At 59.4% G+C, this 56,839-nt stretch carries 54 protein-coding genes (1 of these 54 running past the window's edge); 31 read left to right on the top strand and 23 right to left on the bottom strand.

The window, feature by feature from the left end:
• Positions 1-913 carry the 3' portion of an alpha-amylase family glycosyl hydrolase gene (locus tag MON38_RS21485; protein WP_241938215.1) on the top strand. It extends 500 nt beyond the left edge of the window, so only the last 913 of its 1,413 coding nucleotides appear in the window; the start codon falls outside the window, past its left edge; it ends in the stop codon at positions 911-913.
• A gap of 74 nt (positions 914-987) precedes the next feature.
• Positions 988-3,102, top strand: coding sequence for a glycoside hydrolase family 97 protein (locus MON38_RS21490; RefSeq protein ID WP_241938216.1), 2,115 nt, complete (start codon positions 988-990; stop codon positions 3,100-3,102).
• Between the two features lie 76 nt (positions 3,103-3,178).
• On the opposite strand, the gene MON38_RS21495 is transcribed toward MON38_RS21490, so the two are convergent.
• The 4 genes from MON38_RS21495 to MON38_RS21510 all read right to left on the bottom strand — a co-directional run bounded on the left by MON38_RS21495 (position 3,179) and on the right by MON38_RS21510 (position 4,861).
• Entirely contained in the window at positions 3,179-3,370 is a 192-nt protein-coding gene (locus MON38_RS21495; RefSeq protein WP_241938217.1) for a hypothetical protein, read from the bottom strand.
• An 83-nt stretch (positions 3,371-3,453) separates the two neighbouring features.
• Complete coding sequence (locus tag MON38_RS21500; RefSeq protein ID WP_241938218.1) at positions 3,454-3,978, bottom strand: XrtX-associated membrane protein; 525 nt, start codon at positions 3,976-3,978, stop codon at positions 3,454-3,456.
• A gap of 24 nt (positions 3,979-4,002) precedes the next feature.
• The gene (xrtX, locus tag MON38_RS21505) at positions 4,003-4,554 is read right to left on the bottom strand and encodes an exosortase X (protein WP_241938219.1); all 552 of its coding nucleotides are present in this window, start codon (positions 4,552-4,554) and stop codon (positions 4,003-4,005) included.
• A 97-nt stretch (positions 4,555-4,651) separates the two neighbouring features.
• Positions 4,652-4,861, bottom strand: a complete 210-nt coding sequence (locus MON38_RS21510; RefSeq protein ID WP_241938220.1) for a PID-CTERM protein-sorting domain-containing protein — start codon at positions 4,859-4,861, stop codon at positions 4,652-4,654.
• A gap of 359 nt (positions 4,862-5,220) precedes the next feature.
• On the opposite strand from MON38_RS21510, the gene MON38_RS21515 reads away from it, so the two are divergent.
• Positions 5,221-6,219, top strand: a complete 999-nt coding sequence (locus MON38_RS21515) for an AAA family ATPase (RefSeq protein ID WP_241938221.1) — start codon at positions 5,221-5,223, stop codon at positions 6,217-6,219.
• Positions 6,220-6,299: 80 nt separating this feature from the next.
• Here the strand turns inward: MON38_RS21515 and MON38_RS21520 are convergent, their stop codons facing one another.
• The 3 genes from MON38_RS21520 to MON38_RS21530 all read right to left on the bottom strand — a co-directional run bounded on the left by MON38_RS21520 (position 6,300) and on the right by MON38_RS21530 (position 10,403).
• Positions 6,300-8,396, bottom strand: a complete 2,097-nt coding sequence (locus MON38_RS21520; RefSeq protein WP_241938222.1) for a T9SS type A sorting domain-containing protein — start codon at positions 8,394-8,396, stop codon at positions 6,300-6,302.
• Between the two features lie 178 nt (positions 8,397-8,574).
• The gene (mnmH, locus tag MON38_RS21525; RefSeq protein WP_241938223.1) at positions 8,575-9,597 is read right to left on the bottom strand and encodes a tRNA 2-selenouridine(34) synthase MnmH; all 1,023 of its coding nucleotides are present in this window, start codon (positions 9,595-9,597) and stop codon (positions 8,575-8,577) included.
• Positions 9,598-9,686: 89 nt separating this feature from the next.
• On the bottom strand, positions 9,687-10,403 hold the full coding sequence (locus MON38_RS21530) for a pyridoxine 5'-phosphate synthase (protein ID WP_241938224.1): 717 nt from the start codon (positions 10,401-10,403) through the stop codon (positions 9,687-9,689).
• A 161-nt stretch (positions 10,404-10,564) separates the two neighbouring features.
• Here MON38_RS21530 and MON38_RS21535 point away from each other — a divergent pair, with 161 nt between their 5' ends.
• From MON38_RS21535 to MON38_RS21600, 14 genes are all read left to right on the top strand, one after another.
• Positions 10,565-11,026 (top strand): GatB/YqeY domain-containing protein, encoded by a 462-nt coding sequence (locus MON38_RS21535; protein WP_241938225.1) that lies wholly within the window; start codon positions 10,565-10,567, stop codon positions 11,024-11,026.
• Positions 11,027-11,146: 120 nt separating this feature from the next.
• A complete protein-coding gene (locus tag MON38_RS21540; RefSeq protein WP_241938226.1) occupies positions 11,147-11,677 on the top strand; it encodes a CvpA family protein in 531 nt (176 codons plus the stop codon).
• 86 nt (positions 11,678-11,763) lie between these two features.
• Positions 11,764-12,345 (top strand): anthranilate synthase component II, encoded by a 582-nt coding sequence (locus tag MON38_RS21545; protein ID WP_241938227.1) that lies wholly within the window; start codon positions 11,764-11,766, stop codon positions 12,343-12,345.
• Between the two features lie 84 nt (positions 12,346-12,429).
• On the top strand, positions 12,430-13,212 hold the full coding sequence (locus MON38_RS21550; protein ID WP_241938342.1) for an alpha/beta fold hydrolase: 783 nt from the start codon (positions 12,430-12,432) through the stop codon (positions 13,210-13,212).
• A gap of 166 nt (positions 13,213-13,378) precedes the next feature.
• On the top strand, positions 13,379-14,062 hold the full coding sequence (locus MON38_RS21555; RefSeq protein ID WP_241938228.1) for a CBS domain-containing protein: 684 nt from the start codon (positions 13,379-13,381) through the stop codon (positions 14,060-14,062).
• 30 nt (positions 14,063-14,092) lie between these two features.
• A complete protein-coding gene (locus tag MON38_RS21560) occupies positions 14,093-15,517 on the top strand; it encodes a BamA/TamA family outer membrane protein (protein ID WP_241938229.1) in 1,425 nt (474 codons plus the stop codon).
• 81 nt (positions 15,518-15,598) lie between these two features.
• Positions 15,599-16,492 carry an NAD kinase gene (locus tag MON38_RS21565; protein WP_241938230.1) on the top strand — a complete coding sequence of 298 codons (894 nt, stop codon included), beginning with the start codon at positions 15,599-15,601 and terminating at the stop codon, positions 16,490-16,492.
• A 139-nt stretch (positions 16,493-16,631) separates the two neighbouring features.
• Positions 16,632-17,546 carry a DUF6089 family protein gene (locus tag MON38_RS21570; protein ID WP_241938231.1) on the top strand — a complete coding sequence of 305 codons (915 nt, stop codon included), beginning with the start codon at positions 16,632-16,634 and terminating at the stop codon, positions 17,544-17,546.
• A gap of 52 nt (positions 17,547-17,598) precedes the next feature.
• Positions 17,599-18,348 (top strand): type IX secretion system protein PorG, encoded by a 750-nt coding sequence (porG, locus tag MON38_RS21575; RefSeq protein WP_241938232.1) that lies wholly within the window; start codon positions 17,599-17,601, stop codon positions 18,346-18,348.
• Positions 18,349-18,478: 130 nt separating this feature from the next.
• Complete coding sequence (locus MON38_RS21580; RefSeq protein WP_241938233.1) at positions 18,479-19,225, top strand: isoprenyl transferase; 747 nt, start codon at positions 18,479-18,481, stop codon at positions 19,223-19,225.
• Between the two features lie 18 nt (positions 19,226-19,243).
• On the top strand, positions 19,244-21,745 hold the full coding sequence (gene bamA, locus MON38_RS21585; RefSeq protein ID WP_241938234.1) for an outer membrane protein assembly factor BamA: 2,502 nt from the start codon (positions 19,244-19,246) through the stop codon (positions 21,743-21,745).
• A gap of 38 nt (positions 21,746-21,783) precedes the next feature.
• Positions 21,784-22,461, top strand: a complete 678-nt coding sequence (locus MON38_RS21590) for an OmpH/Skp family outer membrane protein (RefSeq protein ID WP_241938235.1) — start codon at positions 21,784-21,786, stop codon at positions 22,459-22,461.
• A gap of 41 nt (positions 22,462-22,502) precedes the next feature.
• Positions 22,503-23,144, top strand: a complete 642-nt coding sequence (locus tag MON38_RS21595; RefSeq protein WP_422388766.1) for an OmpH/Skp family outer membrane protein — start codon at positions 22,503-22,505, stop codon at positions 23,142-23,144.
• 73 nt (positions 23,145-23,217) lie between these two features.
• Positions 23,218-24,273 carry an RluA family pseudouridine synthase gene (locus tag MON38_RS21600; RefSeq protein ID WP_241938237.1) on the top strand — a complete coding sequence of 352 codons (1,056 nt, stop codon included), beginning with the start codon at positions 23,218-23,220 and terminating at the stop codon, positions 24,271-24,273.
• Between the two features lie 146 nt (positions 24,274-24,419).
• On the opposite strand, the gene MON38_RS21605 is transcribed toward MON38_RS21600, so the two are convergent.
• From MON38_RS21605 to mazG, 8 genes are all read right to left on the bottom strand, one after another.
• On the bottom strand, positions 24,420-26,054 hold the full coding sequence (locus MON38_RS21605; RefSeq protein ID WP_241938238.1) for a tetratricopeptide repeat protein: 1,635 nt from the start codon (positions 26,052-26,054) through the stop codon (positions 24,420-24,422).
• Between the two features lie 57 nt (positions 26,055-26,111).
• Positions 26,112-27,107, bottom strand: a complete 996-nt coding sequence (locus MON38_RS21610; RefSeq protein WP_241938239.1) for a PstS family phosphate ABC transporter substrate-binding protein — start codon at positions 27,105-27,107, stop codon at positions 26,112-26,114.
• Entirely contained in the window at positions 27,100-27,372 is a 273-nt protein-coding gene (locus tag MON38_RS21615; RefSeq protein WP_241938240.1) for a hypothetical protein, read from the bottom strand. The genes MON38_RS21610 and MON38_RS21615 overlap by 8 nt, the downstream gene beginning before the upstream one ends.
• 334 nt (positions 27,373-27,706) lie before the next feature.
• On the bottom strand, positions 27,707-28,534 hold the full coding sequence (locus MON38_RS21620) for an energy transducer TonB (RefSeq protein ID WP_241938241.1): 828 nt from the start codon (positions 28,532-28,534) through the stop codon (positions 27,707-27,709).
• On the bottom strand, positions 28,531-29,067 hold the full coding sequence (locus tag MON38_RS21625; RefSeq protein WP_241938242.1) for an ExbD/TolR family protein: 537 nt from the start codon (positions 29,065-29,067) through the stop codon (positions 28,531-28,533). Before MON38_RS21625 ends, MON38_RS21620 begins: the two co-directional genes overlap by 4 nt.
• A 43-nt stretch (positions 29,068-29,110) precedes the next feature.
• Positions 29,111-29,740, bottom strand: a complete 630-nt coding sequence (locus tag MON38_RS21630) for an ExbD/TolR family protein (protein ID WP_241938243.1) — start codon at positions 29,738-29,740, stop codon at positions 29,111-29,113.
• An 89-nt stretch (positions 29,741-29,829) separates the two neighbouring features.
• Entirely contained in the window at positions 29,830-30,711 is an 882-nt protein-coding gene (locus tag MON38_RS21635) for a MotA/TolQ/ExbB proton channel family protein (RefSeq protein WP_422388768.1), read from the bottom strand.
• Positions 30,712-30,978: 267 nt separating this feature from the next.
• Positions 30,979-31,836, bottom strand: a complete 858-nt coding sequence (mazG, locus tag MON38_RS21640) for a nucleoside triphosphate pyrophosphohydrolase (protein WP_241938244.1) — start codon at positions 31,834-31,836, stop codon at positions 30,979-30,981.
• A gap of 74 nt (positions 31,837-31,910) precedes the next feature.
• On the opposite strand from mazG, the gene glmM reads away from it, so the two are divergent.
• Together glmM and MON38_RS21650 are read left to right on the top strand one after the other, a co-directional pair.
• Positions 31,911-33,308 carry a phosphoglucosamine mutase gene (glmM, locus tag MON38_RS21645; protein WP_241938245.1) on the top strand — a complete coding sequence of 466 codons (1,398 nt, stop codon included), beginning with the start codon at positions 31,911-31,913 and terminating at the stop codon, positions 33,306-33,308.
• A gap of 140 nt (positions 33,309-33,448) precedes the next feature.
• Entirely contained in the window at positions 33,449-34,618 is a 1,170-nt protein-coding gene (locus tag MON38_RS21650) for a cysteine desulfurase family protein (protein WP_241938246.1), read from the top strand.
• 15 nt (positions 34,619-34,633) lie between these two features.
• On the opposite strand, the gene MON38_RS21655 is transcribed toward MON38_RS21650, so the two are convergent.
• Positions 34,634-35,563: a DUF389 domain-containing protein gene (locus MON38_RS21655; RefSeq protein WP_241938247.1), complete on the bottom strand. Its 930-nt coding sequence runs from the start codon at positions 35,561-35,563 to the stop codon at positions 34,634-34,636.
• 171 nt (positions 35,564-35,734) lie between these two features.
• Here MON38_RS21655 and MON38_RS21660 point away from each other — a divergent pair, with 171 nt between their 5' ends.
• Together MON38_RS21660 and MON38_RS21665 are read left to right on the top strand one after the other, a co-directional pair.
• Positions 35,735-36,403 carry a hypothetical protein gene (locus MON38_RS21660; protein WP_241938248.1) on the top strand — a complete coding sequence of 223 codons (669 nt, stop codon included), beginning with the start codon at positions 35,735-35,737 and terminating at the stop codon, positions 36,401-36,403.
• Positions 36,404-36,475: 72 nt separating this feature from the next.
• The gene (locus MON38_RS21665) at positions 36,476-36,925 is read left to right on the top strand and encodes a PRC-barrel domain-containing protein (RefSeq protein WP_241938249.1); all 450 of its coding nucleotides are present in this window, start codon (positions 36,476-36,478) and stop codon (positions 36,923-36,925) included.
• Positions 36,926-36,941: 16 nt separating this feature from the next.
• On the opposite strand, the gene MON38_RS21670 is transcribed toward MON38_RS21665, so the two are convergent.
• Entirely contained in the window at positions 36,942-38,135 is a 1,194-nt protein-coding gene (locus MON38_RS21670; RefSeq protein WP_241938250.1) for a T9SS type A sorting domain-containing protein, read from the bottom strand.
• Positions 38,136-38,267: 132 nt separating this feature from the next.
• Positions 38,268-39,314: a ferrochelatase gene (gene hemH / locus MON38_RS21675; RefSeq protein ID WP_241938251.1), complete on the bottom strand. Its 1,047-nt coding sequence runs from the start codon at positions 39,312-39,314 to the stop codon at positions 38,268-38,270.
• A 230-nt stretch (positions 39,315-39,544) separates the two neighbouring features.
• On the opposite strand from hemH, the gene era reads away from it, so the two are divergent.
• The 3 genes from era (at position 39,545) to MON38_RS21690 (ending at position 42,392) form a co-directional block, all read left to right on the top strand.
• The gene (gene era / locus MON38_RS21680; protein ID WP_241938252.1) at positions 39,545-40,441 is read left to right on the top strand and encodes a GTPase Era; all 897 of its coding nucleotides are present in this window, start codon (positions 39,545-39,547) and stop codon (positions 40,439-40,441) included.
• A gap of 192 nt (positions 40,442-40,633) precedes the next feature.
• A complete protein-coding gene (gene der, locus MON38_RS21685; RefSeq protein ID WP_241938253.1) occupies positions 40,634-41,962 on the top strand; it encodes a ribosome biogenesis GTPase Der in 1,329 nt (442 codons plus the stop codon).
• Between the two features lie 166 nt (positions 41,963-42,128).
• The gene (locus MON38_RS21690) at positions 42,129-42,392 is read left to right on the top strand and encodes a hypothetical protein (protein WP_241938254.1); all 264 of its coding nucleotides are present in this window, start codon (positions 42,129-42,131) and stop codon (positions 42,390-42,392) included.
• Between the two features lie 141 nt (positions 42,393-42,533).
• Here the strand turns inward: MON38_RS21690 and MON38_RS21695 are convergent, their stop codons facing one another.
• The 4 genes from MON38_RS21695 to MON38_RS21710 form a co-directional block, all read right to left on the bottom strand.
• The gene (locus MON38_RS21695; protein ID WP_241938255.1) at positions 42,534-43,118 is read right to left on the bottom strand and encodes a hypothetical protein; all 585 of its coding nucleotides are present in this window, start codon (positions 43,116-43,118) and stop codon (positions 42,534-42,536) included.
• A gap of 107 nt (positions 43,119-43,225) precedes the next feature.
• Entirely contained in the window at positions 43,226-44,023 is a 798-nt protein-coding gene (murQ, locus tag MON38_RS21700; RefSeq protein WP_241938344.1) for an N-acetylmuramic acid 6-phosphate etherase, read from the bottom strand.
• A 68-nt stretch (positions 44,024-44,091) separates the two neighbouring features.
• Positions 44,092-44,355, bottom strand: a complete 264-nt coding sequence (locus tag MON38_RS21705; RefSeq protein ID WP_241938256.1) for a cytochrome b5 domain-containing protein — start codon at positions 44,353-44,355, stop codon at positions 44,092-44,094.
• 64 nt (positions 44,356-44,419) lie between these two features.
• On the bottom strand, positions 44,420-45,577 hold the full coding sequence (locus MON38_RS21710) for a formimidoylglutamase (RefSeq protein WP_241938257.1): 1,158 nt from the start codon (positions 45,575-45,577) through the stop codon (positions 44,420-44,422).
• 199 nt (positions 45,578-45,776) lie between these two features.
• On the opposite strand from MON38_RS21710, the gene MON38_RS21715 reads away from it, so the two are divergent.
• The 7 genes from MON38_RS21715 to MON38_RS21745 all read left to right on the top strand — a co-directional run bounded on the left by MON38_RS21715 (position 45,777) and on the right by MON38_RS21745 (position 55,316).
• Complete coding sequence (locus tag MON38_RS21715; protein WP_241938258.1) at positions 45,777-47,576, top strand: AMP-dependent synthetase/ligase; 1,800 nt, start codon at positions 45,777-45,779, stop codon at positions 47,574-47,576.
• 273 nt (positions 47,577-47,849) lie between these two features.
• A complete protein-coding gene (locus MON38_RS21720; RefSeq protein ID WP_241938259.1) occupies positions 47,850-48,329 on the top strand; it encodes a MarR family winged helix-turn-helix transcriptional regulator in 480 nt (159 codons plus the stop codon).
• A gap of 133 nt (positions 48,330-48,462) precedes the next feature.
• Complete coding sequence (locus tag MON38_RS21725; RefSeq protein ID WP_241938260.1) at positions 48,463-50,871, top strand: 3-hydroxyacyl-CoA dehydrogenase/enoyl-CoA hydratase family protein; 2,409 nt, start codon at positions 48,463-48,465, stop codon at positions 50,869-50,871.
• A gap of 15 nt (positions 50,872-50,886) precedes the next feature.
• A complete protein-coding gene (locus tag MON38_RS21730) occupies positions 50,887-51,693 on the top strand; it encodes a hypothetical protein (RefSeq protein ID WP_241938261.1) in 807 nt (268 codons plus the stop codon).
• Between the two features lie 13 nt (positions 51,694-51,706).
• Entirely contained in the window at positions 51,707-52,891 is a 1,185-nt protein-coding gene (locus MON38_RS21735) for an acetyl-CoA C-acyltransferase (RefSeq protein ID WP_241938262.1), read from the top strand.
• Between the two features lie 149 nt (positions 52,892-53,040).
• A complete protein-coding gene (locus MON38_RS21740; RefSeq protein WP_241938263.1) occupies positions 53,041-53,352 on the top strand; it encodes a 50S ribosome-binding protein YggL in 312 nt (103 codons plus the stop codon).
• A gap of 173 nt (positions 53,353-53,525) precedes the next feature.
• Positions 53,526-55,316: an acyl-CoA dehydrogenase family protein gene (locus MON38_RS21745; protein WP_241938264.1), complete on the top strand. Its 1,791-nt coding sequence runs from the start codon at positions 53,526-53,528 to the stop codon at positions 55,314-55,316.
• Positions 55,317-55,430: 114 nt separating this feature from the next.
• Here MON38_RS21745 and MON38_RS21750 read toward each other — a convergent pair whose 3' ends face one another.
• Positions 55,431-56,807: a hypothetical protein gene (locus MON38_RS21750; RefSeq protein ID WP_241938265.1), complete on the bottom strand. Its 1,377-nt coding sequence runs from the start codon at positions 56,805-56,807 to the stop codon at positions 55,431-55,433.
• Between the last annotated feature and the right edge of the window lie 32 nt (positions 56,808-56,839).

Raw genomic sequence — 56,839 nt, forward strand, 5'->3', positions numbered from 1 at the left:
CTGGTACCTGCAAAGCGGCGGCACCATCCAGAGCCCGCCCGGCACCAACTACACCGACGTGGCCCAGCTCAACTTCAACAACGCCAGCATGCGCGCCGAGATGATTTCGGCCATGAAGTCGTGGGTGTTCACGGCCAACGTCGACGGCCTGCGCTTTGACTATGCCGATGCCCCCACCATTGCCGCCACCGATTTCTGGAAGCAGGCCGTGGACACGCTGCGCAACGTGAAAACCCACAAGCTGCTGCTGCTGGCCGAGGGGAGCCTCAGCGCCAATTTCGCCTCGGGTTTCGACTATAATTTCGGCTTCAACTTCTACGGCGGCATCTACAACGTGTACCGCAACGGGGCTACCGCTACCGTCTTCGATGGCCTCAACAACAGCGAATATATGGGCGCCAGCGGCACCCAGCAGGTGGTGCGCTACATCACCAACCACGATGTGAACGGCTCGGACGGCACGCCGGTGGGCCTGTTCGGCGGCGACGCGGGCGCGATGTCGGCTTTCGTCATCGCCTCGCTCTACAAAGGCGTGCCCATGGTGTATAATGGCCAGGAAGTGGGCATGACCACGCCCATCACCTTCCCCTTCACCTCGGTGAAAGTGAACTGGAACGGCCATCCCGACGTGACCTACGCCTACCGCCGCCTGCTGAAAGCCCGCGCCGCCAGCGCTGCGCTGCGCCGGGGCACGCCCACTGCCTACAGCACGGCCAACGTATGCGCCTTCACCAAAACGGCTGGCACCGAGCAGGCCTTTGTGCTGGCCAACGTGCGCAACACCGCCACTACCTACACCGTGCCCGCCGCCCTGGCCGGTACCACCTGGACCAATGCCCTCACCGGGGCCTCTACCTCGGTAGGCGCTACCGTAGCGCTGCCCGCCTACGGCTACCTGGTACTGAAGAAATAACGCGCCGGCACTAGCCGCAGCGGCCGTTTCTTTGCCCCCAAAAGCTTCCAACCGGAGGCTCCATCTTCCGACTAATGATAAAATTTCGCTTGTTTCTACTGGCGCTGCTGGCGGGTGGTACTGCCGCCGCGCAGCCCGTTGCGCCGCTCACCGCCCGCCAGGGCAATGTGCGCCTCACCGTGGCGCTTGGCCCCGACGGCCGCCCCACCTATGCCGTGGCTTTTGGCACGAAGCCCGTGGTGAATGCCTCGCGGCTGGGCCTGGCTTTAACGGATGGCAGGGGTTTCGATGGCCCGATGCTGCTGACGGGCAGCGAAACCAAGGACGTGGACGAAACCTGGCAGCCGGTGCTGGGCGAGGTAAAAAACATTCGCAACCACTACCAACAGCTCACGGTGCACCTGCGCCAGGCCGCCGCGCCCGGCCGCCGGCTCGATGTCGTGTTTCGGGTGTTTGCCGATGGCGTGGGCTTTCGCTACGAATTTCCGCGGCAGCCCAGGCTCCAGTATTTTGTGGTGAGTGATGAGCTGACGGAATTTGCCCTGCCCGGCGACCCCAAAGCCTTCTGGATTCCGGGCGACTACGACACCAACGAGTACCCCTACACGGTATCGAAGCTGAGCGAGGTCGACAACTCGGCGCTGGTGAAATCGTCGACCGCCATTGCCGTGCGCGAGGTGCCCGACGCCCAGCTCGTGGCCACGCCGCTGATGCTGAAGGCCAACGACGGCCTCTACGTGAACCTGCACGAGGCCGCGCAGGTCGACTACCCGGCCATGCAACTGCACGTCGACCGGGCCACGCGCCGCCTCACGGCCCGCCTCGTGCCCGATGCCGTGGGCACCAAAGCCTACGTGCATGCCCCCGGCCATACGCCCTGGCGCACCATCATCGTGAGCGACAAAGCCCCCGATATCCTGGCCAGCAAGCTGATTCTGAACCTGAACGAGCCCAGCAAAATCGGCAACACCAGCTGGATTAAGCCCATGAAATTCGTGGGCGTGTGGTGGGAGATGCAGACCGGCAAAACCAACTGGCGCTACGCCGACAGCGCCGACACGCTGAACGCCGCCGGCCAGCTCATTGCCAACGGCCACCACGGCGCCACCACCGCCAACGTGAAACGCTACATCAATTTTGCCGCCGCGCACCACATCCCGGGCGTGCTGGTGGAGGGCTGGAACGAGGGCTGGGAAGACTGGTTTGGCAACTGGAAAGAGCCAGTGTTCGACTTCGTGACGCCTTATCCCGACTTCAATGTGGCCGAAATTCAGCAGTACGCCGCCGGCAAGGGCGTGCAGATGATAATGCACAACGAAACTTCGGGCGCAGCCACCAACTACGAGCAACACCTCGACACCGCTTATAGCTTTATGAACCGCTACGGCTACCCAGCCGTGAAAACCGGCTACGTGGGCCGCATCATTCCGCGCGGCGAGCACCACGACGGCCAGTGGATGAGCAACCACTACGTGCGCGTGGCCGAAACTGCCGCCAAGCACCACGTCACGGTGGATATGCACGAGTCGGTGCGGCCCACCGGCCTTTCGCGCACCTACCCCAACTGGGTGGCCAGCGAGGCCGGCCGCGGCAACGAGTACAACGCCTTCACGCCCGAAGGCAACGCGCCCGAACACGAAACCATCATGCCTTTCACCCGCTTCATGGGCGGTCCGATGGACTACACGCCCGGGATTTTCAAGCTGAAAGACTACGTGGCCGGACACCCCGAGCGCCAGGTGCGCACCACGCTGGCCAAACAGCTGGCCCTGTACGTGGTGCTCTACTCGCCCCTGCAAATGGCCGCCGACCTGCCCGAAAACTACACCGCCCACCCCGATGCCTTCAAGTTCATCGAAGACGTGGCCGTGGACTGGGACGACACCCGTGTGCTCGAAGCCGAGCCCGGCGAGTACATCAGCACGGCCCGGCTGGAGAAGGGCGGTGAGCGGTGGTTTCTCGGCGCCATCACCAACGCCAACCGCCGCACCGCTACCCTCAACCTAAGTTTTCTGCCCAGGGGCCGCCGCTACACCGCCACCCTGTATGCCGACGCGCCCGGCGCCGACTGGAAAACCAACCCCGAAGCCTACCGCATCAGCACCCAGACCGTATCGGCTGGCACCACGCTGCGCGTGCCGCTGGCCCCCGGCGGTGGCTGCGCCATCAGCTTGGTTCCGGCGAAGTAAATTCTGCCGCGCTATAACGCAAACGGTCGGCTGCTTCCTTCGAAGCGGCCGGCCGTTTTGGTTTTCGAAACAGTGGTTATTCGCGCATCACGTGGCCCTTTTCTAAGCTCACGGCCGTGCGCACTTGCAGCAGGTACATGCCGCCGTGCACGGCCCCCAGGTCGAGGGGCTGGCTGTTACCCTGCGGATTAGGGTTCGACACCACAGGCCGGCTCAGGGTATCGAACAGCGGCAGCTTGACGGGGTGGTGGTAGCCGGTCAGCAGCACGTTTAGGCGGCCGTCGGGTGTGGGTTGGGCACGATGCTCAACGTAGTGCCACTTTAAAAAAAAAGATATTTTGCCTGAATACGCTATTCGACGGGGCCGGCATCGCGGTCGCGCACGGCTGCCGGCCCGAAACCTGACCGCAACAGCACGTACAGCCCCGCTACCGGCAGCGGACTTACAATAAAATCGAGCAATCGGCGGCTGAGACGGTAGGCCCACTGGACGTTACCGGCCAGCTTGGCCAGTATAGTAATCAGCACGTATAACACCAGGCCCAAGGCATAAATCCGGAGTGCAACGCGCCACTGCGCCGCCGACAGCACGAGGCGCAGCAGCAGCAGGCACGTTAGCAGGTACAGTGCGGCGTAAGTTGCTACCGCCGGCAGTGGGCGCTTGGCAATGCCGCCATCGAGCCCCTGTTGCAGGTGCTGCGCAAGCTGGTTCAGGCCGGCTGCCCCCAGCAGCTTCGGCCAGGCGGCTATCAGCCAAATGGTGATTTGCTCGCTATATATTCCAAGCAGCAGCAAAACCGTCAGCAGTAGGAGCAGTTGCAGCCAGAAAAAAAAGCGCAGCCGTTGGGATGCTGGTAAGGCAAAAAGCTCGGGCACGAGGCAGAAAGAACGGCGCTACAGTTAGCGAGTGAACAGGGCTACTCCACCGGGCGTGGCCATGCGCCGAGCCCAAAGCATCCAGAGCCCGAAAATGCAGCTATACACCACAAAGGTGAATGTGTAGTGGTGGTTGAAGTCAACCGTTTGGTGCGAGTAGTGGTGGTTGATGGCGAGCGCGGACACGCGCAGCACGTTCAGCAACCAGATAAGCAGCACCCCCGCCGGAATGAACCAGGCCTTGTGCCTCCACGGCCCCGGAAAAGCCAGCACAAATCCAGCAAACAAAGCGTAGAGCACCAGGCCGTTGCAAGGCGCCCCCACAATCACCGACTGTGTCCCGGCCATGAGCACCAAGGCTGGGATATGCGCATCGATTGTGGCCGGGAAACCCAAAACATGCAGCACGGCGGTGGCGCTGTCTGCAATGTTCTGGCACAAAGCAACATCGAGCCGGCCGTCGGGGCCCAGCCACCGCTCGTAGCCAAAAAACCAAACCAGATACATGGCTGCCGCTACAAGCAAAAACCGGTACAGTAACCGGTTGCCGGCAGGGGTAGTAACAGGAGGCTGCATGCGTCGAACAAAAGAGAAGCAAGGAAACAACCGCAGCGGCTCTCGTTATCACAAAAGAGCCGTTGCCCGAATGTAATTGTGCTAGAGCCGCTGTCGGCTAGGCGCGTTTCCGCCGGTCGCGCAGTTTTTTGAGCCCGTAAGCCACGCCGCTGGCCAACAGCAGCGAAGCGCCACCATCCAGCGGAACAGCCGTTGGGCTGGTTGGGGCAGGGCCACCATCAGCAGGTGTTTGGGCCAGAACGGTTCCGCCAACAGCTACCAACACAACAAACGCCGGCAGCAAACGAGTGAGGAAAAATGATTTCATGCAGGAGTGGGTGAAAAACGGGGTGATGGCTGAGGCGCTGAACCGAGCGTTACAACTGCTAAATGTAAATAATTTCTACCAAAAACAATGCAAAGCCACCAGCGCCAACCCGGCTTGCGGTGCGTTTCGGCAAAGCGGCCGGGCAATGCCGCGACCTGAGGCGTACGGCCGGCAGCCGGGATTGGTTTTGGCTGGCAACTGGCCGGCCCGGGCGCGGAAGAGGCTGCAGGCAGCACTCTTGCCCCCGTTCTTAGCCTGGCAATCAAAAAAAGGGATGCTGGATTGGCCCCCGGCAAAGCCCCGCTTACGGGATGGTGGCTACCTTGCGGCGGCTGTTTCGCCCGCTTTTGTTTTGCCTTATGCTTCCTGCTTCCGACGCCTCTGCTTCGCCGGCCGAGCCCCTCGATTACCATCCCCTCATCCGCCAGGTATTTGCCGAGATGGGCAAGGTAGTGGTGGGCCAGCAGCAACTGCTCGGCCGGCTGCTCATTGGCTTGTTTACGGGAGGGCACATTCTGCTCGAAGGGGTGCCCGGCCTGGCCAAAACCCTTACCATCTCGACGCTGGCCAAGGTGCTGCACCTGCACTTCCAGCGGGTGCAGTTCACGCCCGACCTGCTGCCGTCGGACCTGGTGGGGACCATGATTTACAACCAGAACCAGTCGGTGTTTGAGGTGAAGAAGGGGCCGATATTCGCCAACCTTGTGCTAGCCGACGAAATCAACCGTTCGCCGGCCAAGGTGCAGAGCGCCCTGCTCGAAGCCATGCAGGAGCGGCAGGTTACCATTGGCGAAACGACCTATCCGCTCGATTTGCCTTTTCTGGTGCTGGCCACCCAAAACCCCGTGGAGCAGGAAGGCACTTACCCGCTGCCCGAAGCCCAGGTCGACCGCTTCATGCTGAAAGTGCACGTCGATTACCTCAAAAAGGCCGACGAGCTGGAGGTGATGCGCCGCATGGCCAACCTCAGCTTTGTGGAGGACGTGCAGCCGATTCTGACCAAAAACGACATCTTCGGCATTCGCCAGCAAATCAATCAGGTGCAGATTTCCGACACACTGGAGAAATACCTGATTGAGTTGGTGTTTGCCACCCGCCGCCCGGCCGACTACGACCTGCCCGAGTTTGCCCACGCCGTGCAGTTCGGAGCCAGCCCGCGGGCCAGCATTGCCCTGCACCGCGCCGCCAAGGCCGTGGCCTACCTCGACGGCCGCGACTACGTGCTGCCCGAAGACGTGAAGGACGTGGCCGCCGATGTGCTCAACCACCGCATTCTGCTTACCTACGAAGCCGAAGCCGACGGTATTCGGACGCAGGATTTGATTGAGGCCATCCTGCGCAAAGTGCCCATTAGCTAAGCTGCAACCAGCCCGGCAATATGCCAAAAAGGCTGCCCCGATGCCGGGGCAGCCTTTTTTAGGTGCGGGTGCGCAAGGTGCTACTCTACTACCACGCGCTTCACCACCAGGTCGTTGCCCGATTGCAGGGTGAGGGTGTATATGCCGGCCGCGAGGCGGCTTACGTCGAAGTCGGTGCTGCCGCCGGCGGCGGGCAGGTTCAGCAGGCGCGTGGCTACCGGCTGGCCCAGGGCATTGCGCAGGGTGGCCGTAGCCGCCCGCAGGCTGCCGGCGGTGACGCTCACGGTGAAGCGTTGATGGGCCGGGTTGGGCGCAACCGACACGGCCGCGGCCAGCGTGGCGTTGCGGGTGGCAGTGGCCACCGCGATGCGAAGGTTGTCGATGCCCAGGTCGTCGTCGCCAAAATCGGAGGTGGCCTGAAAGCGGATAACCGTGGTGGCCGAGTTGCCGGGAAGAGTTGCGCTGTAGGTGGCAAAGGCTGGCGCAGTGTTCAGGGTGAGGACCGGGGCGGCGGTGAAGGTAGTGCCGCCGTTGGTGCTCACCAGTACTTCCAGCTTATCGGTTCCGGTGGGATTTATGTAATCGAACGTCAGCGTTTTGGCGCCGCTGCCGCTTAGGTTTGCATACAAGTCGAGCTTGCCTTGTGCCCCGCTTGCCGAGCCGTAGGTGTGGAAGCGCGCGGAGTGGGCCCCCGCGCTGAAAGCAACCGCATAGGGCGGCGCGGTTCCGGTTTCCTCGTCTTCGTAGCTCCAGTTGGCCGCGGCAAAGCCATCGTCTTCGCGCCGCCACGAGCTATTGCCCGTAGTAGGGGTATTGCGCCAGTTGAGGGTGGGCACATCGCGGGTCGAAGTGGCCGTAGCCCAAGGGCCCTCAAAGCTTTCCGCGTAGGGCAGGGCCACGTAGGCCGGCGCCGCCAGCGGAGCCGCCCCGGTTAGGCAGATGGTGAAGGCACCCTGCGCATCGGACGAGCCGTAGCCCGATACCATTATGTAATAGGTGGTGCTTGGCGTGAGCGACGACACGCTCAGGGTGCCGGCACCGGTATTGAAATCCGGCCCGGCACCGCAACCCACTTCGGTGAACGGCCCCGCGCTGCTGGCACCCGAAAACAGGCGTAGCTGCCCGGCCGGCGCCCCGGTGGTCTGAATGTTGACAAAGGTGCTGCCCGGGCCGGTAGCAGCCGTGGTGAACTTAAACCAAACATCCTTGGGATTAATGGCCACGCCACAGCCGGGGTTGGCGTAGCCGGTTGGGGCAGTGGTGGTCGCGCCGATGTTTGAGGCGGTGGTGGGGCTGCAGGTGGTGGCCACGGGCAGCGCGATGGCCCCGCTGGGTTCGTCGTTGGTGATGGCGACCACGGGGCCGGCGGCGAAGCGGTAGGTGCGGCCTGCATCGGGCCGCACAGTGCCCCGGTAGTTGAAAAAGGAAATGCCGTCGTAGTAGCCCGTGATGAAGGACGCGCTGCCCCAAGGGTCGCGCGAGGCCGCTTTGGCGGCCAGCAGGGTTTGCCCGTTGGTAGCGCTGGCCCCCTTAATGCCCACCACGGCAAAGCGGTAGTCGTCGGGGTTGGGGCCCTGCGTGGCAGGGCCATACACGAACTCAATGGTGTTGCTGGTCTCGTAGAGCCTGACCTGAAAGCTCATAGAGGTGTACTGCAGGTCATACTCCAACGTTTTGTCGGCCACGTTTTTCCACTGAATGGTGCACACGCGGTTGGGGCTGGTGCCAGTGGTGGCTACGCGGTACTCGGTGCCGCCGGTTGCCGAGCCGGCCGCCAAGTCGAAGTTGAATGGGGCCAGGATGTTGACGTCGGCCGCGTTGGGGCTGTAAATGGGGTCGACTTGCGGAGCCGTCGGCGCTTCCGGCAAAAACAGGTCGGCGGCCGATGGGGCCGTGGCGCCCAGCTTGATAAACCCGTTCGTATTCAGCACGAACTGCGTGAAAGCCGTGCCGCTGAACGTGAACGTGAAGCCGATGGGCTGGGCCGCCGAGTTGGCATCATCGGTATTGGCCGTGGCAATGGCCGTGCCCGTAGTGCCCAGGTCGGTATAGGTGCCGGCCTGGCTGATGGCATTGGCCGGGTAATAGTTGATTTGAGCCTGGGCGGCGAAGGATAACAGCGCAATCGGCAGCAATCGCCCGGCACGTTTGAGCCGACGGGGTAAGGATGTACTCATAGAAAAGAGCAGGGGAAAAGTAGGGGTGTAAAAGCCAAAGCGTAGGTCGTTTTGCAGCGAATCCGTAACCAGCCGCTGGATGGAAACCGGCAGCCTAAAGGCCCGCATGGGTTGCTAAAGTACAACCGGTACGGCTGACATAATCGGGCTTGTTTGCGAAATAGGGGCTGAAAATCAGCTAGTGCGCTGCCGTAGCCACTCCCAGCAGCGTGGCTGCGTTGGCGGCTGCATCGCAGCCAGGCACGGGCACGAAGGTGCGCGGCGGCTCATCCGGGCGCGGGGCCAGGCCGTGGGTGTAGGTCTTGTCGTAGTAGTCGAGCACCAGCTCCACCATCAGTGGGAAGTCGGCGGCGGCCACGGCGGCCAGGGCCTGCTGGGTGGCCAGGCCGCCCAGGCGCTTGCGCAGCCGCTCGATGGCCTCGGCCAGCAACTGCGGGTCTTCGGCTCCGTACTCGGCGGCCAGCTTGGCCACGCGGGCGGCGCGGGGCACTTCCAGCACAAAGCGCGGGGCCGCCTGCAACTGGGCAAACAGCCCGGGCGGAATGGTGAGCCGGCCAATCTGCCGGCTTTCGTCTTCTACCCAAATGGGCGCATCGGTGGGCAGCCAGGCCAGGGCGGCGGCCAGGTTGTTCTCAAACTGCTCCTGCGTGGGCTGGGCCGGCTGCCCAATGCTGCCAAAAGCCGAGCCCTTGTGGTGGGCCAGTCCCTCCAGGTCGAGCACAAACTCGCCGCCCGCAGCCAGCTGGTGCAGCACGTCGGTTTTGCCGCTGCCGGTGAGGCCGCCCAGCACCCGCCACTGCCGCGGCTGGGCAAACGAGGCCAGCACCGCCCGGCGGTAGTCCTTGTAGCCGTGGTCGAGCAGGTGGACTTTGAAGCCGGCCAGCTCCAGCAGCCACAGCACCGCGCCGCTGCGCATGCCGCCGCGCCAGCAGTGCAGGCGCACTTCCTTGCCCGGCGCCAGCTTCTGGGCCAGCTTCACCATGCCCGACATCTTTGGCCCGAAAAATTCCAGCCCCAGGTGCACGGCCCGGTCCTGGCTCACCTGCTTGTAGGTGGTGCCAATGCGGGCCCGCTCTTCATCGGTGAACAGCGGCAGGTTGAGTGCGCCCGGCACGTGGCCCTGCGCAAACTCGATGGGCGCGCGCACATCCAGAATGGGGTAGGGGAGGGCGTCGAACTCGGAAAGGGCGTGGCGGGGCATGAGAGACAATGTGCAATGAGCAATGAACAATGAGCAGTTTGTCGGAATCGCTCAGAAAGTAAGGGCGCTGAAATGAATCAGCCAGAGGGTTAGGCTTTAAGCTGCCGCCGGTAGAGCTGCACCGTGTTTTCGAGGCCCAGGTACAGGGCATCGCATACCAGGGCGTGGCCGATGCTCACTTCGGCCAGCTCGGGCAGCTGCTGGTGCAGCCAGGCCAGGTTGTCGAGGTCGAGGTCGTGGCCGGCGTTCACGCCCAGGCCCAGCTGGCCGGCGCGGGCGGCCGTGGCGCGGTAGGGGGCCACGGCGGCTTCGCGGTCGGCGAGGTAGTGCACGGTGTAGGCTTCGGTGTAGAGCTCGATGCGGTCGGTGCCGGTGCTGGCGGCGGCTTCTACGAGGTTCACGTCGGGGTCGAGAAAAATGCTCACGCGGCAGCCGAACGACTTCAGTTCGGCCACCACTTCGCGCAGAAACTGCTGGTGCGTCACCACGTCCCAGCCCGCGTTGGAGGTGATGGCGTCGGGCGCGTCGGGCACCAGCGTCACCTGTTCGGGGCGCACCTCGCGGCACAGGGCCACGAAATCGGGCGTGGGGTTGCCCTCCACGTTCAGCTCGGTGGTCACAATGTGCTTGAGGTCGCGCACGTCCTGGTAGCGGATGTGGCGCTCGTCGGGGCGCGGGTGCACCGTAATGCCTTCGGCCCCGAAGCGCTCGATGTCGCGCGCGGCCTGCAGAATATCGGGGCGGTTGTGGCCCCGGGCGTTGCGCAGGGTGGCCAGTTTGTTGATGTTGACGCTGAGCTTGGTCATGGAATGTGAGGGAAGAGGGTAGGAGCGGGCACGGACCGTTTGTCATCCTGCCGGCTGGTTGCCGTAGCTTCGGGGCGAAATTACGTCTGGTGCCACCGTTGGGCGCGGCCGGCCGTATTTCCCTCGTTCAACCCGCGCTAACCCGCCCAATACCTCCCTCCATGCTCAAAAACACCATCGACGCCGCCATCAAGCAGGCCATGCTCGCCAAGGATAAGGTGCGCCTCACCGCCCTGCGCAGCATCAAATCGCAAATTATGCTGGCCGAAACCGCCGAGGGCGCCAGCGAAGCCGGCCTCACGCCCGAAGCCGAGCTCAAGCTCCTCAACAAAGCCGCCAAACAGCGCCGCGACGCCGCCGCTATCTATAAAGAACAATTCCGCTCCGACCTCGAGGAAACCGAACTCGCCGAGTTGGCCATCATCGAAGAATTCCTGCCCGCCCAGCTCACCGAAGCCGATTTGGTCGAAAAGCTGGTGCACATCATCCAGCGCGTGGGCGCCACCGGGCCTTCCGACTTGGGCAAAGTAATGGGCGTAGCCGCCCGCGAGCTCTCCGGCCAGGCCGACGGCAAGCGCATCTCCGACGTGCTAGGCCACCTGCTGAATAACACGAATTTGTAAGTTGAACGGGTGGATTGTTGAATGGGTAGATTGTTGAATTGCTGAATGGGTTCATTCGTCCAGCTATGCAATTCAACAGTCCACCCATTCAACAATCCACCCGTTCACCCATTCAACAACATGACTGCCCTCGACATCCTGCTGCTCCTCCCGCTCGGCATCGGGGCCGTGAAGGGCTATCGGCGTGGGCTGGTGCTGGAAGTGGTGTCATTGCTAGCCTTCGTGCTGGCCGCGATTGGGGGCCTGAGTCTGCTTTCGGCGGCTGTGCCGCTGGTGCGGCAGTACGTGGGCGACGCGTTTGGCCTGCTGCCGCTGCTCTCGTTTGCGCTGGTGTTTGTGGCCATTATGTGGGGCGTGCACCTGCTGGGCGGCCTGCTGAAAACCGCCGTGCACCTCACCCCTCTGGGAGTACTCGATAACTTGCTGGGCGGCGCCGCCGGCGTCATCAAGTGGATTCTCGGCCTGAGCCTGCTGCTGTATGGCACCCGGCTGGCGGGCCTGCACCTGCTCTCGCCAGGGCTGGTGGCTGGCTCGCAGGTTCTGCCCATTGTGCAGCAGGCCACCCCGCTGGCCTTGCAAATCACCGGCTACGTGCTACCCTTCGCCCAGGACCTGCTGGTGCGGATGAAAACGGCCTTCGTGAAAGGGTGAGTGTTGAGGGTTGAATGTTGAGTTAAACATGCCCGAACTCTCTCACTTAACTCAACATTCAACCCTCAACACTCACCCCTTCTAACGTGCGCCTGCTGCTGCTCGACAACTTCGATTCCTTCACTTTCACACTGGCCGACTACCTGCACCAGCTGGGGGCCGAAGTAACCGTGCGCCGCAACGACGTACCCCTGGCCGACCTGCACGTGCTCGAATACGACGGCGTGGTGCTCTCGCCCGGCCCCGGCACGCCCGCCGCGGCCGGCGTGATGCCCTCCCTCATTGCCGCCTACCACCAAACCGTGCCCATGCTGGGCGTGTGCCTGGGCCACCAGGCGCTGGGCGAATTTTTCGGGGCTGCCGTGGTGCGGGCCGCCCGGCCCATGCACGGCAAAGTGGGCCGCATGCGCTGCACCGTGGCCGACCCGCTATTCGCCGGCCTGCCCCCGGAGCAGAACATCACGCGCTACCACTCGCTCATTGTCAGCGAGCCATTGCCGGCCGCGCTGTTGGCGCTGGCCCACACCACCGGCCCGACGCCCGAGCTCATGGCCCTGCGCCACCGCACGCTGCCGCTCTACGGCGTGCAGTTCCACCCCGAAGCCCTGCTCACGCCGCACGGGCTGGCCATACTAGGCAATTGGCTGCGTTGTTGTATCATTGCCTAAACCGCGTGGGTTGGTTGCCGGTTGCAGCTTTTGCCTCTCCCGAGGCCAACTTCTCCCAACCAACACCTGCAAAAGAAGAACGAGATGGAATTGCGCCGCCAGCAACAGCACGGGTACGAATATGTGGACGAGGGCCAGGGCCCCATTTTGCTGCTGCTGCATGGCCTGTTCGGGGCTCTAAGCAACTGGGAGGATGTCGTACATGAATTCTCCCCCAACCACCGCGTCATCATTCCGCTGCTGCCCGTGTATGACATGCCCCTCACCCAAGCCGGCGTGCCCGGGCTGGTGGCATACGTCGAAGGCTTTGTGCAGGCGCTGGCCTTGCCGGGCCAATTCGCGGTGCTGGGCAACTCGCTCGGCGGCCACATTGCGCTGGTCTACACGCTCAAGAACCCGGCGCGCGTTAGTAGCCTCGTGCTCACCGGCAGCAGCGGCCTGTTCGAAGACAGCATGGGCGGCTCTTTCCCCAAGCGCGGCAATTACGCCTACGTGCAGGAGCGCGTCGGCTACACCTTCTACGACCCCAACGTGGCCACCAAGGAGCTGATTGACGAAGTCTTCAACGTCACCAACTCCAACCCCAAATGCCTGCGCATCATTGCCATCGCCCGCTCGGCCCAGCGCCACAACCTCAGCAAGGAGCTGGCCAGAATCACCGTGCCCGTGCTGCTGGTGTGGGGCCTGAACGACACCATTACCCCGCCGCCGGTCGCCCACGAATTCTTTCGCTTGCTGCCCCACGCCGAACTGCGCTTCCTCGACCACTGCGGCCACGCCCCCATGATGGAGCGCCCCGCCGCTTTCAATGTGTATTTGCGCGGTTTCCTGCATCGGGTCGAAGCCACTTCGGCCGTCACTGCCTAAACGGCACGTATCCTTTTGGCGGCCCGATTGTTGTTCGCCCAAACCTGCGGCCGCTTATCTTGCCAGTTGTCTCCCCAATCGCGTCCACTTTACCGTTATTCCGTTTTATGATATGATGCTTCGGCAATTCATCATTTATAATTCCTAACTCATCATTCCCGAGAATATGCCCGCCCTGCTCGCCGAAGACTTACTCAACGAGATGATTCCGCCCCTGAAGGGCACCGATTCGGCGGGCAAAGCAGCGCGCTGGCTCGATGAATTCCACGTGGCCCAACTGCCCGTGCTCGACCAGCGCCGCTATCGCGGCCTCGTCACCGAAGCCGACCTGGCCGATTTCGACGACCCCGAAAAACCGCTTTCCGAGCTGGCCCTGGGCTTCGCCGATGCCTACGTGCGCCCCGACCAACACTTCTACCGTGTGATGGAACTGGCCATCGAAAACAAGATTCAGCTCGTGCCCGTGGTCGACGAGCGCCACGAGTACGCCGGCGTCGTCACCATTGCCGATGCGCTGGCGGCTTTCGGCCAGCAACCCTCCGGCGGCCAGGGGGGGCAGGGCGGCATCATCGTGCTCAGCATGGAGGAGCGCGACTACTCGCTCACCCAAATCAGCCGCTACGTCGAGGAAAACAACGCCAAAATCATCAGCGCCATCGTGGCCCAGGATGAAGTCGACCCCTACCGCATTCGCCTCACCCTCAAGCTCAATACCGACAACCTGGCCCGCATCACCGCCACCCTCGAGCGGTTTGGCTACGTCGTCACGGCCCAGTTCAGCGGCACCGCCGTGGCCAACGAAGACGAGCAAGACCGGTTCGACGCCCTGCTGCGCTACCTGAACGTCTGATAGCGGGTGCTCGGGTTTCTGTTGTTTTTATTGCAGGTATTAACGCCCGTTTCGGCTCCGGCCGATACGCTACCGCGCACCTTGCGCCCGGTTGTAGCCCCCGCCGATACGCTGGTGCGCGTGCTGCCCTGCCCCGGCACTGCGCGCGCCGCCGTGGGCCGCGTGGTGTTCGCCGGCAATGCCATTACCCGGGAGCGCATCCTGCGGGCCGAGCTCGACTTCAGAGAGGGCGACACCCTGGCCTTGGCCGACCTGCCCGCCCGCCTCGAAGCCAACCGTCGCCGCCTGTTCAACCTGCAGCTCTTCCACGCTGTGGTAGCACAGGCCAGCTGCTCGGGCGGCAGGTGGTTTATTGTATTCGGGGTGCAGGAGCGCATCTATACCTTTCCCGTCCCCATCCTCTCGCTCGCCGACCGCAACCTGCGCTCCTGGCTCAACCGCTCCGACCGCTGGCGCCGCCTCGACTACGGCCTGCACCTCACCCGCGCCAACTTTCGCGGCCGCAACGAGCAGCTTATTGCCAACCTGCAATTGGGTTTCAATCGCAAATACGAGCTGTTCTACGAAGTGCCCGGGCTGGGCCGCTACCGCCGCCTGGGTTTCGGCGTGGGCGCCTCCTACTACCAAAGCCACGCCCTCGACTACCGTACTCTGGATGACCGCCTCATCCCCTTGCGGGCCGATGACAATTTCCCCATTCAGCGCTTCTACGCCACGGCTGGCCTGCGCTTCCGCCACACCGTGCAGTTCCGCACCGCTTTCGACGTCTCCTACCACCGCGAGCAAATCAGCGACTCTGTCAACTACTACAATCCCAATTACTTTCTCGGCCGCACCCAACGCGAGTTCCTGGATTTTACTATCAGCCACACCCGCAACCAGCGCAACACCTTTGCCTACCCGCTCACCGGCCAGTATGCCCAGGTCAGCCTCACGCACCGCGTTTTCCTCGACCGCACCACGCCCGCCGTCACCACGCTGCGCGCCACCTACTCCCGCTACCTGTCCCTCGGGCACCAGTTCTACTACAGCCTCGGCCTCACCGGCCAGGCTCGCCTCGCCCGCGCCCTCGGCTACCCCGACACCCGCGCCTTGGGCTACGACGACCTCGTGCGTGGCTATGATGAGTACGTCATCGACGGCCGCCACTACGGCCTCCTGCAGCAGGGCCTCTCGTACCGCCTCTTCGCACCGAAAACTATTCGGCTCGGCTCCATCGATAATCCCAAAGTCAATACCATCCCCATCGCGCTCTACGGCAATATCTTTGCCGATGCCGGCTATGTCGTCGCCTCCGCCACTATTCCCCAAAACCGCCTTCCCAATCATTTCCTGCGCGCCGTGGGCGTCGGTCTGCACCTCGTCACGTATTACGACCGGGTTTTCACCGCCGAATACACCCTCAACGGTCTGGGCCAAACGGGTTATTTTTTTCGGGCCGAGTTCCCGATTTAAGCCCGCCCGGCTCGCCCATTCGGTTATGATTTTGTTACCGAATTTTCCTGCGGCCTCCGTTTCCCGCTATTCTTTCTCTGCATGAAAATCGCCATCCTCGGCAAGCCTTTCGACGACGAAGCCGCCCCGGCCATCCAGGCGCTGCTCGACGACCTCATTGCCCGGCGCGCCGAAGTGCTCATCGGCGAGTCTTTCCGCACCTTCCTCGACAACCGCCTGCGCCTGCCCGAAGGCACCACCAGTTTCCGCCGTGGCGATTCGCTGCGCGGCGTGCAGTACGTGCTCAGCATCGGCGGCGACGGCACCCTACTCGACACAGTTACCTACGTCGGCAGCCTGCAAATCCCCATTCTGGGCATCCATACCGGCCGCCTCGGCTTCCTGGCCACCATCACCCCCGACCGCATCGCCCAGGCGATTGATGCCCTCTACAAAGGCCATTTCAACATCGAAGAGCGCAGCCTCATTCGCGTAGACACCGACCCCGATGTTTTCGGCAGCCTCAATTTCGGCCTCAACGAGTTCAGCGTCCTCAAGCGCGACACCTCGTCCATGATTGTGGTGCATACCTACATCGACGGCGAATACCTTAATTCCTACTGGGCCGATGGGCTCGTCGTAGCCACGCCCACCGGCTCTACCGGGTATTCGCTCAGCTGCGGCGGCCCGGTTATGCTGCCCCAGACAAACAATTTTATCATCGCTCCCGTATGCCCCCACAATCTGAATGTGCGGCCCCTCGTCGTGTCGGACCAAAGCGTGATATCCTTCGAAATTGAAGGCCGTAGTACCAGCTACATGCTGGCCCTCGATTCCCGCTCTCTGCCCGTCGAAGCCTCCGTTCAGATAGCCGTTCGTCGTGAAAACTTCAACGCCCGTCTAGTAAAACTGAATCACGTTAACTTCCTGACCACCTTGCGCAGCAAACTCAATTGGGGCCTCGACCGGCGCAATCCGGCGGGTATCCAAGTGTAGCCTGCGAAGTTTTTTCTTGAAAAAATCGTGGAAAGTTTTTTTAGTTCCCGCCATAGCCTACTTTTGTGACCGTCTGAAACTGCGCATTCATTGCCCACGCCTCGCACCACCTACTCTGTATCATCACTTTCGTTGCCTTATGAAAAATATTTTCACCTATTCCACCGCGTTTGTACTCGGTTTGGCCTTGGTGGCCTCACCTGAGGCAGATGCGCAGCAATTCAGCAAGCGGAAGCAGTACAACTCGGTTGGCTTCAGTCTGAATGCTATGAACTATTTCGGTGACGTGACGCCGGTTACCAATTTCAGCAGCTTCCGCTTCGGAGCCACCCGTCTGGGTGCTGGTGTTTCCATTACGCGTCGTTTCTATCCCCGTTTGTCAGGTCGTTTCGGCCTCACTTATGGCCGCATCACCGGTAGCGATGCTCTAGCCGCCGACCCGAATGACCCTGACGCCCGTTTCCGTTACAACCGGAACATGACGTTCCGTAACGACATTTTCGAAGCTTCCGCTGTAGCAGTTGTTGACCTGATTGAAAACCGCAACAACTACCTCAAGCGTCCGGACTTTGTTCCCTACGTGTTTGCAGGTATTGCCGGCTTTTACCACAACCCCCAAGGTTTGGTAGGCGACAACACCCAAGGGCTGGCTTCTGGTACTTATGTGAACTTGGCTGATGTCAGAACCGAAGGCCAGGCTACCGGCTATAGCAAGACCCAGCTTTCGATTCCATTTGGTGGTGGTATCCGCTACCGCATCAACCGTAATTTCGACGCAAGCCTCGAAATCGGCTGGCGTAAAACATTTACCGACTACATCGACGACGTAGGTGGTAAGTATGCTCCTAAGGCATCCCTTACTACTGCTGCTCAAAAGTACTTTGGCAATGAAATCACGAGAAGCCAAACGGGTGATTTCGCTGGATTTACTGGCGGCGCAGCCGGTGGCACCCAGCGTGGCGATGTGGGCAATAAAACCGACTGGTACATCGTTACGGGCGTAACGCTGAACTACATCCTGACGCCCCGTATCAAGAATCCCAAATTCCGCTAATCGGCGGAATCTGGCTGATGCGGTTCACTTTTTCGGTCAGCAATTAGCCTAAATGACGAATTCGACTTTTCGAAAGACGCTCCTCGCTTGCTTCGTGCAGGCGGGGAGTGTGCTTTTTATAGCCTCTGCTCAGGCCCAGAACACCAGCGAAGTAGGTGTTGGCTTAGGAGCTACCAACTACCGGGGAGAACTATCACCCAGCTATCAATTCCAGAACAATCGCCCGGCCATCACCGCCTTTTATCGCAGGGATGTGTCAGTACCCATCACGTTGCGTGGTGGGCTGACTGCTGGTTTGCTCCGGGCCGATGACGGCAACGTGAGTGGCGTCAATGGCACCATTCCGCCTCTGCAAGCCTATCGCCAGGCCAATACCAAGGGCGGGCTGGTAGAAGCCTCGGCGGTAGTGGAATATAATTTCCTGGATTTCCACAAGCGAACCGACAAAGTGCATTTTACGCCTTACTTGTTTGGGGGCTTGGCTATTTTCTACGCCAATACCACCACCGTAAGCAATGCTGGCTTAGGCAGCCTGAATCGGCAGGGTTCAATGATAGGCTTTGCCATTCCGGTTGGGGTAGGTGCCAAGCTGGCACTTTCGACCCATTGGAATCTGGGAATGGAAATTGGGGCCCGGAAAGCTTTAACCGACCAATTAGACCATCTCGGCGACCAGTCAGCCTTTTTAGTAAATCCGCACGACCAAGATTGGTACTACTATAATGGCCTGAGTTTGTCGTACACGTTCTATAAAATCAACTGCCCGGATTCTTACAAGAAGAATAAGAAATTGCTGAAGTAGTAGCGGCTTCTAGTACAAGGGGTATGTAAGAAGTGGATTTCCGGTGGTCGTTGATTATTGGCATGCGCTGAGGTCCGTCGGTATGCAACCATTTCCGTAACTTGCGGGCTCTTTTAGCGAAACCGCAAAAATGACCGGCAAGGCCGAAATCGACACGCGTAATATTCCGGCTCACGTGGCTGTCATCATGGATGGCAACGGGCGATGGGCCAAACAGCGGGGTGGCCTGCGAGTGTTCGGGCACCAGAGTGCCATCACGGCCGTGCGCGAAACCGTGGAGGAAGCTGCCGAACTAGGTGTACGCTTTCTGACACTCTATGCTTTCTCGACAGAAAACTGGAATCGGCCTGCGCTCGAGGTAATGGCGCTGATGCAGTTGCTGGTGCATACAATTCGTCAGGAAACGCCTACGCTGCTTAAAAACAGCATTAAGCTGCAATCCATTGGTGACATCAGCACGCTACCTGCCAGTTGCCAGCGCGAGTTAGCGGAAGCCAAGGAACTGACCAAAGGGGGCACCCGCATGACTTTGGTTCTGGCCTTGAGCTATAGCGGCCGCTGGGACTTGACGCAGGCCGCCCAGCGGTTGGCCCGCGATGTGGCGGCCGGCCACATGCAACCAAGCGACGTGAACGAAGCCTCTCTCTCAGGCTACCTGTCCACGGCAGGTATTCCCGACCCAGAACTGCTCATCCGGACCAGCGGAGAGCAACGCATTAGTAATTTTTTGTTGTGGCAACTGGCTTATACCGAGTTATATATTACTGATTTGCTGTGGCCGGATTTCCGTCGGCAGCATTTTCAGGAAGCTATTCGGGCTTATCAGCGTCGGGAGCGGCGCTTTGGCAAAACCAGCGAGCAACTCGCAGTGTCTTAAATCTTTGTAATGTTTATTGTGCGAAATTTAGTTGTGAAGTGGGTGCTCGGGCTCGTATTGTTGGGGATGTGGCTTGTGCCAGGGGCGGCGCGGGCCCAGCAGGCCGGCGACGAACCAAAGAAATATGAGTTGGGCGGCATCACTGTTAGTGGAGCACGTTACCTGGACCCTAATACCCTTATTGGGCTGACTGGGTTGCGCGTGGGCGACGCCATCAGTGTGCCCGGTGAGGAGATTGGGAAATCCATTCGGAAGCTATGGGCGCAGGGCATCCTGGGTGATGTAAGCGTCACCATTGCTCGTATTGAAGGCAATAAAATATTCCTCGATTATAACCTGAAGGAACGTCCCCGGCTGTCCAAGTTCACTTTTACCGGCATTCGTAGTGGGCAGAAGGAAGACCTCACCAAAAAAATAACCCTCATCAGAGGCAAAGTGGTGACGGATGCTTTGCTGAATAATACCCGGACGCAGGTGCGCAAGTTCTTTGTGAACAAGGGCTACCTGGATGCCAAGGTGAACGTGGTGCAGGTAGCAGATTCGTCGCTATCGAACAGCGTCGCGTTGCGGATTGATGTGGAAAAAGGCTCGAAAGTGCGCATCCACGACATTGCTTTTGAAGGCAATAAGGCCTTTAAAGACAGCAAGCTGCGCAGTAAGTTCAAGAAGACCAAGGAGCGTAAGCCGTACAAATTCCTGACGGCGGGCAAATTCCAACGCAGCGAATACGAGGAGGACAAAAAGAAGCTGGTGGAGTTTTATAACGCGGAAGGCTACCGCGACGCTACCATCGTGAGCGATACCCTGATTCGGGATGAGAAGGGGCTGGCCTTGCGCATTAAGGTGGACGAGGGCCCCAAATATTACTTCCGTCACATTACCTGGAGCGGTAACTACCTCTACGACGATAAGACGCTGGCCAACGTGCTGGGCATCAAGCCGGGCAGCCCGTACAGCAAAGAGATTTTGGATAAGCGCCTGAATTACAATCCCACGGGGCAGGATATCTCGTCGTTGTATTTGAATGACGGGTATCTGTTTTTCACCATCGACCCCGTGGAAAGCAAAGTTGAAGGCGATTCCATTGACATCGAAATGCGCCTGAGCGAAGGGGTGCAGGCCCACATCAAGGATATCAACATTGCCGGTAACACCAAAACCAGCGACCACGTGTTGCGCCGTACGTTGCGTACCCTGCCCGGCGATAAATTCAACCGCGAACTGTTGATTCGCTCGCAGCGCGAAATTGCCACGCTCGGCTATTTTGACCCCGAAAAAATTGGTATTAACCCCGTGCCAAATCAAGCAGATGGCACGGTAGATATTAACTACACGGTGGTGGAAAAACCTTCCGACCAGGTAACGCTGTCGGGTGGCTGGGGTGGCTATGCCGGTTTTATTGGCACAGTAGGCTTGGTTTTCAACAACTTCTCGCTTCGCAAGGCCGGTACGCTCCGCAACTGGACGCCGGTTCCCGCGGGCGATGGCCAGCGCCTGTCGCTGAACGTGCAGGCCAACGGTGTGCAGTACCAAGCGTATTCGCTTTCGTTTACCGAGCCATGGCTCGGGGGCCGTCGTCCGAACTCGTTCTCCTTCAGCCTGAACCACAGCGTGCAGCGTACCGGTGCGGCGCTGGATGCCGCTTCGGACCAGTTCATCAAAGTGAACAGCGCTACGGTGGGCCTTGGCCGCCAGCTGCGCGTGCCCGATGACTACTTCACGCTGAGCAACTCGCTCTCCTATAGCCAATACCAGACGCAGAACTATCCGGTGATTCCAGGGGCTTCGACGGGTACGTTCAACAACATTACGCTGAATACGACCCTGGCCCGCAACAGCATCGACAACCCGACTTACACGCGTCGGGGCTCATCGTTGAGCCTGAGCTTGAGCCTGACGCCGCCGTACTCGCTGCTCAACCCCGACCACCCCAGCAACAACCAATGGATTGAGTTTCATAAATGGATGTTCGATGCCTCGTGGTTCACGCCCATCGTAGGCAAACTGGTGCTGAATACCCGCGCGCACTTCGGCTTCCTGGGTACCTACAATTCGAACAAAGAAATCGGGCCGTTCGAACGCTTCAAAATGGGCGGCGCTGGCCTGGGCTATAACGGTGGCGGCAATTACCTGGTAGGCACCGACTACGTGGGCCTGCGCGGCTACGACGACCCGGGTACTGCTTATGCTATTCCCACGGCCCAAGGCCAGCAGGCGGGCGGCATTGCCTTCAACAAATACGTGCTGGAAATGCGCTATCCGGTGAGCTTGAACCCGGCGGCGACCGTGTATGTGCTGGCATTTGCCGAAGCAGGCAATGCATTTGACTCTTACCAGAACTACAACCCGTACAAACTTTACCGTTCGGCTGGGGTAGGGGCCCGCGTATTCATGTCGGCATTTGGTTTGCTTGGGTTTGACTACGGCCATGGCTTTGATTCGGTGGTGCCACTGAATGCAGGCGGTGCCAAGCAGGACCCCAACCACTTCCACTTCATCATCGGCCAGCAAATTCGCTAGCCGGACACTATGCGCCCGGATTTCACGTTTTGCCTCGTATGAAGAACTTTCGTGGCCTGCTACTGGCCGTCGCATTGCTGCTGAGCGGGGCCGGCGTGGCCCAGGCGCAGAAATTTGGGTGGGTTGATTCGGAATTCATCATGGCCAAAATGCCGGAGTATGCCAAGGCCCAGCAGGAACTGGCCTTGCTTTCCGATACCTGGCAGAAGGAAATTGAGGTGCAGCAGAAGGACCTTGATAAGCTCCATCGGAACTATCAGAACGAAGAAATTGTGCTGACGGAGGCGATGAAGAAAAAGCGGCAGGACGAAATTCTGCTCAAGGAGCAGGAGTTGAAAACCTACCGCAACAAGCAGTTTGGCTACGAAGGCCAGCTGTTCAAGAAGCGCCAGGAACTGAACAAGCCGGTGCAGGACAAGGTATTCGAAGCCGTGGAGAAAGTGGCCAAGAAAAAGTCGCTGGCGGTGATTTTTGACAAATCCGGCGACCTGACCATGCTCTACACCAACCCGGCGCACGACTACACCGAGTTTGTGCTGGAGGAACTGGGCCTGGGAGCCGAAGACCGCAACCAGCCCGGGCCCAAAGGCGCCGTGAAAACCATAGCTCCACCCAAAACCCCGGTCGACCCCAACTTCGAATCGGATTCGGGTACTCCCGAACCAGCAGCTAAAACCAAAGTAACCAAGCCAGCACGCCCGGCCGGCAAGAAGTAATTACCTTTGCCCCAACATTTTTCTGACCCTTTTTCTTTTTGATGAATCTCGTGAAAATTTTTCGTCTGACGCTCGCCGCCGTTCTGCTGACCGCCGGAACCCTGGCCGCCACTTCGGCGCAGGCCCAGGCCCCCCTGAAAATCGGCTACACCGATGTCCAGTACGTGCTGGCCCAGATGCCCGAAAGCAAACAGATTGAATCGGAGCTGAAGACTTACAACTCGCAGCTCGAAGCGCAGCTGAAAAGCAAATATGCCGAGTACCAGACCAAGGGCGAAGCTTATCAGAAGGCTGCCGGCACGATGACCGAAGTAGTAAAAGCCGATAAGGAAAAAGAGTTGCAGGGCCTGCAGCAGTCCATTCAGGAGTTCCAGCAGAGCGCGCAGCAGAGCCTGCAGCAGAAGCAACAAACCCTGCTGAAGCCTGCTCTCGACAAACTGCAAAAGAACATCGACCTGGTTGCCGATGAGAACGGCTTCACCTACGTGTTCAACTCCGATGGCGGTGGCAGCCCCCTGCTGCTGCACGCTCCCAAAGAAGGCGACATCTCGGACCTCGTGCTGAAGAAAATGGGCATCACGCCCGGCGCAGCGGCTCCCGTGAAATCGGGACCCACGACGACGCCCGCTCCGGCCCCGGTAGCTCCCGGCGTGAATAAAACCAAAGTAAAGACCAAGAAGTAAGCAGCCCCGCTGCCTGATTGCCGAAAAGCCGGAGCAGCTGCTCCGGCTTTTTTCGTGCCCATTCCCCTTTTTTATGCTGGATTCCGCTCTGGATGAAGACGACCTGACTGGCCCCGACGACGAAGACGGCGGCGACGAACTCTACGAGCATCACCGCATCGTCGTCGACCGCGGCCAGGAGTTGCTACGCATTGATAAGTTTCTGCAGAACCGCCTGCGCAACACCTCACGCAATAAAATTCAGGAGGCCATTCGGGCGGCTGCCGTCGAGGTAAACGGTACGGCCGTGAAACCGAACTACCGCATCAAGCCGCAGGACCTCATCACCATCACGCTGCCCGAACCGCCGCGCGAAGGCAAAGTAGTGCCCGAGGAAATGCCACTGGACATTCGCTATGAGGACGCAGAATTGCTCATCGTGAACAAGCCGGCTGGCTTGGTCGTGCATCCCGCCTACGGTCACTGGCAGGGCACACTGGTAAATGGCTTGGCTCATCACCTCGCCAACCTGCCTACCGGCCGCAACGGCGAAATTCGGCCCGGGTTGGTGCATCGCATCGATAAGGATACGTCGGGCTTGTTGGTTATCGGCAAAACCGAGTTTGCCATGACGCATCTGTCGAACCAGTTTTTCCACCACACCATCCAGCGCAGCTACTTGGCGCTGGTGTGGGGCACGCCGCCCGGCCCCACGGGCACTATTCGCGGCAATATTGGCCGCAGCCTGCGCGACCGCAAGGTGCAGGCCGTGTACCCCGCCGGCGAGCAGGGCAAACACGCCGTTACGCACTATGAGGTACTGGAAAGCTTTGGCCCGGTCACGCTGGTGCGGTGCGTACTCGAAACCGGCCGCACCCACCAGATTCGGGCGCACATGCAGTTCCTTGGCCACCCGCTGTTTTCCGATGCTACGTACGGCGGCGACCGTATCCGCGTCGGCCAGAATACCGGCGCTTATCGTGACTTGGTCGAACACGCTTTCCAACTCTTGCCCCGGCAGGCACTACACGCCCGTTCGTTGGGCTTCGTGCATCCTACCTCGGGGGAGCACCTATACTTCGAAGCTGAATTGCCTGCCGATTTTGCCGCTGCACTAGACCTATGGCGCACTTGGGCAGCCAGTCACTAATCTATGGCTTAATAAGGCATCCAGTGCACTGAAATATGGTTGAAGCACAGCCTCCTTTCAGTCACAGAGGTTAGCTCGGAAGCTACTTGCAATAAAAAAGGCCCCGGTGCTATTGCACCGGGGCCTTTTGCATGCTCACAACAACGTTATTTCTTCTTAACAGTCGTCGTGGTGGTTTTCTTCGTGGTGGTAGCCTTGGGTTTGGCACTCAGAATTTCAATGTTATTCTTTGCACCGGCATTGGTGGGGTCCAGGGCCAGTACCTGCTGGAAATTGGCCAAAGCCGCTGCCTTATCGCCTTTCTGGAAGTTGTAAACACCCAGGTAGCCATAAGCCTCTACCAGACCTTCACGGAACTTGGTTGGGTCGGCACCTTCAGCTTTCGACAACTCAATGTACTTGTCATACGAAGGCTTGGCCAGACCTTGCTTAGCTTCCGGGTCAAGACCCGAATTAGCTTTAGCACGAGCCAAATAAGCGGGGCCGTAAGTCGGCTTAGCCGTGTTAATGATGCTGTAAACACTATCAGCGCGGGTATACTGTTTGGCTGCGCTGAATGCCGTAGCTAGACGGAACTGGTCAGTCAGGTCGCCATTCTTTGCCAACTGGGCATAGATACGCGAAGCGTTAGCGTAGTCCTTCTTCGTGGAGTAGGCAGTTGCAAGGTCACGCTGCAATTCCTTCACTTTCTCCGGGTCAGTCTGGGTCTGGATGGCCTTCTGGATTATCTTGATGCCTTCATCAGCGCGACCAGCGCGGGCCAGAATACGTCCCTGGTACGAGTAGTCTTCCGGAATGATTTTGTCGGCCGGAGCAATTTTCATATACTGGTCCATTGCCGTAGCAGCAGCATTAAAATCGCCGGTTTCATACAGCAGGTAAGGACGCAGCCGGTTCATCGTCAAATTGTTTGGCTCAGCAGCCAGCACCTTGTTCACTTCAGTCAGTGCCTCGGGGTACTTCTTGCTCTTATAAAGGAAGGCCGCATACTGAGCATCCGTAGCCGGCGATTTCTCGGCCAAACCGATGTATTGCTGAATGCTTTTCAGCGCCAGGTCGTACTGACCAGCCAGATAGTACATGTCCGCCAACTCGCGGTAGGCAGGAGCATAGCTCGGGTCGAGGTCTACCGCTTTGTTCAGCGACTCGCGGGCGGCGTTGAAGTTACGCGAACGTACGTTCAGCACCCCTTTTCTGTAGTAGGCCTGCGCGTAGCTGGGGTTGGCCGTGATAGCGCGGTCGAAGCTGCTCATGGCATCTCCACCGCCCTTGTCCGAGTGCAGGTACACGTCGCCCTGCGCTACCATCAGCGCCGGCTCATCCTTTTTGTTGGCGGCCTGGGCGGCGGCAATGTAGGTCTGGGCTTTGCCCATATCCTTCGTGTCAGCCTCGCCGTAAGCCTGCGCAATCATCGTGAGCACCTTGGCATCCTTGTTTTTGGTGGCCTTAGCCGCCGCGTCGAACTGGGCTTCAGCTGCCGAGGTCTGGCCTTTGGCCAGCAAAGCACGACCAGCGGCTACCTGCCCAAAGGGCGTAGCACCAGCGGCCTTATTGAAATAGAACGCAGCCGAATCCGGCATGTCGCGCATCTGGTACAGGCGGCCTAACTCAAAAGCGGTTTCGGGGGTAGCACCGGGGCGCAAAGCGGCACGGGCGGCATTGTACCGGCCCACTTCGATGTCGCGTTGGGCCGTTTGAATGTTTTGGGCGGTGGCCGCCGTGGTGCCGGCCATCAGGGCGACGGCGGCGAGCAACGGCTGTTTCCAGGGCTTGAAACTCATAGGAAAAAGGAAAGAATGAAAAAACAACAGGGAAAAGAGGGTACGCGACAAGCGCGCTTACAGTTTAGGCGTCGTGATGATGCGGGCCTGCATCTGGGCGGGCAGCAAGCCCGACTTCTGGAAAATGAGCTGCCCGTTCTTGCCTGCCACGAAAGATGCAAACCCCGTGCCTAACCCCGCGCGCGCCTCGCGGCTGATAACGTACAGGCTGCGCCGCAGCGGATAGTTCTGCAATTCGGCGTGCTCGGTCAGTTGTTCGGGCGTTTTTTCGGCCAGGTAGGCCTGATAGGGCTGGATGTAATCGTTAACCGTCGGGTTGGGGCGGGAAGTGATGCTGGCCACTCGCACCTTGTTCAAAAATTTCATGGCCGTAGGGTCATCGCGGTCCGAAATCCAATTCACGCCCACTACGCCAATGGCATTGGGGTGCGTCGCCACGTAGTCGAGCAGGGCAGGGTTTGAGGACGCAGCGAAGGCCCGCTTGGTCAGCGCCGTTCCGCGCGTCACCGAATCGAGCACGAAGCGCGTGGTGCTGCTACGGTTGGCATCGAAAACTACGTTGATGGCGGCCAAGCCTTTCTTCCCGCTCACCTGCGACCAGTTAGCCGTCTTCCCGGTAAAAATCTCGGCCAACTGCGCTACCGTCAGCAGCGAATCGGGGTTGGCGCGGTTCAACACAATGGCCAAGCCATCGATACCAATACGCGTAGTGCGGGGAGTAATGGTTTGCTTAACAAAGTCAGCTTGCTCCTCGGCATTAAGCTCCCGCGATACCACTGCTACTTTAATCTTATCATTGATAAGGTCCAGCATCACTTTTTCTTCCGGCTGGAAGCTCATCTGCACGTGCGCGTTCGGGTACAGCTTAGCAAAAGTATCCACCTGCGCTTGCAAAATGGGTGCGAACGTCTCATCAACGCTCACCGCCACTGTGCCGCTCGTGGGGGTGTCCTGCGCACCCGGCGAGCCGGGACCGTTGCAGGACACTGCACCCAGCGTGCCCGCCACCACCGTAGCCAAGCCAGCCGCCAGAAAGGAAAAGCGCTTATTCATTGTCGTCGAAATTAGGTTTTTTGCGAAAGTTGGCCTGATAGCCGCGGATAAACCGCATCAGGCCATATAGGATGAATACGCCTCCCAGCACCCGGCGGCCCGTGGGCCCCAACTGAAGCAGCCCGCCCCCTGATGGCTCGCCCGCCGACCAGAAAAGCCATACGCCAAGCCCCAGATACACCAAGGCCATCACCAAGACAAAGTAACGCACCAAACGCTGGGGCGACTTGCCAAGCCGTTCTTCAGTTGTCGGAAGGTTGAGCATACAAGCAAAAAAGCTGATTAGGAGATGGTATAAACCCGAAACTGCTTCTGAAAGGTTCGGCTCGACTACAGACAGCTTGTAAACGAGAGCGCAAAAAAGCGGAAAAACGACCGGTTTTCATAATGCGCAGAAAACACCGCTTTCATCTTTCTGGCAGCAACGCAGGCAAGAATTGTTGCTTAACGCATCTATTGCCATTTGAGTACATGGTGCAATTGAACTCCTATTTGCTGTCATTCTAGAGCTAACAAGCGGTCGGTATAAGCAAAACACCCCGGACCGGGCTGCGAAGCCCAATCCGGGGTGAAACAGAGCTAGCCGGAGCCAGCGCTGATTACTGGATTTTGTAGGTAATCGGCACCGTAAACGAAACGCTTACTGCGCGACCATTCTGCTTACCAGGGCGGAATTTCGGCAGCGTTTTGATGGCGCGGATAGTTTCTTCATCCAAGCCTGAACCCAGGCCTTTTACCACTTTCACGTCCGTTACGTCGCCTTGCGGGTTTACGGTGAAGCTGGCGAAAATCCGGCCTTCCACCTGGTTGCGCAGCGCCATCGGAGGATAGCGCACGGCCTTCTGGATGGCCGCTACGATGGCACCCTGGCCACCGCCGCCCGGCAATTCGGGCATTTGCTCAACATATGTGTAAACCTTGTTTTCAACAACTTCTTCCACCACTTTGTCGCCGGTGCCGGCGAGTTCGGTCAGGTCAGGAGCATTAGTGTTGCCCTGCACGGTTACGGTGGCTACCGTCTTTTCCTTCAACTCCTCCTGGTCCGGAACCTCTTCCTTTTTCACTTCCTCATCCTTCTTCACCACCGGAGGGGTGAACTTGATGGTGGTAAGCTTGGGGGGCGGGGGTGGTGGCGCCTCGGGGGGCGGGGGAGGGGGTGGCGGCTTGGTGTCGTCCAGGGGCGGAGCGTCCATCAGCACGTTCTCCTGAAGGTTTTTTTCCTTCTCCTTCGGCATCTTATCCTTCAGATACTGCGCGATGAGTGGGAAGAAAACCAGCAGCGCGAAAATCGACGTAGCGATAATTAGCGCCCGGGTTACGTGGCGTTGGTAGAGGCGACGCAGCACGTAGGCTCCGTATGCCTTGTTCCGGCCCTCGAAAACGATGTCGTTCATGCTGGCCTTGGCCAGTTGCGCGTTATCCATCATAGGGCTGAGTCTTTAATAAGGTCCAGGTCGTCTTTGGGTACCTTCACCAGCGCGTATTTCTTCTGGTTCGTAATGTTCATCTCGTCCAGAATGTCCACCATGTTCTTGTATTTAGAATCTTCGGTGGGCTTGATGAGGATGATGGGCTCCGGGCTGCGACGCTGCCGGTCCAGCAGGACCTGGCGAATGCCACTGGCCGAGAAGTTCGTCACCTTCAGCTCAGGTTTGGGTACGGTTTTGTCGTTGGGCGTGTTCAGACCGAAGTAGTAGTACGCCTTATTGTCTTTGCCGAGGATGATGGTCATGGCCTGCGAGGCCTTGATTTTCGTGTCCTCCACATCGTCGGTCTTCTTCACCGGCATCGTGAGCTGCATCACGTTGGGCTTGGCGAAGGTGGTGGTCAGCATGAAGAAGGTGAGCAGGAGGAAGGCCAAGTCCACCATTGGGGTCATGTCGATTTTGGTCGACATTTTCTTGGCCCGCTTCTTCCCACCTTTTCCACCGGAGTCGGCTTTGCCTTGAATTTCTGCCATGGGAGTTAACTAAGTGAAAAGATTAGAGAAAGGCTGATAGCGCTTATTTGGCGGCTACCGGCTTATTCTCCATATCCGTGATGAGGTTGAAGCGGTTGATATCCTTCTCCTGAAGCACCTTGATAACCTGCTGCACCGTGGGTACATCAGCGTCACCGTCGCCTTTGATAGCGATGTAGGTCGGCTTCTTGAAAATGGCCTGGTTAGCCGTGCGGGCCGCCAGCACCCAGTCAATCAGCTGGTTGTTAAGCGAGTCCATCGGCACGCCGGGCTGCTTGGCATTCACCTGCTTGCGGTCTTCTTTAGCCATGTTCAGGTAAGAACCTAGTTGGCTGATGGGTAGGCCGAAGTTAGGCAGGTTGCTGAACTCCTTGGCCTGGGCGGCCGTGAAGTTGACGCCGTACTTGGCACCAACGCGCTGCAGGGCCTGAATCTTGGTCTGCGGGGCATCGACGCCGAAGAACACGCGCTTGTTCTTGTCGACGGTGAGCGTGATAACGTTGTTCTCGGGCAGTTTCAGGTCCGAAATCGACGAGGGCGTGTCCACCACCACAGTCTCTTCGGGGGCAAACTTGGTGGTGAGCATGAAGAATGTCACCAGCAAGAAGGCCAGGTCCACCATCGGCGTCATATCGAGCGACGGCGAGGTACGGTGCGGTTTTACTTTGGGCATTGCGAGGTGGGGTTAAAAGGGGGCGACTCATTCCGAAGAACGAATCGCCCCGCGTTTTAGTGCATCAGCCGGCAGCTGCGCAAGCGGAATTAAACCGTTTGGGTAGCCGTGGTCTGGCCGTGCTGGCCAGCGAAGGTCTGGATGATGCTGAAGCCAGCCTCGTCGATGCTGTAGGTCAGCTCGTCAATTTTGCTGGTGAAGTAGTTGTAAGCCACGATGGCCAGGGCCGAAGTACCGATACCGAGAGCCGTATTAATCAGAGCTTCCGAGATACCGTTTGCCAGTGCTACGGCGTCGGGAGTACCGGCCTGCGCCAGAGCGGCGAAGGCGCGAATCATGCCGAATACCGTGCCGAGCAGACCGGTCAGGGTTGCAATCGAGGCGATGGTCGAGATGATAACCAGGTTTTTCTCCAGCATCGGCAGCTCCAGGGCGGTGCTTTCTTCGATTTCTTTCTGGATGGCCAGTACTTTCTGGTCGGTGGTCATGCCACGCTCGCGGGCCATCTCGTTGTATTTCATCAGGCCGGCTTTCACCACGTTGGCTACCGAGCCTTTCTGCGCGTCGCAGGCAGCCAGGGCACCGTTGATGTCGTTGGCGTTCAGCTTCTGGCGCACGGTGCGCACGAAGGTTTCAATGCCTTTCGAGCCTTTGGCTTTCGAGATGGTCAGCATGCGCTCAATCGAGAACGTGATAACGCAGAGGAACATCGTGAGCAGGAACGGCACAATTACGCCGCCTTTGTATACCACGCCGAGGTAATCGCCGGGGTTGGGGTTGTTTTCGGGGTTGCCGCCTTGGAAGTGGCTGCCATCACCGAAGACGAATTTGAAAACGATATAGCTAATGACGAAGGCCAAAATGATAACTATCACGGAGAACAGCGAGGCACCACCGCTGCTTTTGGCTTCGGCTTTGGCGGCCGTAGCGGCGGGCCGTGGGCTCGTGTTCATGGCATTTTTCTGTTCCATTGTTCCGGAGTGTTTGGGGGTTGTTGTGTGAAGTAGTTGAATTGAGTGGGTAAAGAAAATGCAAAAAGTTGGTTAGGAGCGCGGAATCCGGCAAAAGAACAATCGATAATCCCGCAGGAGAAGGATTAAAATGGCACTTACCGAAGTCTGAACTTCCTACCCAGCCATCTTAGCTTGGCAAACCTAACCAAAAACTGCGGGCTGACCAAAGAAAAGTTGCCCGCAACCGGCGAAAGTGCATGAAAGCCGGATGAAGTTAGGCCAACGCTAAACCGATGGGTTGGGTTGGGCCGGGCGACGCTTGGCTTCCTCCCAATACACGTCCATTTGGGCCAGGGAGAGGTCGGCGAGGCGTTGGTTGGCGGCGGCGGCAGCCGTTTCGAGGTACTGAAACCGGCTGATAAACTTGCGGTTGGTACGCTCTAGTGCTTCCTCGGGGTTGATACCGGCGAAGCGGGCAAAATTGACCAGCGAAAAGAGCAAATCGCCGAATTCGTCGGCGGCTTTTTCGGCGTTCATGCGGGTGGCATCGCCGTGGCTGTACTCGTCGCCGAATTCTGATAATTCTTCCTGTACTTTCTGCCAAACCTGTGCGGGCTGCTCCCAATCGAAGCCGGCGCCTCGCGCTTTTTCCTGAATTCGCATGGCTTTTACCAGCGCGGGCAGCGAAGTAGGCACGCCGCCCAGCACGCCGGTGGTATTGCCTTTTTCCGCGAGTTTAAGCTGCTCCCAATTGCGCTTTACGGCCTCTTCGTCATCGGCTTGCACGTCGCCGTAGATGTGCGGGTGGCGGTAGATAAGCTTTTCGCACTGGGCGTTGAGCACGTCGGCGATGTCGAAGGCGCCTTTTTCGGCAGCGATGCGGGCGTAGAAAATCAGGTGCAGCATCACGTCGCCGAGCTCCTTTTTCAGGTCGGGCAGGTCGTCGCGCAGGATGGCATCGCTGATTTCGTAGGTTTCCTCGATGGTGAGGTGCCGCAGGGTTTGCAGCGTTTGCTTTTTGTCCCAGGGGCACTCGGCGCGGAGGCGGTTGAGTACGTCGAGCAGGCGGCCAAAAGCTTCGAGTTGGGCGGGGCGGCGGTCGGAACCAAGCAGAGCCGTAGAAGTGGATTCAGAATTTTCCATTGCTTCAAAGATAAAACGACGCGTCGCCAACCGGCGGCCAATGCCTAATTTTGGCCTTTCAAAAAACGACCTCCGTGACTTTAATAAAATCTATCTCCGGCATTCGCGGCACCATTGGCGGGCCCGTGAGCCAAGGCCTCACACCCCTCGACGTGGTGAAATACGCCGCCGCCTACGGCACGTGGGTGAAAACCCAGGCTACCGACAGCAAGCTGATTGTGATTGGGCGCGACGCCCGCATCTCGGGTGACATGGTGAGCCGGCTGGTGGCCGCCACGCTACAGGGCCTCGGCCTCGACGTGTGCGACCTCGGCCTGAGCACCACGCCGACCGTGGAAATGGCCGTGCCCGCCAAGAAGGCGGCCGGCGGCATCATCCTCACGGCCTCGCACAACCCCAAGCAGTGGAACGCGCTGAAACTGCTAAACGCTACCGGCGAATTCATTTCTGAAACCGATGGGCAGCAGGTGCTGGCGTCGGCCGAAAGTGAGGACTTCGACTTTGCGCCCGTGACGAAGCTAGGGCAGTATACTACGGATAATGCGTTCCTGAAAAAGCACATCAAAGCCATTCTGGCGCTGCCGCTGGTGGACGTGGAAGCTATTAAGGCCCGCAACTTCCGGGTGGTAGTGGATGCGGTGAACTCGTCGGGTGGCTTTGCCGTGCCGCAGCTGCTGGAAGCGCTGGGCGTGACGACGGTGGAGAAGTTGCACTGCGAGCCTACCGGCGATTTCGCCCACAACCCCGAGCCGCTGCCCGAGCACCTGCGCGACATTGCCAAGGTGCTCGAAAAAGGCGGCTTCGACCTCGGCATTGTGGTGGACCCCGACGTGGACCGCCTGGCGCTGGTGAGCGAAAACGGTGAGATGTTCGGCGAAGAATACACGCTGGTGGCCGTGGCCGACTACGTGCTGAAATCACTGGGCGGCGGCAACACGGTGAGCAACCTGAGCAGCACCCGCGCCCTGCGCGACGTGACGGAGAAAGCCGGCGGCAGCTACTCGGCTGCGGCGGTGGGCGAGGTGAACGTGGTGACCAAAATGAAGGAAACCAACGCCGTGATTGGCGGCGAGGGCAACGGCGGCATCATCTATCCCGAACTGCATTACGGCCGCGACGCCCTGGTGGGCATTGCACTGTTCCTGACGCACCTGGCCAAAACCGGCCTCACGGTGAGCCGCCTGCGCAACTCGTACCCGAACTACTTCATCTCGAAAAACAAGATTGAGCTGACCGCTGATATCAACACCGATGACGTGCTGACCAAGATGGAGCAGCGCTACGCCAAGCAGCCCGTGAACACGATTGACGGCGTGAAAATCGAGTTTGACAAGGAGTGGGTGCACCTGCGCAAGTCGAACACCGAGCCGATTATCCGCATCTACGCCGAGTCGGATTCGAACTCAACGGCTGATTATCTGGCCCAGAAAATCATTGGCGATATCAAGGAGATTATCGCGGCGAAGAGCTAATTGACCGGTGTTTTGGACAATTAGCGCGGCTACTGTAGGCTGGTGTCAGTTTGAAAGCCGAAATTTGTATTTGTGTATAGCTTAGTAGAAGCCGGGTGCACCCACGCCCGGCTTCTGGTTTTTCTGCTGAAACGACATCTATGACGACAACTTCCCCCACCGCCCCCGCCTACGCTTACTTCGACAACGCCGCTACCACGCCCCTCGACCCCGAGGTGCTGGAGGCCATGCTGCCGTTTCTGACGCAGCACTACGGCAACCCCAGCAGCCTGCACGGTCCCGGCCGGCAGGTGCGCGCCGCCATCGAAAACGCCCGCAAGACCGTGGCCCACCTGCTGAATGCCGCGCCGGCCGAAATCACCTTTACCAGCGGCGGCACCGAAGCCGACAACTACGCCGCCTTCGGCAGCGTGCGCACGCTGGGGCTGAAGCACGCCATTACTTCGAAACTGGAGCACCACGCGGTGCTGCACCCGCTGCAGGCGCTGGCTAAGAGCGGCGAAATTGAGCTGCACTACGTGAAGCATGATGCGCAGGGGCGGCTCGATTTGGCGCATCTGGAGGAACTGCTGGCCGGGCAGTCGCGCACGTTTGTGAGCCTGATGCACGCCAACAACGAAATCGGCAATCTGAATGACATCGCGGCCATCGGCGACATCTGCGCCCGGCACGAGGCCGTGTTCCACACCGACACGGTACAGACCATGGGCCACTACCGCCATGATGTGCAGCAGCTGAAAAACCAGTTTCTGGTGGGCTCGGCGCACAAGTTTCACGGGCCGAAGGGCGTGGGGTTCATCTACACGCGCAGTGGCCTGCAGGTGAGCCCGCTCATCCACGGCGGCTCGCAGGAGCGCAACGTGCGCTCGGGCACCGAGAACGTGGCCGGTATTGTAGGCTTGGCCAAGGCGCTGGAAATCGCGGTGCGCGACCTGGCCAGCCATCAGGCGCATGTGCAGGGGCTGAAAGACCGGTTCATCAGCAAACTGCGGGCGGATATTGCCGACGTGCAGTTCAACGGCCTATCGGAATTTGCCGACCAGAGCCTGTACACGGTGCTGAGCGTGAGCTTGCCGCCGTCGGCTTTCAGCGAAATGCTGCTGTTCAACCTCGATATCAGCAAGGTGGCGGCTTCGGGTGGCTCGGCGTGTACCAGCGGCGCGCAAACCGGCTCGCACGTGCTGGAAGCGCTGGGCTGCGACCCCGAGCGCGCCACGGTGCGCTTCTCGATGAGCAAGATGAACACCGAAGCCGAAGTGGACTACGCCGTCGCGGCATTGGCCAAGTTGTACCGGCCGGTAGCCGTGTAGCAGCTTCGGCTGCGCTTAATCTATCGGTTGGCGCTGGTGTTGAAACAGCTGTTTCAGGCCAAAAATCAACAGGCCGGCCACCACGATGAAACCGGCATCGGCCAGCGTGCGCTCTACTCCCTGCAGGGCCAGAGCCGGCTGGCCGATGGCCAGGCCACTGCCAATAAGGGCCGCAGCGGGCATCAGGGCCAGTGCGATGAGCGGGCCGGCGATGATGCTGCGCCGGTAAGCGGCCAGGATAAGGATGCCCGCCAGCGCGCCCGCCCCGGCTACGCCCAACTCTTTCAGTCCGGGGTGGCGCAGGCTTTCTACTTCGGCATTGCCCACGAGGTCGGCCACGGTGGTTGCTTCCGCCGCCAGCAGGCCGTGCATGGTGAGAAATGCGGCCAGCGCGAATACCGCGTAGCCAACCAGGGTGGAGATTAAGCCCCGGCCTACCAGTTTCCAGTCGCGCAGCACCAAGCCCAGCGGGATTTTAGCCAGCGGCTCGAACCCCGGCGCCACGATGCTGGAGGAAATAAACGCCACGGCCTGCGGCACGGGGTCCGACACCAGCCCGATGGCGGCGAGCAGGCCCCCCAGCGCCATCAGCGAGATGTAGTTGGCGTTGATGCGGGCGCTGTAGCACAGGCCGGCAATCATTTCCTCCCAAATGGCTTCGTCGCGGTCGTTTTTGATGCGCTGCTTATCGGCCGGGGCAATGATGCTGGCGATTTCGGCAGTGGCGATGGAAAGCTGTTCGTCGGCGGGCACGGCGGCGCGGGCCAGGCGCAGCACCTCGTCGGCCCCACGGTTGAGGACTTGCAGGGTGAGCACGTCGCCGGCCGGCTTGCGCGAGCCGCCGGGCTGTACGCTCAGGCCCACCACGTCGGGCAGGCGTTCGAGCTGCTGGCAAAGGGGCTCGGTGACGGTAGCGGGAACGGTCAGGGTGAAAGTGCGATGCATAGAAGAAGACCAGGAATAACGGACGCCACAGGGAAATTGCCCTTGCCTACGTTCAATAATTGGTTTTGACCGGTTCACCGGGTGAAGAATCCGCGTAAATACGCCGCATCATCACCCAGATGGCTACTTTTGGCCCAGCTTCGTACACACACGCCGAAAACAACCTGCTGCATGGCCGACATCAACATTCAACGCAAAAAAACGTCGCCCAGCCCGTGGCTGCTGGTGCTGCTGGCGGCCATAGTGCTGGCTGTGGCCGCCTACTTTTTCCTGCGGCCCGACCCGGCCGACGAGCCCGCGCCGCCCGCCGCCACCCCGGAGGCCGCTGCCCCCGGCACCGCCCCGGATACGCTGGCGGCCGCCGCTGCCGTGGACCAGGCCACGCGCCGGGCGGCCATCGACGCCATTCCGCAGGGCGATTCGGCTGGGAGCACCGAAACGGCCAGCTCGCTGGCTACCCAAGCGGCCAGCAGCCCCGCCGCACCCGACTATGCCCGCAACGGCCTGCAAAAGCTGGCTGGCGTGCTGGTTGCCCTGACTGACCGCGACGACCTGCGCGACCCCGCCGTGCTGGAGCAGCGCGACAACCTAACCAGTGCCACCGCCCGCCTCGACGAAGCCAGTGCCAGCCTGCGCCCTGGCTTCGTGGCGGCGGCCGGGCTTATTCAGGCCATGCAGCAAAAGGCTTACCCGGAGCTAGAATCGCAGGCCAACGACCTGGTGAGCCTGGCCGGGCAGCTCTCGGGCCGCAGTGCCACGGCCGCCGAGCAGCGCCAGAACCAGCAGTTTCTGACGCAAGCCGCCGCCGCCGTGCGCGTGCTGGGCGAACCGAAGAATTAATATTTAGTTGTCGGTTGTTCGTTGTCCGTTCAGCTGACAATCAACTGATAACGAACAACCGACAACCAGCCTATGGAAACGCCCATTCTGCGCCGCCTGCGCGACCTCACCGATTTTGAAGTAGCCGACGACAACCCCGACGTGCGCAATTGGACCGTGCGTGGCAACGACGGCCAGGCCCTGGGCACCGTGCACGAGCTGATTGTGGATGTGGAAGCCCTAAAAGTGCGCTACCTCGACGTAGAACTGGATAGCCGATTCAACCTCAACGAGCACGAAAACCACATTCTGCTGCCCATTGGCGCTGCTTCGCTCGACGAGGATGGCGACAACGTATTCGTGCCCGCGCTCAATGCCGAGTCGGTGCTGAACTACCCGCCCTACGTCGAAATCCAGATTACCCGCGAGTACGAGGAGGCCATGCTGCGCGCGCTGGGCAAAGAGCCCGCCACCAACCCGCGCTTCTACGAGCAGGACTCATTCGACACGGACAGCTTCTACAGCCGTCGCCGGGCTTCTTAGAACCGCTTCGTATCAATTACTGCCGTGCAATCTGCCGGGTGAGCACCTGTCCATCGGGCAGCCGCAGGCTGAGCACGTAGAGGCCCGGCGCGAGTCCGGCTGCTTCGATGCGCAGCGCACCCGCGCCCGCCGCCGTGCTGGTAATCGACACCTGCTGGCCCAGCATATCCTGACAGCGGATTTCCGTTGGCAATACGTTGCCGCTAATGAAAAACGCGTCGGCGCTGGGGTTGGGGTAAATGCTGAAGTCGGCCTCGGTGGCGCGGCGGGTAGCGGTGGCCGTGCGGTTGGACGTGGCCAGCCAAATGGTGGCATTGAGCAGCAGGCGGGCGTGGTCGCCGTTGGCTTCGGCGGCCCAGCCGTCATACAGGTTGTTGCCGGGGGCACCGGTGCCATCGTCGGGCGGCGAAGAGTCGCCGAGGGCCGCCACGCGGCCCCGGCCGTAGCGGGCGCGGGCCACAATGGCCCCGGCCGCGCCGGTAGTCGCCGCGCCGGGCTTGAACAGCACGCCGCGCACGCTGGCATTGGCGGTGGTATTCAGCGTAAGGCTGGCGCCGTTGTGGTATTCCATCGCCACCGGGTTGCCGGCGGGGCCGTGCAGCAGCGAATCGGTGGGAGCCACGGCGGCGCCCACGCCGGTGGTGAACGTGAGGTTGTTGAGGTCGAAAGTGATGCCGAAGGGATTGGCGGGGCTAGCCGACGACATCAGGTCGTTCCAGATGGCCGGCGAGTCCCAGCCATCGCCGTTGCGGTCGGAGATGGTGTGGTCCGAAATCATGAACAGCCCGCCGCCGTTGCGCACGTAGTTCAGAATAGCGGTTTTTTCGGCGGTAGTGTAGCGCGTGTTGGGCTCGTCCACGATGTAGGCCGCGTAATTGCGCAGGTCCTGCGCATTGGTGGCGTCGCCATAGGTGATGCGGCCGCTACTAGGCAGGGTTTCGACCTGATAGCCGCGCTTTACCAGCGCAATGCCCCACGACGAAATCGCGCCCGTCCAGAAGCCCTCGGGTGTGTTGGCCGTGATGTTGCTCTGCGCGGGGGTGGGCAGGCGTTGCGGGCTGCCCGCTACGTCGGCGTCAATCACCCAGTCGGCATTACCGGCTGTTTGGGCTTTAGTGGCATCAAATAGAATTTTAACGGCTTGCTGAGCTCGCGCCTGCGTGCCGGTGAACAGGCCGAAAGTGAGTAATAAAGCGTAGTGAAAGCGCATCCGTGTGGGAATTCAATGAGGGCGAAACCTTAAAGTTACAGAAATTTCGGCTAGCGAAAATATAAATATGCAAGAAGGCCCTGCCGAGCTTAGCTCAACAGGGCCTTCTTGCATGAGCTGGTTAGCCACGCTCTAATTCCGCCGAATCATCTCCGCCACGGCATCCACCCAGTAGGGCTCCGAGTTGAGCGAAGGGACCAGCTGCCAATGCTTGCCGCCGGCTTCCTCAAATAATTCCTTGAATTCCTCGCCCACTTCGATGGTCGTTTCCAGGCAGTCGGCCACGAAAGCGGGGGAGAAGGCCAGCACGTTATTGATGCCTTTGGCCGGGAATTCCTTGATGACTTCGTCGGTGTAGGGCTGCAGCCAGGGGTCGCGTAGGCGGCTTTGCAGGCGGCTCTGGAAGGTGACGGTATACTGGTCGTCGCGCAGGCCCAGCTCCTTGGCCAGCAGGCGCGAGGTGGCGAAGCACTGCGCCCGGTAGCAGTAGCGGTTGTTTTTGTTGTAACTGGCGCAGCAGGTGCCCAGCTTGCAGTAGCCCTTGAAGCTGCCCTTGAGCACGTGCCGCTCCGGAATGCCGTGGTAGCTGAACACGATGTGGTCGTAGTCGTGCTTGGCCATCTCGGCCTTGCCCCGCGCCGCGAAGCTGCCGATAAAGCCCGGGTCGTCGGCAAAAGTGCTGATAAAGCTGATGTTGGGCACTATCCACCAGTCTTTTACAATGTCCATCACCTTCTCCTGCACCGAACCCGTGCTGGCCGACGCGTACTGCGGAAACAGCGGCAGCACGATGATGCGGTCCACGGCCGCGTCGCGCAGTTCCTCCAGCGCCTTTTCGATGCTGGGTTTCTGGTAGCGCATCCCGAAGGCCACCACATAATCCTTGCCCAGCACTTCCTTCAGCCGGGCCTGCAAATCGAGCCCGTGAAAGAGCAGGGGCGAGCCTCGTTCCGCATCCCAGAGCTGCTGGTAGATTTTGGCCGACTTTGGCGCCCGCAGCGGCACAATAATGCCCTGAAACAGCGGGTAGCGAATAGCAGCGGCCATATCAATCACACGGCTGTCGGTGAGGAATTCGTTGAGGTAGCGGCGCACATCGGGCGTGCTGGGCGAGTCGGGCGTGCCGAGGTTGACGAGGAGCACGCCAATGCGGCGGCCGGGAGTAGCGGGAGAATTCATTAGGGCAAAGTTCGGGAGCAGGCAGTGGAGTGTAGCGCGGACTTTGTAGTCCGCGAGTCTGGCGGTAAAACTCGCGGACTACAAAGTCCGCGCTACAGCATCCGCCCAGCAAACAGCCGGCAAGCAGCATGGTTTCATCCAGCCCGTCGCTGGCCCGATTTCCGCCCCACCCTAGCTTTTCCGACGCGAAAGCCGTACCTTTGCGGCCCTGATTATCAAACCCATCCATCGTGAACCCCGAAACTAAACCCCACCGCGCCGGCTTCGTGAGCATCATTGGCAAGCCCAACGTGGGCAAGTCCACGCTCATGAACGCGCTGGTGGGCGAGCGGCTCAGCATCGTCACGAGCAAGGCCCAGACCACGCGCCACCGCATCCTGGGCATTCTCAACGGCGATGATTTCCAGCTGATTTATTCCGACACGCCCGGCATCATCCAGCCCAAATACGAGCTGCACAATGCCATGATGTCGTTTGTGTACTCGTCGCTCGAAGATGCCGACGTGGTGCTCTTCGTGACGGACATCTACGAAAAGCACGACGAGGAGCCCGTAGTCGAGCGCCTGCGCAAAATGGTGGACACGCCCATCATCCTGCTCGTCAACAAAATCGACCAAGCCGACCAGGCCGAAGTGGAAGCCAAACTGGCCTACTGGAAAGAGCAGCTACCCAACGCCGCCGAAGTCCTGCCTATCTCGGCCCTCAACCACTTCGGCACCGACGGCGTGCTGCAGCTGGTGCTGGAGCGCCTGCCCGTGCATCCGCCATACTACCCAAAGGACGAGCTAACCGACAAGCCCGAGCGCTTTTTTGCCGCCGAAATGGTGCGCGAAAAAATCTTCAAGCTCTACAAAAAGGAAATTCCATACAGCTGCGAAGTTGTAATTGAAGAGTTCAAGGAAGAAGAGGCCATCATCCGTATTCGCGGCATCATCTACGTCGAGCGCAGCAGCCAGAAGGGCATCGTTATCGGCCAGGGCGGCGAGGCGCTGAAGAAAGTAGGCACCTGGGCGCGCGAGGAAATGGAGAAATTCTTCCTCAAAAAGGTGTTCCTCGAGCTACACGTGAAAGTGAACGAGAACTGGCGCACCGATGCGAAAGCATTGAGCCGGTTTGGTTATCAATAATAGTTTGTCATCCTGAGCGGAGCGAAGGACCTTATCACGCTCGCACCGCTTTGGTTGCTGCAAATCGTTCAGCAGTGAAAAGGTCCTTCGCTGCGCTCAGGATGACAGAGAAAATACATTCCGACCATCTATAACTAACACACCCCGGGCACTGCCGAATCTAGGTCGGGTCGGCGGCTGGGGCCACATATCATGTCAAAGCAAAACACGGTTGCCATCGTAGGGCGGCCCAACGTGGGCAAATCCACGCTTTTCAACCGCCTCGTGGGCCAGCGCAAGGCCATCATGGACAACGAGAGCGGCGTTACCCGCGACCGCCACTACGGCTACGGCGACTGGATTGGCAAGAATTTCACCGTGATTGACACAGGTGGGTACGTGCACAATTCGGAAGATATTTTCGAGGGCGAAATCAACAAGCAGGTGAAACTGGCCATTGAAGAGGCCGATGTGGTGCTCTTCATGGTGGATGCCGACGCCGGCGTGCACGGCCTCGACGAGGAGTTTGCACACGTGCTGCGCCGCTACATGGGCAAAAAGCCCATCTACCTGGTGGCCAACAAGGCCGACACCAACCTGCGCGCCAACGGCGTGGGCGAGTTCTATGCGCTGGGCCTGGGCGATGCCGAAATCTTCGCCATCAGCAGCCAGAACGGCCACGGCACTGGCGAATTGCTCGACGCCGTGGTAAGCCACTTCGACGACCCCGGCATCGAAGAGCCCGAGTCGGAAATCCCGCGCATTGCCGTGGTGGGCCGCCCCAACGTGGGCAAATCCAGCCTCGTGAACCTGCTGCTCGGCGAAGACCGCAGCATCGTGACCGACATTGCCGGCACCACCCGCGACTCGATTTCGGCCCGTTACAATGCCTTCGGCAAGGAGTTCATTCTGGTCGATACCGCCGGCCTGCGCCGCAAAGCCAAGGTGAGCGAGGATGTAGAATTCTACGCCAACATGCGCAGCCTGCGCGCCCTGGAGGAGGCCGACGTCTGCATCGTGATGCTCGACGCCAGTCGCGGCATCGAGGCCCAGGACGTGAACATCATCACCCTGGCCGACAAGAACCGCAAAGGCATTGTGATTCTGGTGAATAAGTGGGATTTGGTGGAGAACAAAGACACCAACACGGCCAAGGAGTTCGAGGCGAAAATCCTCGAAAAGATTGCGCCCATCTCCTACATCCCCGTCATCTTCATCTCGGTGCTGAACAAGCAGCGCGTGCACAAGGCCATCGAAACGGCCATCGAAGTGTATCACAACAAGCGTCGCAAAATTCCGACCTCTCAGCTCAACGACGTGATGCTGAAGGAGATTGAGAAGTACGGCCCGCCCGCGCTCAAGGGCAAGATGATTCGCATCAAGTACGTGACGCAGCTGCCCACGCACAACCCCGTGTTTGCCTTCTTCGCCAACCTGCCGCAGTACGTGCAAACCAACTACACGCGCTACCTCGAAAACCGGATGCGCGAGCATTTCGACTTCACGGGCGTACCCATCGGCATTGTGTTCCGCAAAAAATAGGTTCTGAGGATTTGTGAAGCGGTTTTATAAAAACTTCACAAATTTTTTATTCGGGGCGGGTTACCTCTACCGTGTGTGGGTATAAAGCCCCGAATTTGAAATTTTGCTTCGGCTAAAACTTCAGAAGTTGCCTGAAATCTCACCCCAACATTTAACAAAAAACAAGATGAAAAAAGTATTGTTCCTCGCCCTGGCTGCCGCTTCGTTCTCGTTCACCGCTTGCGAAAGCAAGAAAGAAGAGGCTGTTGAGCAGCAAGCTGAAAACGTAGAAGCTGCTGGCGAAGCCAAAGCTGACGCTATGGAAGACAAGGCTGACGCCGTACGTGACTCGGCTGATGCTAAGTCGGACGCTATGGAGAACGCCGCTGACAAAATGGCTCCCGCCGGCGCTACCGAAACCACCACCACCACGACCGAGGTTAAGAAGTAATTCTTGCTAATTTGGTGTAAAAAAAAGCCTCTCCGGTAACGGAGAGGCTTTTTTGTGTTTGGGGCTGTCGCGTGGACTCTGTATTCCGCGTCAGGAAAGGTTTGTTGGGGTAGCGTGGATACGCGGACCGTAAAGTCCGCGCTACAGCTCGGTTTCGGGCAAGCCCAGCCGCCGGTTCAGCAGGTTATCCACTACCTCGAACAGGCGGCGGGGCTCGTAGGTGCGCCAGGGAAGGTCGTCGAGCTGGCCGCCGAAATTGATGTAGTTATCCACGTTGTACTGCTTCATCTCGCGCAGCACGTGTTCCTGAAAATTCACGCCGGCAATCCAGCCATCCTCCACGTCCTCGTACCATTCTTCGTAGTACGAGTCGTCGGAGCCGTGGAAGTTGAACACGTTTTCGCCGATGAGGATGAACTTGCGGATGCCCTCGTGGGTGAGAATATCGATGATATTCCGCTTGAGCTCCATGATGTCGTTTTCGATGGCATCGTTCCATTCGCCAATGAATTCGAGCACGGCAATGCCCAACTCATAATCGGCAAACAGGATTTTGAAGAACAGCGTATCCGACCCCAGGCTGTCCCACTGCGGGTGGATGTAGTAGCCGTAGATGGTGTTGGTGTAGGTGTCGAGGCTGTTTTCGGTTTCGAAAAGTGGCGAGCGAGGGTCTTCAGAAGCAGAGTACTGCTCAATCCAGTTGTAGTGCGGCTCGATGGTGTGCATAGGGCAAGTAGAGCACACGTTTTAGCTTGTGCCTCTCTAGAAACGCCGAAGGCCCCGAATCGTTCGCCCGAAAAAATAAGCCCGTGAGGCACAAGCTAAAGCATGTGCTACGCGCGAGCATCCAGCGCTGCGCGCACGCTGCCATGCCGCTTCAGCAGCTCTGCCGCCTCCGCTTGCCCGATGCCGAGCTCATCCATCAGCATGCGCTCGCCGCGGTCCACCAGCTTCACGTTGGAGAGCTTCATGTCGACCATCTTGTTGCCGCGCACGTAGCCCAGGCGAATAAACGTGGCCGTAGTGAGCATATTAAGCGCCATTTTCTGGGCCGACCCGGCTTTCAGGCGGGTGCTGCCCGTGATGAATTCCGGCCCCGTCACCACTTCTACCGGAAACTCGGCCGCCGCCGCCACCGCCGAACCGGCGTTGCACACCACGCAACCGGTCGCCACACCGGCCGCCCGCGCCCGCTGCAGCCCGCCAATCACGTAGGGCGTGCGGCCCGAAGCGGCAATGCCCACCAGCACGTCTTTCGCGCTGATATTGTGCTGCTGCAAGTCAAACCAGGCCTGTTCAGCGTCGTCTTCGGCTCCCTCTACTGCTACCCGAATGGCGCCGTCACCGCCCGCCATGATGCCCACCACCATCTCGGCCGGCACCCCGAACGTGGGCGGGCATTCCGAAGCATCCACTACGCCCAGCCGCCCGCTGGTGCCCGCTCCGATGTAGAACAGCCGCCCGCCGTCGCGCAGCCGGGCTACCGTGGCTTCCACCAACGCCTCAATCTGCGGCAGGGCTTTGGCCACGGTTTCGGGCACGGTGCGGTCGAGCTGGTTCATGCCAGCCAGCAGCTCAGTGGTCGACAGCGTTTCGAGGTGGTTGAATTCGGAGGGTGCTTCGGTGGTCATCATCGTGTAGAACATGCTTTAGCTTGTTCAATAAATGGTTTTGGGCGTCAATCAGGAAAAGGCCTGCTTTACACAAGTTGGCCCACAACGGGGAAATTGTCGAATACGTTGGCCGTATGCGGCGCATCTTTGTCCAGTTCGGCAGTGAGGTCTTGGCCGGCCCAGTGCTCGTAGTGGTTGCCGCGCCGCCAGAGTCGCGAGCGGCTCACGTCGTAAATCTGCCCTTGGTAGGCTACCCAGATTTCGTCGCGGTCCTGGCCATTACGCAGGGCGAGCTGGTTCTTGGTGTAGGTTTTAGTTGTTGGTTGGTCGTTGTTAGTTGTCAGGCTCATGCGGGTTCTACAATTTTCAAACACGAAATCTAACAACTGACAACAACCAACAGACAACTAAAATCTAGCTCAACAGCGCCTGCAGCCGAATCCAGCGTTGCGGCAGGTCGCCCTGCGAGGCATTCAGGTAGTCCTCGTACGTGCACGGTACCACGCGCTTGGTGGCGTTATCGCCGAGGCGCTCCACTTCCATCCACCACTTTTCGGCGCGGCGCGATTTGTAGAACACCAGCTTGTCGGGGTTGCCGGGCAGCACCACGGTGTAGGTGAGGAAGCGGAAGGTGCCGAAACCGGTTTCGGGCCGGCGGTGGTAGAAGCCCTCCACGAAATACCAGAGCATGGTGGCAATGGTGGCGGCAGCCAGTCCGTTGGGGTCCACGTCGGCGCGGTAGCCATAGAGGCCGAAAGAGCTGAGCTGCTCGTTGTGGCCGGCGTACCAGCACAGCTGCGTGGCTTCCTCGTTGCCCAAGCCAAACGGGTTGGCCGGGTAGTAGCCCGGTGAGTCCTGCCAGCGGATGGCGGCAATGTCGACGCTCATAAAATCGGCCTGGCGCACCAGCGGCTCGGCCAGGCGGCGGTCGGCGCGCACCTCGCCCACGCTCATTGTGTCGAAGTGCAGCTTTTCGAGGGCCACCATCACCTCGGGCGGTGTGAGGTACTGCTGATGGCCCAAGTGGGCCAGGCTGAAGACAATATTGGGCTCGTGCACCAGCAGGCGGCGCAAGTGGCTTTCCTCGGGCGGAGTGCCGGGACCGGGCTCAGCCATATCGGGCCGCGAGTCCACCACCGTCACGTTCACGGTGCGGTTCTGCACCTCGTAGGCCAGGAACTGGCCGTAGTCCAAATCGTGGCTGCCACCGAGCAGAATGGGCACCGTGTTTTCTTCCAGCAGTGCCCCGATAATTTCGCGCAGCCGCTGGTAGGTGTCCTCTAAGGTGAGGCCGGGCCGCAGGTTGCCGAGGTCGACCAACCGGAGCAGGCCGGAGCCTTTTTGCAGCTGGTAGAAGCGCTGGCGCACTTCGTTGGGGCCATGGCGGCGGGCATTGGGCGGGCCGGCCGCGCTGCCGCGCCACTCATCGAGGCCGATGAGGGCCAGGTCGGCGGTGCGCCAGTCGGGGAAGGTTTCGGTGAAGCGGGTGGCGTAGGCGGCCAGCGTGGTAGGAGCGGGCGTGGCCTCGGTCAGCGTTTCCGGCAGCGGGTCAAAAAACAGGGCCAGATTCATTGGGAGCGGGAATGCACGGGGCCCAAAATTACACCGAAAAAAGCCGGATTTTGGGCCTTTTTGAGCCTTTTCGCGGCTGATTTGGTTTTGGGCCGTATTAGCACTGCCACAGACGTGGTTAGTCCGCCCTGGCGCAGCCCCGAAAAAAGCGCTTTATTTAAGCTGAATTTTACCCCATCCGCCTTATCCGACCCCACCCATGGACGTTCGTCGCGCCTTTGATATTCTGACCCACCAAATTGCCGAGTCGCCAAAATCCGACGCGCTGGCCTCCAAAATCGACGGTAAGTGGGTGCCCATCAGCAGCCAGGAACTGCAGGACCAGGCCAACCTGGTGTCGCTCGGCCTCGTGTCGCTCGGCCTCAAGCGCGGCGATAAAGTGGCCATTATTAGCATGAACCGCCCCGAGTGGATGATGGCCGACTTCGGTATCTCCCAAATTGGGGCCACCAGCGTGCCAATGTACCCGAGCATTACGGTAGAGGACTACAAATTCATCTTCACCGACGCGGGTGTGCGGGCCGTGTTCGTGGCCGATAAGAAGCTATACGACAAGGTTAAAGAGGCTACCCAGGGCCTCGATATTCCCGCGGAAAACATCTTTACCTTCGACAAAATCGAAGGCGCCCGCCACTTCAGCGAGCTGCTGGAGCTGGGCAAAAAAGGCAACGCAACCGACCTGGAGTCGCTAAAAGCTGCTGTGGAGCCCGACGACTTGCTCACGCTCATCTACACCAGCGGCACCACCGGCCAGCCCAAGGGCGTGATGCTGACGCACGACAATATCCTGAGCAACTGCCGCAACTCGCAGCGCTTCGTGCCCGTCACGAAGAACGATAAGGCGCTTAGTTTCCTGCCGCTCTGCCACATTTTCGAGCGCATGGTGACCTATCTGTACATGATTAACGGCGTGAGCATTTACTACGCTGAAAACATGGACGTCATCGCCGACAACCTGCGCGAAGTGAAGCCCGAAATCTTCACCACCGTGCCGCGCTTGCTGGAGAAGGTGTATGATAAAATCGTCGCCAAAGGCCACGAACTCGAAGGCGTGAAGAAGAGCCTGTTTTTCTGGGCTTTGGATTTGGGTCTGAAGTACGATACCCAGAAAGACCAGGGTTTCCTGTATAATACGCAGCTGGCGCTGGCCAATAAGCTCATCTTCAACAAGTGGCGCGAGGCGCTGGGCGGCAACCTGCGCTGCATCGTGAGCGGCGGCGGCGCCTTGCAGCCGCGCCTGGCCCGCGTGTTCTGGGCCGCCGGCATTCGGGTGATGGAGGGCTACGGCCTGACCGAAACCTCGCCTGTAATTGCTGTGGGCGGCTACGAGCCGGAGAACAACATGATTGGCACCGTCGGCCCGCTCATCGACAACATGCAGGTGAAAATTGCTGCCGACGGCGAAATTCTGACTAAATCGGCCTCCGTGATGAAGGGCTACTACAACCAGCCCGAGCTCACGGCCAAGGAATTCGACGAAGAAGGCTGGTTCCACACCGGCGACATCGGCGAGCTGGTGAACGGCAAGTTTCTGAAAATCACCGACCGCAAGAAGGAGATGTTCAAGACGTCGGGAGGCAAGTACATTGCCCCGCAGGTTATCGAAGGCAAGCTGAAGGAAGACCCGCTCATCGAGCAAGCCATGGTGGTAGGGGCCGACCAAAAATTCGCTTCCGCCCTGGTTATTCCGTCCTTCCCCGACCTCAAAGGCTGGTGCAAGCGCAACGGCGTGCCCGATGCTCCCAACGAGGAGCTGGTGAAGAACGAGAAAGTGGTGAAGCTTTACAAAGACCTGATTGACAAGTATAACAAAGGCTTCGCGCAGTGGGAGCAGGTGAAGCGGCACGAGTTGCTGCCAACCCTGTGGACCGTGGAAACCGGCGAGATGACGCCCACCATGAAAGTAAAGCGCAAGGTCATTGCCGAAAACAACAAGGACCTTATTGCCGACATCTACGCGAGGGCCGAGAAGGAGCCGCACGAGCGCACGGCCCACTAGGCATGTCTCGCCTGTCATTGCGAGTGGAGCGCAGCGGAACGCGGCAATCCTTCCTCTTTTGGCGACCAACCTACTAATGTGAAAAGCCCTAACTCTACTTAAAGAGTTAGGGCTTTTTGCGTGAACAGCTTTTCACATCTTAAGGGCTTTGTGTATCGAGAGGAAAGATTGCCGCGTTCCGCTGCGCTCCACTCGCAATGACAGAAAGATTTTGGCAACTGTTATGCAAGCCTAACAAATTTTGCGTAAGTTTACCGCACTATCAGCCCGCCCATGAGACCCGAAGAAACCGTTGATTATAACATAAAAGTGGCCTGGCACGCGATTTCGCGGATGTACAACACGCAGGCCGCGCAGAACGACATCACCACGAGCATCGGCTTCGTGCTGCTGAATATCGACCAGGAGCGTGGCACGCCGGCCACCAAAATCGCCCCGCTGCTGGGTCTCGAAACCCGCAGTCTTACGCGCATCCTGCGCAGCATGGAGGAAAAGGGCTTGATTTACAAACAGGCCGACTCGGTGGATAAACGCTCGGTGCGCATCTTCCTTACGCCGCTGGGACTGGAGAAAAAGGAGGTGTCGCGCCAGACGGTGCGCCACTTCAACCTGAAAATCCGCGAGAAAATCCCGCAGAGCCAGCTGGATGTGTTCTTCAAAGTAGCCGCCCAGATTACGGGTATGATTGAGGGTAAAACCCTCTTCGAAGACTTCGTGCTGAAACCGCTGATGAGCGAGTCGTCGGCTTCTTAAGTAGCTGCAAAATCGTTGTCATGCTGACGAAGGAAGCATCTTATCACGGCTGCTTTCGTCAGATTTACTTCTCATTAAGGTGCGAACGTGATAAGGTCCTTCGCTCCGCTCAGGATGACAGTTTAACATCATTATGAATCGAACCATCAAGAAAGTTGCCGTGCTCGGCTCCGGCGTTATGGGCTCGCGCATTGCCTGCCACTTCGCCAACATTGGCGTGCAGGTGCTGCTGCTCGACATCGCCCCCAAAGAGCTGACGCCCGACGAAGAGAAGAAGGGCCTGAAGCTGGAGGCGCCGGCTGTACGCAACCGCATTGTAAACGCTGCGCTGCAGGCTGCAATCGTTGCCAACCCCTCGCCGCTCTACCGCAAAGCCGACGCCAGCCGCATCAAAACCGGCAACTTCGATGACAACCTGAAGGATATTGCTACCTGCGACTGGACGATTGAGGTGGTCGTGGAGCGGCTCGACATCAAGAAAAGCCTGTTTGAGCGTGTGGAGCAGTTCCGCAAAAAGGGCACCCTGATTACGAGCAACACCAGCGGCATCCCGATTCACCTGATGACGGAGGGCCGCTCGGAGGATTTCAAGAAACACTTCTGCGGCACCCACTTCTTCAACCCGCCCCGCTATCTGAAGCTGCTCGAAATCATTCCGACGCCGGACACTGACCCGGCCATCGTGGATTTCCTGCTGCACTACGGCGACCTGTACCTGGGTAAAACCACCGTGCTGGCCAAGGATACCCCGGCCTTCATCGCCAACCGCGTGGGCGTGTTCGCCATCATGGACGTGCTGCGCATCATGCAGGAGCTGGGTTTGACGGTGGAGGAAGTGGATAAGCTCACCGGCCCGGTGATTGGCCACGCCAAGTCGGCCACCTTCCGTACTTCGGATGTGGTGGGCCTCGATACGCTGATGAACGTGGCCAACGGCCTGGCTCAGGGCCTGCCCAACGACGAGGCCAAGGTCGTGTTCGCGCTGCCCGAGTTCCTCAAGAAAATGGGCGAGAACAAGTGGCTGGGCGACAAAACCGGCCAGGGCTTTTACAAGAAAGTGAAGGGCGAAGGCGGCAAGTCGGAGATTCAGGCCCTCGACCTGAATACGCTGGAATACAAGCCCGGCAGCAAGGTGAAATTCGCCACGCTGGAGCTCACCAAAGCCATCGAAACCCTCGCGCCCCGCTTCGGCGTGCTCATCACGGGCAAGGACAAGGCTGGCGAGTTCTACCGCAAGAGCTTCGGCAGCCTGTTTGCCTACGTGAGCAACCGCGTGCCCGAAATCACCGACGCGCTGTACAAGATTGACGACGCGCTGCGCGCCGGCTTCGGCTGGGAAATGGGCCCGTTTGAAACCTGGGACGCCATTGGCGTGCAGAAAGGCATTGAGCTGATGCAAGCCGAGGGCAAAGAGCCGGCGGCCTGGGTAACCGAGATGCTGGCCGCTGGCCACACCACCTTCTACAAGGTGAACGACAAGGGCGCCAAAGAATTCTACGACGCCGAAAGCAAGAGTTACCAGCCCATCCGCGGCGTGGAGAACTTCATCATTCTCGACAACCTGCGCGCTACCGGCAAGGTGCTGTGGAAAAACGCGGGCGCTTCGGTGCTCGACTTGGGCAACGGCATCCTCAACGTGGAGTTCCACTCCAAAATGAACTCGCTGGGCCAGGACGTGATTCTGGGCCTGCTGAAGGGCGTGGAGATGGCCGAAGCCGGCTACCGCGGCCTCGTGGTGGGCAACGACGCGCCGAACTTCTCGGCCGGTGCCAACCTCGGCCTCGTGTATATGCAGGCCCTGGAGCAGGAGTTCGACGAGCTGAACATGATGATTCAGCAGTTCCAGCAGGCCATGATGCGGATGCGCTACAGCAGCATCCCGGTGGTGGGCACCCCGCACGGCCTCACGCTGGGCGGCGGCTGCGAGCTGAACCTGCACTGTGACCGCGTGGTAGCGGCTGCCGAAACCTACATGGGCCTCGTGGAATTCGGCGTAGGCCTCATCCCCGGCGGCGGTGGCACCAAGGAAATGACCCTGCGCACCGCGGCCAAGTACGAAGACGGCGAGCCCGAATTCAACCTGCTGCGCAACACCTACATGACCATCAGCACCGCCAAAGTCTCGACCTCGGCCGCCGAGGCTTTCGACCTGGGCTTCCTGCGTCGGGGCGACGAGATTGTGGTGAACTCGAACCGCGTCATCGCCCAGGCCAAAGCTGCCGCGCTGGATTTGGCCGATGCCGGCTACACCCAGCCCGTGCCGAAAACCAATATCAAGGTGCACGGCAAGGGCGCGCTGGCCATGTTTAAAACCGGTGTGTACGCTATGCAGCAAGGCAACTACATCTCGACCCACGACCAGCTCATTGCCGATAAGCTGGCCTACGTGATGTGCGGCGGCGACCTCTCGGCCCCGACCGAAGTGAGCGAGCAGTACCTGCTGGACTTGGAGCGCGAGGCGTTCCTGAGCCTCTGCGGCGAGCGCAAAACGCTGGAACGGATTCAGAGCATTCTGACCACCGGCAAGCCTCTTAGAAACTAAGCACCTCAAGCTGCTATGGCTTCTCAAGCAAATGCTGTGATGGATGAAAGGGTAGTGCAAACATTGGCTTTGCACTACCTCCACTCACGCTACGCGAAGATGAATCCCCAAAGCAAAATTTTCGCTGATGTGGAAATGTTGTTGAATAAGCAGTATGAAGGAAAAAAAGGTCACGATAGAGTTGACGGTCTGATTTGTATCAACAAAGCAGGCAATAGTCATTCTGTGGCAATCGAAGCGAAATCGATGAAAACTGCTTACTCTTTACTGACGGCTTCAAAAGAAGCCAGTACCAAACAGACTCTGTTAATCAGTGCGTTGCTGGTCGTGCCAACATTTATAGCTCTGGTGGTATGCTGGACTTTAGCTTGGTACTGGTTGATACTAATCGCCGCAGGAACGTTGCTGGCTTCTTTTCTGGTAATCGGCTTTTACAATGACTCGCCTTCGTTGCTGACGACGGGCGTGCATGAGCAGCTAGGACGGTATGCCGGTAATGAAAAGTGGCTGGCTCTGCCGGAAGAAGCCAAGCAGTATCTAGTATCTACCGAAAAGTGGAATCATTTTTTGAAAATTTGCAGGCATGTCGGCTATGGATTGGTGACTGTGAATCATGACGGATTTGTTGTTGAATGGCAGGGACCTAAGCAAATTCAGGGAGATTTCATTGGCTCTTATAAGCAGGAACAGGAAATAAGAAATTATCTAGCCGGAAAAACGTCGCAGCTTACGAACTACGCAAGTTGCTTGCATTTCAAAAACAAGTTGCAAACTGTGGCCTGTAAAAATCCTTTGTCAAAGGTTTCGGTGCCCGTAATCTGATAATCAACAACTCATGTCTAACACCGCATATATCGTAGCTGGTTACCGCACGGCCGTGGGCAAAGCGCCCCGCGGCGGTTTCCGCTTCACCCGGCCCGACGACCTCGCCGCCGCCGTTATCAAACACCTCGTGGCCGAAGTGCCCGCCCTCGACCCCACGCGCATCGACGACGTTATCGTCGGCAACGCTGTGCCCGAGGCCGAGCAGGGCCTGCAAATGGGCCGCCTGATTTCGCTGCTGGCCCTGCCCATCAACGTGCCCGGCCTCATCGTGAACCGCTATTGCGGCTCTGGCGTCGAGACCATTGCCATGGCCGTGGGCAAAATCAACGCCGGTATGGCCGACTGCATCATCGCGGGTGGCACCGAGAGCATGAGCATGGTGCCCACCGTGGGCTGGAAAACCGTGCCCAACTACAACCTGGCCATGAAGCACCCCGACTACTACATGGGCATGGGCCTCACCGCCGAAGCCGTAGCCAACGACTACAAAATCACCCGCCAGGACCAGGACGAATTCTCTTATAACTCGCACCAGAAGGCCATTAAAGCCATTCAGGCCGGCAAGTTTGCCAAGAGCATCGTGCCCATCACGGTTGAGGAAACCTACGTGGACGCCGTCACCGGCAAGAAGAAAAACCGCACCTACGTGGTGGATACCGACGAAGGCCCCCGCGCCGATACCTCGGTAGAAGCCCTGGGCAAGCTGCGCCCCGTATTTGCCGCCAACGGCACCGTCACGGCTGGCAACTCGTCCCAGACTTCCGACGGCGCGGCCTTCGTGCTCGTGATGTCGGAGCGCATGGTGAAGGAGCTGAACCTGGAGCCCATCGCCCGCATGGTGAACTACGCTTCCGAAGGCGTCGACCCGCGCATCATGGGCATGGGCCCCATCAAAGCCGTGCCGAAAGTCCTCAAGCAAGCCGGCCTGAAACTCGATGATATCGACCTATTCGAGCTCAACGAAGCCTTCGCCTCGCAATCACTGGCCGTGGTGCGCGAGCTCGGCATCGACCCTGAGAAGCTGAACGTAAACGGCGGCGCCATTGCCTTGGGCCACCCGCTGGGCTGCTCCGGCGCCAAGCTCAGCATCCAGCTCTTCGACGAGTTGCGCGAGCGCGGCAAGAAGTACGGCATGGTCACGGCCTGCGTGGGCGGCGGCCAGGGCGTCGCCGGCATCTACGAGCTGCTGAAGTAGCCGTCGTTGTTTAGAAGAACGTCATCCAGCCAGAACGTCATGCTGAACGCAGTGAAGCATCTCTACCGCAGCAGTAATCAATAGTGATTGCAGCAAAGAGGAAGAGGTGCTTCACTCGCTTATGCCGTAAACAATCTCAAGTATATCTGATGAAAAAGCGACTGCGCAAGAAGCTTCGGCTTCGGGAGTTTCAGGAAGTGGGCTTCTCAGTGAAGTTCGATTTGAAGTTGCCTGACAGCAAAGCGGAGGACGATTTTGGTGACCGGCTAATCAATGCGATTGAGTCAAACCACCTGCTTTTGGGTGGTGGACTTAATGATTTTTTCGTACAATCTGATTCGAGCCGGAAAACTTCGGAAACTGACCGCCAAGCTGTAGAGGCTTGGCTGCAGCAGCAGCCCGAAGTAGCTGCTATAACTATTGGCCCGTTAGTAGATGCTTGGTACGGCTTTTTCAACTAGAGCCCTGCTAAAATTCAGGAAAACCCCGCGCAATCGGGGTTTTCTTTCGCCGATATAGTAGGCGTGCCTAACATATTTTTCTTATCTTGCAACACTAAACCGCCGGCCCCTTTGTTTCTGCAATTAGTAGGCTAGCCTAACACTTTTCAACTCCACACCCCACCCCAACCGTCATGGAAGTAACGCAGCAAGCCAGCCTGAAGGGCGGCGAATTCATCATCAAGCCGACCGATGCCCAGAGCGTCTTCACCCCGGCCGACTTCACCGAGGAGCAGAACATGATGCACCAAACCTGCATCGACTTCGTGCAAACGGAGGTTTCACCCCTGCTCGAGCGCCTCGACAACCAGGAGGAAGGCCTCATGCGCGGCCTGATGGAGAAGGCTGGCCAGCTCGGCCTGTTTGGCGTGAGCGTGCCCGAGCAGTTCGGCGGCCTCGACATGGACTTCCCCACCGCCTTGCGCGTGACGGAAGGCGTGGGCGGCGGCCACTCGTTCCCGGTGGCTTTCGCGGCCCACACCGGTATTGCCCTGCTGCCCATTCTGTACTTCGGCAACGACGAGCAGAAGGCCAAGTACCTGCCCGGCCTCACCGATGGCTCGTTGATGGGCGCCTACTGCCTCACCGAGCCCGGCTCGGGCTCCGACGCGTTGGGGGCTAAAACCAAAGCCGTCCTCAACGCTGAAGGCACGCACTACGTGCTGAACGGCCAGAAAATGTGGATTACCAACGCCGGTTTCGCCGACGTGTTCATCGTGTTTGCCCAGATTGACGGCGACAAGTTCACCGGTTTCATCGTGGAGAAATCGACGCCCGGCCTAAGCCTTGGCAACGAGGAGCACAAGATGGGCATCAAAGGCAGCAGCACCCGCCAAGTGTTCCTGACCGATGCGCAGGTGCCCAAGGAGAACGTGCTGGGCGAGATTGGCAAAGGCCACCTCATCGCCTTCAACGTGCTGAACATCGGCCGCATCAAGCTGGCTGCTGCCTGCCTGGGCGCCACCAAAATGGGCGCTACCCAGAGTATCCGCTACGCCAACGAGCGGGTGCAGTTTAAGCTGCCCATCTCGAAATTCGGCGCGATTCGCTACAAATTGGCTCAGCAGGCCATCCGCATCTACGCCGTCGAGTCGGCCATTTACCGCGCCGGTTCCGACATCTACCGCATGGAGCAGCAGCTCATGGCCGAAGGCAAAGGCGCCAACGAAGCCCTGCTCGGTGCCGCCCGCGAGTTTGCCGTGGAGTGCGCCATTCTGAAAGTAGAAGGCTCGGAAGTGCTTGACTACGTAGTAGATGAAGGCGTGCAGATTTACGGCGGCTACGGCTTCTCGGCCGACTACCCGATGGACCGCGCTTACCGGGATGCCCGCATCAACCGCATCTTCGAAGGCACCAATGAAATCAACCGCCTGCTGGCCGTTGACATGATTTTGAAGAAGGGCCTGAAAGGCGAAATCGACCTGATGGGCCCCGCCCAGGCCGTGCAGCAGGAGCTGATGAGCATTCCGAGCATGAGCCAGGACGAGGAAACCGGCCTGTTCAGCAAGGAGTTGAAAACCATCGCCAACCTGAAAAAGGCCATCCTGATGGTGGCCGGCTCGGCCGTGCAGAAATTCACCGCCACCCTCGCCAAAGAGCAGGAACTGCTGATGAACATCGCCGACATGGCCATCAAAACCTACATCGCCGAAAGCACCATCCTGCGCGTGGAGAAAGAAGCCGCCGCCAAAGGCGAAGAAGCCTTGGCCCTGCAAGCCGACATCGCCCGCGTGTACCTGGCCGACGCCGTGGACACCGTGGAGAAGGCCGGCAAAGACGCCATCGGCAGCATGGCCGAAGGCGACGAGCAACGCCTGCTGCTCATGGGCCTCAAGCGCTTCACCAAAGCCGAGCTCATCAACGTGAAGGAGTCGCGCCGCCGCATTGCTGCCAAGCTGATTGAGGCGAACGAGTACGTATTCTAGCACGCTGTCATTCCGAGCAACGCGAGGAATCTGATAAGCAAAAAGGCCGCTCCCGGTTTCGGGAGCGGCCTTTTTCGTAGCGCGGATTTTGTAGTCCGCGAGTCAGTAAGCTGGTTACTTCACCACAATCTTATCCAGCTGCAAGGCGGCCGATTTCTTGCTCGGCCGGCTCACGCCGATAATGGTTTTCTCATTCAGCCAGGTCGTGAAATCCTTCACATAGGCCAGCTGCTGGTCGTCGGCCACGTTCAGTTTCAACCGCTCGGGCGCGCTGATTACGCCGGTTTGGGCATTAACCTTTCGCAAATAGAGGTCGGACTTTTTATTAATGTTTTCGAGCGTGAGTAGTTGCACCGTGCCACCAAATACCGCCGCCCGGAAACCGATGCCCGTGTAGCTGTCGATGGCCGGGGCCACCTGGTCCTTCGCCACGATGCTGTGCCAGGTAGGCGCGCCAAACTCGTTGTAGCCGAACAGGTGCAGCTCGCGGGCGTGCACCGGCGCCTCGCTGCCACCTTCCTCAAAATGCCGCTCGCCGATGACGACGAGTTGCTTATCCGGCGTCAGGAGCATATCGGCCAGGTAAATATCGTCGAGGCGAGTAGCGGCGGTGCCGCTGGCTTTGGCTACTTCGGCCAGGTATTCGGGCGTAAAGCGGAATTCGGGCGAAAACTTCATGTCGCCGTTGCCGCTGAAGTCGAATTTCACCACTTTCAGGCTGTAGTATTCGCCCGTGGCATAGTCGGCGCAGATGGCGGCGGCGTAGAGGCTGCCGTCGCCCAGCACCGTGAATTTAGCGTCGCGCACCGTCACGGTTTTGCCACCGAACACGCCGCCCACCGGCACGCCTAACACCTTGATTTCGGGCGAAGTACCGGCCGGGTAGCGGCGCACCGTCAGCTTCTTCATGCCATCGCTGATGAGCGTGACGTACTGCGTGCCATCATTTGCAACGTGCACGGCCGGCGAGAAAAAGTCGCCCAGCGTGCGGAAATCGTAGTTTTTGTCTTCGATTTTATTGCCGCTCTGGTCAAACAGCGTGGCGGCCATGCTCTTCACCTGCTGCTCGCGGGTGAAGTAGCGAAAGGCCAGCACGCGCGAGCCATCGGGCGAGATGCTCACGCCGGGCCGGCGGTCGCGTGGGGCCACGGCCATCAGCACTTTGGGTGCGGCTTTCTGGCCTCCCTGCAGGCTCACGGGTACCAGCGTCAGGTTCTGGCCATTGTCGTCCTTGTGGTGCAGCACCACCAGCGCCTGCTGCGTGCCGCGCCCGAAAGCCTCCACTGTTTCGCCGGGATTGATGGGAATGGTCGTGCTCCACTGCTTTTTCAGGTCGGCATCGTAGCGCTCCACCGAATAGCTGCCCGAACTCTGGTGCGCCAGAATCACAAAGCCCGAACCATCGGCTAGGGCCAGCGTTTTGTGGGGCACTCGCATGTCGTAGCGGTCGGCCCCCTGCTCGGGCAGGTAGCTGAATGGGGTCGACTTCACCTTCTGGGCCCAAGCATTATCGGCATATACTA

The sequence above is a fragment of the Hymenobacter cyanobacteriorum genome (assembly GCF_022631375.1).
Taxonomy (GTDB): Bacteria; Bacteroidota; Bacteroidia; order Cytophagales; family Hymenobacteraceae; genus Hymenobacter; species Hymenobacter cyanobacteriorum.

Excerpts from the sequence above, each read along its gene's own strand:
- MON38_RS21490 (WP_241938216.1), top strand. The coding sequence starts at position 988 with ATGATAAAATTTCGCTTGTTTCTACTGGCGCTGCTGGCGGGTGGTACT.
- xrtX (WP_241938219.1), bottom strand. The coding sequence starts at position 4,554 with ATGCAGCCTCCTGTTACTACCCCTGCCGGCAACCGGTTACTGTACCGG.
- MON38_RS21510 (WP_241938220.1), bottom strand. The coding sequence starts at position 4,861 with ATGAAATCATTTTTCCTCACTCGTTTGCTGCCGGCGTTTGTTGTGTTG.
- MON38_RS21515 (WP_241938221.1), top strand. The coding sequence starts at position 5,221 with ATGCTTCCTGCTTCCGACGCCTCTGCTTCGCCGGCCGAGCCCCTCGAT.
- MON38_RS21520 (WP_241938222.1), bottom strand. The coding sequence starts at position 8,396 with ATGAGTACATCCTTACCCCGTCGGCTCAAACGTGCCGGGCGATTGCTG.
- mnmH (WP_241938223.1), bottom strand. The coding sequence starts at position 9,597 with ATGCCCCGCCACGCCCTTTCCGAGTTCGACGCCCTCCCCTACCCCATT.
- MON38_RS21530 (WP_241938224.1), bottom strand. The coding sequence starts at position 10,403 with ATGACCAAGCTCAGCGTCAACATCAACAAACTGGCCACCCTGCGCAAC.
- MON38_RS21535 (WP_241938225.1), top strand. The coding sequence starts at position 10,565 with ATGCTCAAAAACACCATCGACGCCGCCATCAAGCAGGCCATGCTCGCC.
- MON38_RS21540 (WP_241938226.1), top strand. The coding sequence starts at position 11,147 with ATGACTGCCCTCGACATCCTGCTGCTCCTCCCGCTCGGCATCGGGGCC.
- MON38_RS21550 (WP_241938342.1), top strand. The coding sequence starts at position 12,430 with ATGGAATTGCGCCGCCAGCAACAGCACGGGTACGAATATGTGGACGAG.
- MON38_RS21555 (WP_241938228.1), top strand. The coding sequence starts at position 13,379 with ATGCCCGCCCTGCTCGCCGAAGACTTACTCAACGAGATGATTCCGCCC.
- MON38_RS21565 (WP_241938230.1), top strand. The coding sequence starts at position 15,599 with ATGAAAATCGCCATCCTCGGCAAGCCTTTCGACGACGAAGCCGCCCCG.
- MON38_RS21570 (WP_241938231.1), top strand. The coding sequence starts at position 16,632 with ATGAAAAATATTTTCACCTATTCCACCGCGTTTGTACTCGGTTTGGCC.
- porG (WP_241938232.1), top strand. The coding sequence starts at position 17,599 with ATGACGAATTCGACTTTTCGAAAGACGCTCCTCGCTTGCTTCGTGCAG.
- MON38_RS21580 (WP_241938233.1), top strand. The coding sequence starts at position 18,479 with ATGACCGGCAAGGCCGAAATCGACACGCGTAATATTCCGGCTCACGTG.
- MON38_RS21590 (WP_241938235.1), top strand. The coding sequence starts at position 21,784 with ATGAAGAACTTTCGTGGCCTGCTACTGGCCGTCGCATTGCTGCTGAGC.
- MON38_RS21595 (WP_422388766.1), top strand. The coding sequence starts at position 22,503 with ATGAATCTCGTGAAAATTTTTCGTCTGACGCTCGCCGCCGTTCTGCTG.
- MON38_RS21600 (WP_241938237.1), top strand. The coding sequence starts at position 23,218 with ATGCTGGATTCCGCTCTGGATGAAGACGACCTGACTGGCCCCGACGAC.
- MON38_RS21605 (WP_241938238.1), bottom strand. The coding sequence starts at position 26,054 with ATGAGTTTCAAGCCCTGGAAACAGCCGTTGCTCGCCGCCGTCGCCCTG.
- MON38_RS21610 (WP_241938239.1), bottom strand. The coding sequence starts at position 27,107 with ATGAATAAGCGCTTTTCCTTTCTGGCGGCTGGCTTGGCTACGGTGGTG.
- MON38_RS21615 (WP_241938240.1), bottom strand. The coding sequence starts at position 27,372 with ATGCTCAACCTTCCGACAACTGAAGAACGGCTTGGCAAGTCGCCCCAG.
- MON38_RS21620 (WP_241938241.1), bottom strand. The coding sequence starts at position 28,534 with ATGATGGATAACGCGCAACTGGCCAAGGCCAGCATGAACGACATCGTT.
- MON38_RS21625 (WP_241938242.1), bottom strand. The coding sequence starts at position 29,067 with ATGGCAGAAATTCAAGGCAAAGCCGACTCCGGTGGAAAAGGTGGGAAG.
- MON38_RS21630 (WP_241938243.1), bottom strand. The coding sequence starts at position 29,740 with ATGCCCAAAGTAAAACCGCACCGTACCTCGCCGTCGCTCGATATGACG.
- MON38_RS21635 (WP_422388768.1), bottom strand. The coding sequence starts at position 30,711 with ATGGAACAGAAAAATGCCATGAACACGAGCCCACGGCCCGCCGCTACG.
- mazG (WP_241938244.1), bottom strand. The coding sequence starts at position 31,836 with ATGGAAAATTCTGAATCCACTTCTACGGCTCTGCTTGGTTCCGACCGC.
- MON38_RS21650 (WP_241938246.1), top strand. The coding sequence starts at position 33,449 with ATGACGACAACTTCCCCCACCGCCCCCGCCTACGCTTACTTCGACAAC.
- MON38_RS21655 (WP_241938247.1), bottom strand. The coding sequence starts at position 35,563 with ATGCATCGCACTTTCACCCTGACCGTTCCCGCTACCGTCACCGAGCCC.
- MON38_RS21660 (WP_241938248.1), top strand. The coding sequence starts at position 35,735 with ATGGCCGACATCAACATTCAACGCAAAAAAACGTCGCCCAGCCCGTGG.
- MON38_RS21665 (WP_241938249.1), top strand. The coding sequence starts at position 36,476 with ATGGAAACGCCCATTCTGCGCCGCCTGCGCGACCTCACCGATTTTGAA.
- MON38_RS21670 (WP_241938250.1), bottom strand. The coding sequence starts at position 38,135 with ATGCGCTTTCACTACGCTTTATTACTCACTTTCGGCCTGTTCACCGGC.
- hemH (WP_241938251.1), bottom strand. The coding sequence starts at position 39,314 with ATGAATTCTCCCGCTACTCCCGGCCGCCGCATTGGCGTGCTCCTCGTC.
- der (WP_241938253.1), top strand. The coding sequence starts at position 40,634 with ATGTCAAAGCAAAACACGGTTGCCATCGTAGGGCGGCCCAACGTGGGC.
- MON38_RS21690 (WP_241938254.1), top strand. The coding sequence starts at position 42,129 with ATGAAAAAAGTATTGTTCCTCGCCCTGGCTGCCGCTTCGTTCTCGTTC.
- MON38_RS21695 (WP_241938255.1), bottom strand. The coding sequence starts at position 43,118 with ATGCACACCATCGAGCCGCACTACAACTGGATTGAGCAGTACTCTGCT.
- murQ (WP_241938344.1), bottom strand. The coding sequence starts at position 44,023 with ATGACCACCGAAGCACCCTCCGAATTCAACCACCTCGAAACGCTGTCG.
- MON38_RS21705 (WP_241938256.1), bottom strand. The coding sequence starts at position 44,355 with ATGAGCCTGACAACTAACAACGACCAACCAACAACTAAAACCTACACC.
- MON38_RS21710 (WP_241938257.1), bottom strand. The coding sequence starts at position 45,577 with ATGAATCTGGCCCTGTTTTTTGACCCGCTGCCGGAAACGCTGACCGAG.
- MON38_RS21715 (WP_241938258.1), top strand. The coding sequence starts at position 45,777 with ATGGACGTTCGTCGCGCCTTTGATATTCTGACCCACCAAATTGCCGAG.
- MON38_RS21720 (WP_241938259.1), top strand. The coding sequence starts at position 47,850 with ATGAGACCCGAAGAAACCGTTGATTATAACATAAAAGTGGCCTGGCAC.
- MON38_RS21725 (WP_241938260.1), top strand. The coding sequence starts at position 48,463 with ATGAATCGAACCATCAAGAAAGTTGCCGTGCTCGGCTCCGGCGTTATG.
- MON38_RS21730 (WP_241938261.1), top strand. The coding sequence starts at position 50,887 with ATGGCTTCTCAAGCAAATGCTGTGATGGATGAAAGGGTAGTGCAAACA.
- MON38_RS21735 (WP_241938262.1), top strand. The coding sequence starts at position 51,707 with ATGTCTAACACCGCATATATCGTAGCTGGTTACCGCACGGCCGTGGGC.
- MON38_RS21740 (WP_241938263.1), top strand. The coding sequence starts at position 53,041 with ATGAAAAAGCGACTGCGCAAGAAGCTTCGGCTTCGGGAGTTTCAGGAA.
- MON38_RS21745 (WP_241938264.1), top strand. The coding sequence starts at position 53,526 with ATGGAAGTAACGCAGCAAGCCAGCCTGAAGGGCGGCGAATTCATCATC.